The 57,671-nt window shown below is 73.3% G+C and carries 49 protein-coding genes and 1 pseudogene (2 of these 50 cut by a window edge); 19 read left to right on the top strand and 31 right to left on the bottom strand.

The features are described from left to right. A pseudogene (locus AAH979_RS07720) lies at positions 1–274 on the top strand (hypothetical protein) (its annotated part extends 630 nt beyond the left edge of the window); the annotation flags it as partial. Between the two features lie 72 nt (positions 275–346). Here the strand turns inward: AAH979_RS07720 and htpX are convergent. Next, a complete protein-coding gene (htpX, locus tag AAH979_RS07715) occupies positions 347–1,231 on the bottom strand; it encodes a zinc metalloprotease HtpX (protein WP_346257323.1) in 885 nt (294 codons plus the stop codon). 221 nt (positions 1,232–1,452) lie between these two features. Continuing rightward, positions 1,453–3,045, bottom strand: coding sequence for a proton-conducting transporter membrane subunit (locus AAH979_RS07710; RefSeq protein WP_346257322.1), 1,593 nt, complete (start codon positions 3,043–3,045; stop codon positions 1,453–1,455). Positions 3,046–3,217: 172 nt separating this feature from the next. On the opposite strand from AAH979_RS07710, the gene AAH979_RS07705 reads away from it, so the two are divergent. Further along, on the top strand, positions 3,218–4,411 hold the full coding sequence (locus AAH979_RS07705; protein WP_346257321.1) for a transposase: 1,194 nt from the start codon (positions 3,218–3,220) through the stop codon (positions 4,409–4,411). Here AAH979_RS07705 and AAH979_RS07700 read toward each other — a convergent pair. Genes AAH979_RS07700 through AAH979_RS07680 form a run of 5 tightly spaced genes read right to left on the bottom strand, consistent with a single transcriptional unit; the run spans position 4,408 to position 9,533 of the window. Next, the gene (locus AAH979_RS07700; RefSeq protein WP_346257320.1) at positions 4,408–5,931 is read right to left on the bottom strand and encodes an NADH-quinone oxidoreductase subunit M; all 1,524 of its coding nucleotides are present in this window, start codon (positions 5,929–5,931) and stop codon (positions 4,408–4,410) included. The genes AAH979_RS07705 and AAH979_RS07700 overlap by 4 nt on opposite strands. After that, the gene (locus AAH979_RS07695; RefSeq protein WP_346257319.1) at positions 5,928–7,868 is read right to left on the bottom strand and encodes an NADH-quinone oxidoreductase subunit L; all 1,941 of its coding nucleotides are present in this window, start codon (positions 7,866–7,868) and stop codon (positions 5,928–5,930) included. The genes AAH979_RS07700 and AAH979_RS07695 overlap by 4 nt, the downstream gene beginning before the upstream one ends. Further along, positions 7,865–8,332 (bottom strand): NADH-quinone oxidoreductase subunit NuoK, encoded by a 468-nt coding sequence (gene nuoK, locus AAH979_RS07690; protein WP_346257318.1) that lies wholly within the window; start codon positions 8,330–8,332, stop codon positions 7,865–7,867. The genes AAH979_RS07695 and nuoK overlap by 4 nt, the downstream gene beginning before the upstream one ends. Continuing rightward, positions 8,329–8,832, bottom strand: a complete 504-nt coding sequence (locus tag AAH979_RS07685) for an NADH-quinone oxidoreductase subunit J (protein WP_346257317.1) — start codon at positions 8,830–8,832, stop codon at positions 8,329–8,331. The genes nuoK and AAH979_RS07685 overlap by 4 nt, the downstream gene beginning before the upstream one ends. Then, positions 8,829–9,533: an NADH-quinone oxidoreductase subunit I gene (locus tag AAH979_RS07680; protein WP_346257316.1), complete on the bottom strand. Its 705-nt coding sequence runs from the start codon at positions 9,531–9,533 to the stop codon at positions 8,829–8,831. Before AAH979_RS07680 ends, AAH979_RS07685 begins: the two co-directional genes overlap by 4 nt. 263 nt (positions 9,534–9,796) lie before the next feature. Between AAH979_RS07680 and AAH979_RS07675 the strand changes: the two genes are divergently transcribed. Next, positions 9,797–10,234, top strand: a complete 438-nt coding sequence (locus tag AAH979_RS07675; RefSeq protein ID WP_346257315.1) for a hypothetical protein — start codon at positions 9,797–9,799, stop codon at positions 10,232–10,234. 24 nt (positions 10,235–10,258) lie between these two features. After that, entirely contained in the window at positions 10,259–10,669 is a 411-nt protein-coding gene (locus tag AAH979_RS07670) for a hypothetical protein (protein ID WP_346257314.1), read from the top strand. 108 nt (positions 10,670–10,777) lie between these two features. Here AAH979_RS07670 and nuoH read toward each other — a convergent pair whose 3' ends face one another. Together nuoH and AAH979_RS07660 are read right to left on the bottom strand one after the other, a co-directional pair. Continuing rightward, entirely contained in the window at positions 10,778–11,743 is a 966-nt protein-coding gene (gene nuoH, locus AAH979_RS07665; RefSeq protein WP_107269389.1) for an NADH-quinone oxidoreductase subunit NuoH, read from the bottom strand. Continuing rightward, positions 11,743–12,480, bottom strand: a complete 738-nt coding sequence (locus AAH979_RS07660; RefSeq protein WP_346257313.1) for an NADH-quinone oxidoreductase subunit C — start codon at positions 12,478–12,480, stop codon at positions 11,743–11,745. The genes nuoH and AAH979_RS07660 overlap by 1 nt, the downstream gene beginning before the upstream one ends. A 102-nt stretch (positions 12,481–12,582) precedes the next feature. On the opposite strand from AAH979_RS07660, the gene AAH979_RS07655 reads away from it, so the two are divergent. Continuing rightward, on the top strand, positions 12,583–13,629 hold the full coding sequence (locus AAH979_RS07655; RefSeq protein ID WP_346257312.1) for a glucose 1-dehydrogenase: 1,047 nt from the start codon (positions 12,583–12,585) through the stop codon (positions 13,627–13,629). Positions 13,630–13,672: 43 nt separating this feature from the next. Here the strand turns inward: AAH979_RS07655 and AAH979_RS07650 are convergent, their stop codons facing one another. The 5 genes from AAH979_RS07650 to AAH979_RS07630 form a co-directional block, all read right to left on the bottom strand. Further along, entirely contained in the window at positions 13,673–15,820 is a 2,148-nt protein-coding gene (locus AAH979_RS07650; RefSeq protein WP_346257311.1) for a HEAT repeat domain-containing protein, read from the bottom strand. A gap of 85 nt (positions 15,821–15,905) precedes the next feature. Beyond that, complete coding sequence (locus AAH979_RS07645; RefSeq protein ID WP_346257310.1) at positions 15,906–17,222, bottom strand: DUF2252 domain-containing protein; 1,317 nt, start codon at positions 17,220–17,222, stop codon at positions 15,906–15,908. A 114-nt stretch (positions 17,223–17,336) separates the two neighbouring features. Beyond that, complete coding sequence (locus AAH979_RS07640; RefSeq protein WP_346257309.1) at positions 17,337–17,915, bottom strand: NADH-quinone oxidoreductase subunit B family protein; 579 nt, start codon at positions 17,913–17,915, stop codon at positions 17,337–17,339. A gap of 116 nt (positions 17,916–18,031) precedes the next feature. Next, on the bottom strand, positions 18,032–18,649 hold the full coding sequence (locus AAH979_RS07635; protein WP_346257308.1) for a DUF305 domain-containing protein: 618 nt from the start codon (positions 18,647–18,649) through the stop codon (positions 18,032–18,034). A 104-nt stretch (positions 18,650–18,753) separates the two neighbouring features. Continuing rightward, positions 18,754–19,500, bottom strand: coding sequence for a lytic polysaccharide monooxygenase (locus AAH979_RS07630; RefSeq protein ID WP_346257307.1), 747 nt, complete (start codon positions 19,498–19,500; stop codon positions 18,754–18,756). Positions 19,501–19,734: 234 nt separating this feature from the next. On the opposite strand from AAH979_RS07630, the gene AAH979_RS07625 reads away from it, so the two are divergent. The 3 genes from AAH979_RS07625 to AAH979_RS07615 all read left to right on the top strand — a co-directional run bounded on the left by AAH979_RS07625 (position 19,735) and on the right by AAH979_RS07615 (position 22,253). After that, positions 19,735–20,694, top strand: a complete 960-nt coding sequence (locus AAH979_RS07625; RefSeq protein ID WP_346257306.1) for a hypothetical protein — start codon at positions 19,735–19,737, stop codon at positions 20,692–20,694. Between the two features lie 121 nt (positions 20,695–20,815). After that, the gene (locus tag AAH979_RS07620) at positions 20,816–21,373 is read left to right on the top strand and encodes a SigE family RNA polymerase sigma factor (protein ID WP_346257305.1); all 558 of its coding nucleotides are present in this window, start codon (positions 20,816–20,818) and stop codon (positions 21,371–21,373) included. A gap of 1 nt (position 21,374) precedes the next feature. Continuing rightward, positions 21,375–22,253 (top strand): hypothetical protein, encoded by an 879-nt coding sequence (locus AAH979_RS07615; protein ID WP_346257304.1) that lies wholly within the window; start codon positions 21,375–21,377, stop codon positions 22,251–22,253. 19 nt (positions 22,254–22,272) lie between these two features. On the opposite strand, the gene AAH979_RS07610 is transcribed toward AAH979_RS07615, so the two are convergent. The 5 genes from AAH979_RS07610 to AAH979_RS07590 all read right to left on the bottom strand — a co-directional run bounded on the left by AAH979_RS07610 (position 22,273) and on the right by AAH979_RS07590 (position 29,968). Continuing rightward, positions 22,273–23,742 (bottom strand): aspartate aminotransferase family protein, encoded by a 1,470-nt coding sequence (locus AAH979_RS07610; protein ID WP_346257303.1) that lies wholly within the window; start codon positions 23,740–23,742, stop codon positions 22,273–22,275. Positions 23,743–24,040: 298 nt separating this feature from the next. Continuing rightward, positions 24,041–25,213, bottom strand: coding sequence for a hypothetical protein (locus tag AAH979_RS07605; protein ID WP_346257302.1), 1,173 nt, complete (start codon positions 25,211–25,213; stop codon positions 24,041–24,043). After that, positions 25,210–25,707, bottom strand: coding sequence for a SigE family RNA polymerase sigma factor (locus AAH979_RS07600; protein WP_346257347.1), 498 nt, complete (start codon positions 25,705–25,707; stop codon positions 25,210–25,212). The genes AAH979_RS07605 and AAH979_RS07600 overlap by 4 nt, the downstream gene beginning before the upstream one ends. 177 nt (positions 25,708–25,884) lie before the next feature. Then, positions 25,885–27,303 (bottom strand): MFS transporter, encoded by a 1,419-nt coding sequence (locus AAH979_RS07595; protein WP_346257301.1) that lies wholly within the window; start codon positions 27,301–27,303, stop codon positions 25,885–25,887. Between the two features lie 70 nt (positions 27,304–27,373). After that, positions 27,374–29,968, bottom strand: a complete 2,595-nt coding sequence (locus AAH979_RS07590) for a M14 metallopeptidase family protein (protein WP_346257300.1) — start codon at positions 29,966–29,968, stop codon at positions 27,374–27,376. Between the two features lie 225 nt (positions 29,969–30,193). Between AAH979_RS07590 and AAH979_RS07585 the strand changes: the two genes are divergently transcribed. Beyond that, the gene (locus tag AAH979_RS07585; RefSeq protein WP_346257299.1) at positions 30,194–30,850 is read left to right on the top strand and encodes a response regulator transcription factor; all 657 of its coding nucleotides are present in this window, start codon (positions 30,194–30,196) and stop codon (positions 30,848–30,850) included. A 12-nt stretch (positions 30,851–30,862) separates the two neighbouring features. Next, the gene (locus AAH979_RS07580; protein ID WP_346257298.1) at positions 30,863–32,239 is read left to right on the top strand and encodes a HAMP domain-containing sensor histidine kinase; all 1,377 of its coding nucleotides are present in this window, start codon (positions 30,863–30,865) and stop codon (positions 32,237–32,239) included. 16 nt (positions 32,240–32,255) lie between these two features. Here AAH979_RS07580 and AAH979_RS07575 read toward each other — a convergent pair whose 3' ends face one another. After that, entirely contained in the window at positions 32,256–33,236 is a 981-nt protein-coding gene (locus AAH979_RS07575; RefSeq protein ID WP_346257297.1) for a TAXI family TRAP transporter solute-binding subunit, read from the bottom strand. 263 nt (positions 33,237–33,499) lie between these two features. Here AAH979_RS07575 and AAH979_RS07570 point away from each other — a divergent pair, with 263 nt between their 5' ends. Then, a complete protein-coding gene (locus AAH979_RS07570; RefSeq protein WP_346257296.1) occupies positions 33,500–34,018 on the top strand; it encodes a hypothetical protein in 519 nt (172 codons plus the stop codon). A 16-nt stretch (positions 34,019–34,034) separates the two neighbouring features. Here AAH979_RS07570 and AAH979_RS07565 read toward each other — a convergent pair whose 3' ends face one another. Beyond that, complete coding sequence (locus AAH979_RS07565) at positions 34,035–34,343, bottom strand: MGMT family protein (RefSeq protein WP_318396004.1); 309 nt, start codon at positions 34,341–34,343, stop codon at positions 34,035–34,037. Between the two features lie 26 nt (positions 34,344–34,369). Between AAH979_RS07565 and proB the strand changes: the two genes are divergently transcribed. Further along, complete coding sequence (gene proB / locus AAH979_RS07560; protein ID WP_346257295.1) at positions 34,370–35,605, top strand: glutamate 5-kinase; 1,236 nt, start codon at positions 34,370–34,372, stop codon at positions 35,603–35,605. Positions 35,606–35,799: 194 nt separating this feature from the next. Here proB and AAH979_RS07555 read toward each other — a convergent pair whose 3' ends face one another. From AAH979_RS07555 to AAH979_RS07525, 7 genes are all read right to left on the bottom strand, one after another. After that, positions 35,800–36,042, bottom strand: a complete 243-nt coding sequence (locus tag AAH979_RS07555) for a helix-turn-helix transcriptional regulator (protein WP_346257294.1) — start codon at positions 36,040–36,042, stop codon at positions 35,800–35,802. After that, entirely contained in the window at positions 36,042–36,893 is an 852-nt protein-coding gene (locus AAH979_RS07550; RefSeq protein ID WP_346257293.1) for an ABC transporter permease, read from the bottom strand. The genes AAH979_RS07555 and AAH979_RS07550 overlap by 1 nt, the downstream gene beginning before the upstream one ends. Next, complete coding sequence (locus AAH979_RS07545; RefSeq protein ID WP_346257346.1) at positions 36,890–37,774, bottom strand: ABC transporter ATP-binding protein; 885 nt, start codon at positions 37,772–37,774, stop codon at positions 36,890–36,892. The genes AAH979_RS07550 and AAH979_RS07545 overlap by 4 nt, the downstream gene beginning before the upstream one ends. A gap of 237 nt (positions 37,775–38,011) precedes the next feature. Then, positions 38,012–39,214 (bottom strand): adenylyltransferase/sulfurtransferase MoeZ, encoded by a 1,203-nt coding sequence (gene moeZ, locus AAH979_RS07540; RefSeq protein ID WP_346257345.1) that lies wholly within the window; start codon positions 39,212–39,214, stop codon positions 38,012–38,014. A gap of 278 nt (positions 39,215–39,492) precedes the next feature. Further along, positions 39,493–40,335, bottom strand: a complete 843-nt coding sequence (locus AAH979_RS07535) for a DUF3152 domain-containing protein (protein WP_346257292.1) — start codon at positions 40,333–40,335, stop codon at positions 39,493–39,495. Between the two features lie 93 nt (positions 40,336–40,428). Then, entirely contained in the window at positions 40,429–41,394 is a 966-nt protein-coding gene (locus AAH979_RS07530; RefSeq protein WP_346257291.1) for an alpha/beta hydrolase, read from the bottom strand. A 129-nt stretch (positions 41,395–41,523) separates the two neighbouring features. Then, entirely contained in the window at positions 41,524–44,382 is a 2,859-nt protein-coding gene (locus tag AAH979_RS07525; RefSeq protein ID WP_346257290.1) for a hypothetical protein, read from the bottom strand. Between the two features lie 147 nt (positions 44,383–44,529). Here AAH979_RS07525 and AAH979_RS07520 point away from each other — a divergent pair, with 147 nt between their 5' ends. After that, positions 44,530–45,168 (top strand): TetR/AcrR family transcriptional regulator, encoded by a 639-nt coding sequence (locus tag AAH979_RS07520; RefSeq protein WP_346257289.1) that lies wholly within the window; start codon positions 44,530–44,532, stop codon positions 45,166–45,168. Positions 45,169–45,259: 91 nt separating this feature from the next. Further along, a complete protein-coding gene (locus AAH979_RS07515) occupies positions 45,260–45,487 on the top strand; it encodes a DUF3107 domain-containing protein (RefSeq protein WP_346257288.1) in 228 nt (75 codons plus the stop codon). Positions 45,488–45,646: 159 nt separating this feature from the next. Here AAH979_RS07515 and AAH979_RS07510 read toward each other — a convergent pair whose 3' ends face one another. Further along, the gene (locus tag AAH979_RS07510; RefSeq protein WP_346257287.1) at positions 45,647–46,351 is read right to left on the bottom strand and encodes a ferritin-like fold-containing protein; all 705 of its coding nucleotides are present in this window, start codon (positions 46,349–46,351) and stop codon (positions 45,647–45,649) included. Between the two features lie 384 nt (positions 46,352–46,735). On the opposite strand from AAH979_RS07510, the gene AAH979_RS07505 reads away from it, so the two are divergent. The 3 genes from AAH979_RS07505 (at position 46,736) to AAH979_RS07495 (ending at position 50,354) form a co-directional block, all read left to right on the top strand. Then, positions 46,736–48,421, top strand: coding sequence for a DEAD/DEAH box helicase (locus AAH979_RS07505; protein WP_346257286.1), 1,686 nt, complete (start codon positions 46,736–46,738; stop codon positions 48,419–48,421). Beyond that, complete coding sequence (locus AAH979_RS07500; protein WP_346257285.1) at positions 48,422–49,567, top strand: SAM-dependent methyltransferase; 1,146 nt, start codon at positions 48,422–48,424, stop codon at positions 49,565–49,567. It begins immediately after the preceding gene. Positions 49,568–49,931: 364 nt separating this feature from the next. Then, positions 49,932–50,354 carry a helix-turn-helix transcriptional regulator gene (locus AAH979_RS07495; RefSeq protein ID WP_346257344.1) on the top strand — a complete coding sequence of 141 codons (423 nt, stop codon included), beginning with the start codon at positions 49,932–49,934 and terminating at the stop codon, positions 50,352–50,354. A gap of 70 nt (positions 50,355–50,424) precedes the next feature. Here AAH979_RS07495 and AAH979_RS07490 read toward each other — a convergent pair whose 3' ends face one another. Then, positions 50,425–51,483 (bottom strand): hypothetical protein, encoded by a 1,059-nt coding sequence (locus tag AAH979_RS07490; protein WP_346257284.1) that lies wholly within the window; start codon positions 51,481–51,483, stop codon positions 50,425–50,427. A gap of 160 nt (positions 51,484–51,643) precedes the next feature. Between AAH979_RS07490 and AAH979_RS07485 the strand changes: the two genes are divergently transcribed. Beyond that, entirely contained in the window at positions 51,644–52,606 is a 963-nt protein-coding gene (locus tag AAH979_RS07485) for a C40 family peptidase (protein ID WP_346257283.1), read from the top strand. A 22-nt stretch (positions 52,607–52,628) separates the two neighbouring features. Here AAH979_RS07485 and AAH979_RS07480 read toward each other — a convergent pair whose 3' ends face one another. Then, positions 52,629–54,833: a DEAD/DEAH box helicase gene (locus AAH979_RS07480; protein ID WP_346257282.1), complete on the bottom strand. Its 2,205-nt coding sequence runs from the start codon at positions 54,831–54,833 to the stop codon at positions 52,629–52,631. 129 nt (positions 54,834–54,962) lie between these two features. Between AAH979_RS07480 and AAH979_RS07475 the strand changes: the two genes are divergently transcribed. After that, a protein-coding gene (locus AAH979_RS07475; RefSeq protein WP_346257343.1) for a hypothetical protein crosses the window boundary here: on the top strand, positions 54,963–57,671 show its 5' portion. Its footprint extends 3 nt past the window's final position; only the first 2,709 of its 2,712 coding nucleotides appear in the window; the start codon lies at positions 54,963–54,965; its stop codon lies off the right edge, out of view.

Below are 57,671 nucleotides of genomic sequence, written 5' to 3'. Positions count from 1 at the left end.
GGGCTGGGGCATCGCGATCAGTGGCAGCGTGAGCAACACCTCGGCGACCATCCGCAGTGCCCGAGTTTCCTACAGTTCCAACGAAACCGGGCCGGCGAGCAACTCCGACACGCTCACGCTCAACTTCAGCGGCCGGTCGTTCAACGGCAGGATTCCGGACACCAGCGGCTGGGAGTTCATCGGCGGGTCGTCCGTCTCCTGGACGGTCACCGCGACGTTGAGCGACGGCAAGACGCTTTCCGACTCGGGGTCGAACACGTACTCCTGCGGATAGCGTCCGGCCAACAGGGGCAGGCAGACCTGCGCCCGCTCTACGCTGAGCGGGCGCAGGTCGATCGTGGGTGGGTCAGCGCTGGTACTGGACCGGGCCGACGTTGGCGTTGGCCATCTGCTCCAGACGGCGTACCCGCTCCTCCATCTTGGGGTGGGTGGAGAAGAGGTTCGCCACGCCGCCACCCTTGAACGGGTTGTCGATCATCAGGTGGGCGGTACTGGTCAGCCGGTTGTCGGCCGGCAGCGGCAGCGCCTTCGTACCCGCGTGGATCTTGCGAAGCGCGCTGGCCAGTGCCAGCGGGTCGCGGGTCAGCGCGGCACCCGAGGCGTCCGCCTGGAACTCCCGGTTACGGCTGATGGCGAGCTGGATCAGGGTGGCCGCGATCGGGCCGAGGATCAGCGTCAGCAGCAGTACGGCCGGGTTCGGCGAGTCCTCGTCGTCCCCGCCGCCCAGCGGGATGAACCAGGCGATGTTGGCCAGCATGGTGATGATGCCGGCCAGGCCGGCGGCCACGCTGGAGATCAGGATGTCCCGGTTGTAGACGTGGGACAGCTCGTGACCGATCACGCCCCGCAACTCCCGGTAGTCCAGAATCTGCGTAATGCCCTGGGTCACGGCGACCGCCGCGTTCTGCGGGTTGCGTCCGGTGGCGAACGCGTTCGGCTGCATGGTCGGGCTGACATAGAGCCGGGGCATCGGCTGCTTCGCCTCGGTCGCCAGCTCCCGGACCATCTGATAGAGCGCCGGGAATTCGGCCTCGGTGACCGGTTGGGCCCGCATCGCGCGCAACGCGAGCTTGTCCGACCAGAAGTAGCTGGCGGCGTTCATGGCCAGCGAGACCAGTACGGCGATAACCAGCCCGCCGCTGCCGCCGAACCAGTAACCGACGCCGAGGATCAGAGCGGTGAGCAGGCCAAGAAGCGCGGCTGTCTTGAGCCGGTTGTGATGGCTATGCACGATAACTCCTTCGGTGCGCGGGCCGGTGGACCCGCTGACCGGTACAACACCGGGATACCCCGTCAACAATCCGGATATGACTGTGAGTTGCCTGGGAAAGGGCCTCACCAGGGGCCTGGGGGCGGCCGATGAACCTTTTTCCACCTCCCCGTGCGGTCCGTCGCGGCCAGGCAGAAGTCGGGACGCAAGGCACCGCGCTGTTCAGGTTGAAATAGGTTCAGTCACAGTGCGGCGATGTCCAGGATGAGTTGCGGGGCGAAACCGACGACGATGGCGACTCCGGTGGCCAGGGCCAGCGCGGCGACAACCGCCCAGGCCGGCCGGACCGGTTCGGCAGCCGGCACCGGGGCACCGGTCGGGACGGCGGGTGCACCCGGATCGGCGGGCACGACCGGCGCGGCGGCGGCCTCGCCGGCCCGGTCGGCAACCGGCTCCGGGGCGTAGAGGGTGGCGGCGACCCGTACGTAGTAGGCGAGCCCGATCACCGCGTTCAGCGCCACCACCACGGCGAGCCAGCCGGCGTCCCCGGCCAGCAGCGACCGTACGACGGTGACCTTGGCAAACAGCCCGGCCAGGCCCGGCGGCAACCCGGCCAGCCCGACCAACGCCAGCACGAACGCCGCACCGACCCACGGCCGGCGCCGGGCCGCACCCCGGTAGTCCGCGATCTCGCCACCATCCGCGACCGCCGGGCGCAGCGCCACCACCGCCCCGAACGCGGCCAGCTCCAGCACCACGAAGAAGACCGTGTACGCCACCGCGGCGGCGACCGCCGTGTCGAGCGCCTCCGCACTCCGCCCGGACGAGAGTGCCAGCGCGCCGAGCGGGGCGACGATGTAGCCCGCCTGGGCCACCGACGACCAGGCCAGCAGCCGGACCATCCGGCGCTGCCGGAGCGCCACCAGGTTGCCGACCGTCATCGTCAGCACCGCCACCGCCGCCAGCAGCGGGCCGGTCATCCGGGCCGGCAGCGCGGTCGCGGTGACCGCGAGCAGCGCGACCACCCCGCCGAGCTTGGAGGCGGTCGACAGGTACGCGGCCACCGGCACCGGTGCGCCGTCGTAGGTGGCCGGCGCCCAGGCGTGGAACGGGACCGCCGCCACCTTGAAGGCCAGCCCGAGCACGATCAGGGCCACCGCGACCACGGTCAGCGGCAGACTCAGCAGCGGTGGGCCGGTCGGGAAGTCGCCGCCGAGCGGGACCGGCCGGTTCGCCTCCGCGGTGAAGATCGCGCCGAGCCGGCTCAGGTGCACCGCCCCGGTGACCGCGTAGAGCAGCGCGGCGCCGAGCAGGGTGACCGCGGTGGCCACCACGCTGACCACGAAGAAGGTCAGCGCCGCCTCGGCACCGGCGACGCTGCGGTGCCGGAGCCCGACCAGCACATAGAGCGGCAGGGTCAGGGTTTCCAGCGCCACGACCAGGGTGATCAGGTCGCCGGCCGCGCCGAGTACGACGCCGCCGGTCATCGAGCAGGCGAGCAGGAAGCAGTACTCCCCCGGCGGCACCTGACCGGAGCGCAGCAGCGGGGCGGAGAGCGCCAGCACCCCGAGGGTGAGCAGCGCGAAAAGGCAGCCGACCAGCGCCGCCCGGCCGTTCGCCAGGTAGGAGCAGTCGGGGCCGGCGCAGAACGTCCGGCGCGTTCCGGCGGCACCGACCAGTACCGCGCCGAGTGCGGTGGCGGCGGCCCCGGCCGCGAAGACGGCCACCGTCGCGCCGCGCCGGGCGACCAGCAGGTCGGCCAGCAGCACGAGTACGGCGGTGCCGGCCGCCAGGTACGCCGGCAGCAGCGCCACGTTGTCCACGCTCTGGATCACGACGCCCACCGCCCGACCCGGCTCCCGCGCGGGTCCATCAGGAGCTACCCGAGAAACCCCTGGCTTCAGCCAGGGGGTGGAATGGGCGGTCGGGTGTGGCTGTGGTTTTCGGCATGGCGTCGACTCCTCCGTAGGGGCGGAACTGTCGGATGCGGCTGGGATGCTGCGAGTTGTGGACGAGACGGTGCGGCACACCTACCGGTTGCGCCCCGGCGCGACCGCGGAGGCCGCACTCATGGCCGAGTGGGGGCGCTGTCGCTGGTTGTGGAACGAGGCCGTCCACCAGTACAAGACCGGCCGCAAACCCACGCTCTGCAGGTTGTCGAAGTTGCTGACCGAGGCACGGGCCCGCTCGTCGTGGCTCCGCGACGGGTCCCAGGTCGTCCAGCAGCAGACGCTGCGTACCTACGCTCTCGCCCTCCAGCACTCCTTCAAAGTGAAGGGACGGGGCCGGCCGAAGGTCAAACGACTGAAGGACACGCTGTCCAGCCTGGAATACACCACGCGTGGTTTCTCGATCCGTGACCGTCGGCTGCGGCTGCCCGGCGGCATCACCATTCCCGTCGTCTGGTCCCGCGAACTGCCGTCCGATCCGACCAGCGTCCGGGTCTACCGGGACTGTCTCGGGCACTGGTACGCCTCCTTCGTCGTCCGCCGCGAGACCACACCCGCCCCAACTGCCGAGGGGGCGATCGGGGTCGACTGGGGTGTCACGACGACCGCGACCACGACGGATGCCGCCTACGACCTGCCATACCTCGGCCACCGGAAACGCTGCGCCGCCGAACTCGCCAAGGCGCAACGCCGGATGGCCCGCCGCCGTCGGGTGAAGGGTGCCCGGCCGTCGAACGGCTACTTGCGGGCCAAACGCCAGGCGGCGAAGATCGGGAAGAAGGCGGCCCGGCAGAACACCCACGACGCCCGCGTCTGGGCGAAGAAGATCATCGACAACCACGCCACGATCGCCGTCGAAGACTTCACACCGACATTCCTCACCAAGTCCCGGATGGCGCGCAAGGCCGCTGATGCGGCGATCGGGGCGGCGAAGCGAGAGTTGGTCGACCGTGGCCGGCGGGCGGGCCGGAAGGTGGTGCTGGTACCGCCCGCCTACACCACGATGACCTGCTCGCAGTGCGGTACGAGAGCCAAGGACCGCCTCGGGCTGGGTGTCAGAGTCTTCCGGTGCCACAGTTGCGGATATGCCGCCTGTCGGGACCGGAATGCCGCGAGGACGATCCTCGCCACGGCCGAGCGTGACCGTGCTGGTGCCGACGACGTGAGACATGCGATCACCTCCTTCCGGAACCGTGGTCTCGTGCGGTCTGAGCCAGAAATCCCCCGGCTCCCAGCCATGGGGAAGCGTTAACGGATCGCCTCCAGCAGTGCCCCGACCGGCACCTCGGCGTAGCCGAGCACCAGGGTCGGGGCGAGCCCGATCGCGAGGGCGAGCAGCACCAGCGGCCCCCAGGCGGCCAGCTCGGCCCCGTGCAGTCCCGGCGTCAGGGTCAGTACGGCCGGGCTGGCCGGCCCGTGCGTGACCCGGCGCAGCAGCCGCAGCAGGTACGCCGCGGTCAGCGCCCCGCCCAGCGCGGCCAGCACCGCCAGCGTGGTCCAGAGTGGACCGCCCACCCGCCAGGCGGCCACCACCGCGAAGGCCTCGCCCCAGAACCCGGCCAGGCCGGGCAGTCCGAGCGAGGCGATCGCGGCGAAGCCGAGCAGCCCGGCGAGCCGGGGCGTACTCTCGCGCAGCCCGCCCAGCTCGGCCAGCGCCCCGGTGTGCGCCCGGTCCTTGACCGCCCCGGCGAGGAAGAAGAGCAGGCCGGTGATGACGCCGTGCGCGATGTTGCCGATCAGCGCGGCCTGGATGCCGGTGCCGGTCAGCGTGGCGATGCCGAGCAGCACGAACCCCATGTGCCCGACGCTCGAATAGGCGATCAGCCGCTTCAGCTCGCTCTGTGCCAGGCAGACGAGCGAGCCGACGATGATCGCCGTCACCGCCAGCACCCCGAGCACTCCGGCGGCCTCCCTCGCCCCCTCCGGCGCCACCCCGACCGCGACCCGGATCAGCCCGTACGTGCCCATCTTGAGCAGTACGCCGGCCAGGATCACGCTGCCGACCGTCGGCGCCTGGGTGTGCGCGTCCGGCAGCCAGGAGTGCAGCGGCCAGAGCGGGCTCTTCACCGCGAACGCGATCGCCAGCAGGATGAACGCGGCGATCTGGGTGCTCCGGGACAGGCGCGTGCCACCGGTCAGCTCGATCAGGTCGGCGGTGCCGGCCGCGGTGACCACGGTGAAGACGCCGACCAGCAGCAGCACCGAGCCGAAGAGGGTGTAGAGAGCGAACTTCCGGGCCGCGTGCTGCCGGTCCTCGCCGCCCCAGACCGCGATGATCGCGTACATCGGGAGGAGCACGACCTCGAAGAAGAGGAAGAAGAGCACCAGGTCGAGGGCGAGGAAGGTGCCGAGGATGCCGACCTCGACCACCAGCAGCAGCGCGACCAGGGTACGGCCCCGGCCCGGCGCCGGCACCCGCCACCAGGTGTACGCGCAGCAGAGCAGGGTCAGCAGTGCGGTCAGCACCACCAGCGGATAGGAGACCCCGTCGATCCCGAGTTGGAACCGCAGGTCGAGTCCGGGTACCCAGGTCAGGTCGAGTGCGTGCCAGAGGCGGATGCCGGGTGCCTCGGCCGCGTCCAGCTGGTAGCCGATCCAGGTATCGGAGGCGCCGACCGCCAGCAGCGCGGCGAGCACCAGGGTCACCGCCGCGAAGGCCGTACCAGTGATCCGGGCGGCCCGGTCGAACCGGCCCGGCAGCACGGCGAGCACCGCCGCGCCGACCGCCGGCACCGCCAGCGTGGCGATCAGGCCGATCCCGCCGAGCGTCACGTCGTACCCCCCAGGGCCAGCGCGGCGGCGAGGCCGAGCAGCAGGGCACCGCCGAGTACCGCCACCACCGCCCGGGGCACCCCGGCGCGGTGCAGCAACTCCATCCCGCCGCCGAGTCCGGCGGTCCCCCGGCCGGTCCCCTCGACCGCCCCGTCCACCAGCCCCTCGTCGCCGCGCCGGGCCAGCCGGCCGAGCGCCCGCACCGGGCGTACGACCAGGGCGTGCTGGACCTCGTCGAGCCAGAAGGCCCGGGCGAAGGCCGGGCGCAGCGGACCCAGTCCGGTCGCCGGATCGGCGGCCGGGTCGGCCCGCCAGCGCCACCAGGCGAGCCCGGCGCCGGCCACCAGCAGCGCCACCGGGATGATCACGAAGCTGTCCAGGTGCGTCTCGTCCAGCGCCAGCGCGTCCCGGAACGGGGTGACGAAGACCGCCAGCCCGAGCGCCACGCTCGGCACCGCGAGCAGGATCACCGGCCAGCGGAGCAGCCCGGGCGGGTCGTGCGGCGGGCCGGGCGGGGTGTGTGCCGGCGACCCGGCCGGCGCGTCGATCGCCGACGCCGGGCTGGCGTGCGCGGCCGGGGTGTCGACCGGATGGGTCTGGGCCCGGGAGGCGCCGAGGAAGGTACGCAGCAGCAGCCGGGTGGCGTACCAGGCGGTCAGGGCGACCCCGACCAGCCCGGCGAGCCAGACCAGCCAGCCCACCCAGGCGGCGGTCGGTCCGGCGTGGTGCCGGGCCGCCTGCTCGGCGACGACCAGGATGCCGTCCTTGCTCCAGAAGCCGGCCAGCGGCGGCACCCCGGCCAGCGCGGCGAGCCCGATCGCGGTGCACCAGAAGGTGACCGGCATCGGCCGGCGCAGCCCGCCCATCGCGGACATCAGGTTGCTGCCGACGGCGTGGATCACCGCACCGGCGGCCAGGAAGAGCAGGGCCTTGAAGGCGGCGTGGCTGAGCAGGTGGAAGAGCGCCGCCGGCGGCGAGCCGACCGCCAGCGCCCCGGCCATGTAGCCGAGTTGCGAGACCGTCGACCAGGCGAGTACCCGCTTGATGTCGTCCTGGGCGGTGGCGGCGAGCGCGCCGAGCAGCAGGGTGACCGCGGCCATCACCCCGAGCACGGCGAGCGCGGCCGGGGCCCGCTCGAAGAGCGGGAAGAGCCGGGTCACCGCGTAGATCCCGGCCGCCACCATGGTCGCGGCGTGGATCAGCGCGGAGATCGGGGTCGGGCCGGCCATCGCGTCCGGGAGCCAGGTGTGCAGCGGGAACTGGGCGCTCTTGCCGGCCACCCCGGCGAGCAGCAGCAGGCAGGCGGCGGTCAGCGTACCGGGGCTGAAGTCGTGGGCCAGCACGTCGGAGATCCGGAAACTGCCGGCCTGCACGCCGAGGACCACGATGCCGAGCAGGAAACCGACGTCGCCGACCCGGGTCACCAGGAACGCCTTCACGGCGGCGCCGGGCGCCTCCGGCAGCCGCCGGTCGTGGCCGATGAGCAGGTAGGAGCAGATGCCCATCACCTCCCAGCCGACCAGCAGCATGATCAGGTCACCGGCCACCACCACCAGCAGCATCGCGGCGGTGAAGAGGCTGACCTGGGCGGCATAGGGGGCGTACCGGTCGTCGTCGTGCAGGTAGCCGACCGAGTAGACCTGCACCGCCAGCGCGACCGTCGCGACCGCGACCGCGACCAGGGCGGCGGCCGGGTCCAGCCGGAGGGAGAGGGTGACCGACAGCCCGCCGAAGTCGACCCACTCGGCGGCCGCCTCGGTGTCCCGGCCGTCGAGGGCGATGACCAGCCCGATCGCCGCCGCCAGCGCCACCGCCGCGCCACCGATGCCCAGCACCGCCGCACCGGCCCGGGACCGCTGCGGCAGCAGCAGCCCGACCAGGGCCAGTCCGAAGGGTACGGCCGGCAGCAGCGCGGCGAGCGGGTGTGCGGCGGTCATCGACCCGCTCCCGGTGCTGGCCCGGTCGTCGGTGTCGTCGTCGCTGCCGGTGTCGTCGTCCCGGACCCGGTGAGCGCCGGAGCCGCCACGATGGCCTGTGGCCCGGTGTCCGGGGTGTGCTCGTCGAGGCGTACGTCGTCGATGGTGACCGTGCCGCGCAGCCGGTAGAGCTGGAGCACGATCGCCAGCCCCACCCCCACCTCGGCGGCGGCGATCACGATGACGAAGAGCGTGAACGCCTGCCCGGTGAGCGGCAGCGGGGCGGCACCCTCGGCGGCCGGGGGCGGGTGGCCCAGGGCCGCGTGCAGCGGGGCGGCGTCGGCGGTGACCAGCAGCAGGTTGACCGCGTTGAGCATCAGCTCGACGGCCATCAGCACCAGTACGGCGTTGCGGCGGCGGAGTACGCCGTACACGCCCAGGCCGAAGAGCAGGGCGGCGACGACGTACGGGATGGCGGGCCTCACTGGCGCCGCCCCGGAATCCGTACGCTGATCGCGATCGCTCCGACCAGTGCGGAGAGGAGCAGCACCGAGAGCACCTCGAACGGGAGTACCCAGGAGCGGAAGATCTCGGTGCCGAGCCGTTCGGCCGTCCCGGGGTCCGGCAGGTCCACCGTGGACCACCGGTACGCGTCGACCAGCAGGGCGGCCAGACCCAGCCCGGTCCCGCCGCCGATCAGCGCGGCCGGCCAGCCGGGCCGGTCCAGGTCGTCGGCGGCGCCGATCGGTGCCCGGGTCAGCATCACCGCGAAGAGCAGCAGCACCACCACCGCGCCGACGTAGATCAGCAACTGCACCCAGGCCACCAGCTCGGCGGTGAGTACCAGATAGAGCCCGGCGACCGCGCCCAGGCAGACCACCAGGTAGAGCCCGGCCCGGACCAGGTGCCGGGTGGAGACCACGAGTACGCCGGACCCGACCGCCACCGCACCGAGGGCCAGCATCAGCACGTCGGCGGCGCTCACGGCGGCTCCTCGTCGGCCGGAGAGCCGGAGGTGGGCTGGTCGGCCGCGGGCGGGGCGGAGGCGGACTGATCGGCTGCGGGCGGGGCGGAGGCGGGCCGGTCGGCTGCGGGCGGAGCGGAGGCCGGTCGCGCGGTCGCGGGGCGGGCCGGGCGGCGGGTGCGTACCGCCGGACCGGCCGGACTCTCCCCGGCGCCGCCCGGGGCGGCGGCCTTGCGCGCGGCGGCCTCCTCCTTGGCCGGCTCGCCGTTCGGGTCGTGCGCGGGCGGGGGTGGCACGGTCGCCATCCACTCCCCGAGGTGCTCCTTGTCGTGCAGCAGGTCCCGGATGTCGTACTCGGCGTACTCGAACTCCGGCGACCAGTAGAGCGCGTCGAACGGGCAGACCTCGATGCAGATGCCGCAGTACATGCAGAGCGAGAAGTCGATGTCGAAGCGGTCCAGGACGTTGCGCTGGCGCGGCCGGGCCGCGCCGGGAACCGCCACCTCCTCCTTGTGCGAGTCGATGTAGATGCACCAGTCCGGGCACTCCCGGGCGCAGAGCATGCAGACCGTGCAGTTCTCCTCCAGCAGCGCGATGACGCCCCGGGAGCGCGGCGGCAGCTCGGGGGCGACGTCCGGGTACTGCTGGGTGTGCGAGCGGCGGGTCATCGTCTTGAAGGTGACGGCCAGCCCCTTCGCCAGTCCCTCGCCCGGGATGCTCATGCCGGCACTCCGCTGCACTCGCTCATGCCGGCACTCCGCTGCGCTGCGTGCCGGCACGAGACTCACCGGCGCTGAGCCTGATGATTCGCTCGCTGCGCTCGCTCATGCCGGCACTCCGCTGCGCTGCGTGCCGGCACGAGACTCACCGGCGCTGAGCCTGATGATTCGCTCGCTGCGCTCGCTCATGGGCCCATCCTGCCGTGTCGACGGTTCCGGCGCGACCACCCCTGGCCAGTTGAAGCGGTACGGTGGCATCGGGTGACGTGAGTCCGCCATCCGCGAGGGGAAGTCACGACCGCGCCACACCCGCCCTGTACGCCAAGGCCGGTATCCCGTACTACTGCCGGATCGAGACCAAGGGCGGGCTGGCCGTGCACACCCACCGGCTGGACCCGGTCGAGGAGATCTACGTCGAGACGGGCCGGTGGACGAAGTTCGTCGACACTGGTGAGCCCTGGCCGGTCAACCTGCCGATCAGTCGGCTGCCCCCCGCCACCTCTAGCTTCCCCAAGTCCTGCCCGCCCCGCCCTTTTCCCGGCGGGCTGCTCCGGCCCGGGCCGGTGTTTCCGAACCCGGTCGGCGACCACGCCGGCCCGGCTCCGCTCCGCCATCAGTCGCCACCCATTCCGGCGAGGCCGAGCCCCGATGACGGACATCGAGGGTGGGGTGGGCGCTGCGGACCGCCGCACACTGCTCGGTAGTAGTGCACTGCGGAAGGAATCCGGGTGAGGTCTGGCGACGCGGTCGAGGGCGCCGATCCGCCGCGCGTACCCGATCCGGAGTGCGGCGCGGTCGACCCGGCGAACGGGGCGGAGCTGTGTGCTTCCGCCCAATCACCGGTGGGCGCATCGCGACGAGCAGATGAGGGGATGGCGGTGGAACTCGACGCGCGAGAGGCACTGATCCTCAGCGGCCACCTGGACGTCGCGGCGAGCGGTCCGCCGCTACCCCACGAGGTCGTCTGGACACGCCTGGTCGAAACAATCCGGCTGCATCGGATGATCGGCGGATTGTGTCAGGCGTGTGGCGAGCGGGCCGGTACGGAGGGCCGGTGCTTCAAAGCCGCGATAGCGGTGGAATGGTGCCGGCAAAACCCGATGGCGCTTCTCGATCAGTCCGCTTCCGGGGGTCCCTGATCGGCGCGTCGGGTGGTCGGCTCCCGGGGTCGTGGAGTCGGACCGTCGCGGCAACGACGGCCCGACTCCACGGCCCCGAAGGCGCCGAACCGGTCCAGCGGCCGACTGTCAGGCGATCGCCAGCTTCACTCCGGCGGTCAGCACGAGCTGGCCCAGCGCCACCGGAACCAGTACCAGCCAGCAGAGCCGCTGCAACTGGTCCTCGCGCAGCCGCGGGTACGTCACCCGGAACCAGATGATCACGAATGAGACGGCGAACACCTTGATCAGGGTCCAGAGCCAGCCGAGGTAGTCGTCGCCGAACGGCCCCTGCCAGCCACCGAGGAAGAGCACCGTGGTCAGCGCGGCGATCACCACGATGCCGACGTACTCGGCGAGCAGGAAGAAGGCGAACCGGAGACCGGTGTACTCCGTCATGTACCCGAAGACCAGCTCCGAGTCGGCGATCGGCATGTCGAACGGCGGGCGCCGGATCTCGGCGAGCCCGGCAACGAAGAAGACCACCATCGCCGGGGCCTGCCAGAGCAGCCACCACGGCTGCCACGCCTCGACGATGCCCGGCAGGCTCAGCGTGCCGGCCGCCATCGCCACGCTCGCCGCCGCGAGCACCAGCGGCAGTTCGTAGCCGAGCAACTGTGCGGCGCCCCGGATCCCGCCGAGCAGGCTGTACTTGTTGGCCGAGGCCCAGGCCGACATGAGTACCGCGACCACTCCGACGCCGACCACCGCGAGCACGAAGAACAGCCCGATGTCCAGCGGCTGCCCGACCAGGTCGTTCGGGCCGAGCGGGATGACCAGCAGGGCCAGCAGGTACGGCACCAGCGCCACCACCGGGGCGAGCCGGAACACCGCTCGGTCCGCCTCGCGCGGGGTGACGTCCTCCTTCTGCACGAACTTCACGCCGTCGGCGATGAGTTGCGCCCAGCCGTGGAAGCCGCCCGCGTACATCGGGCCGAGCCGGCCCTGCATGTGTGCCATCACCTTGTGCTCGGCCTGCCCGACGACCAGCGGCAGGATCAGGAACGCCGCGACCACCCCGACGACCCGGACCAGCAGTTCCAGCCAGAGCGGCATCACGCACCCCCGTCACTGCTGTCGCCCGCCGCCCCGGACCCGTCGTCCACCCGGCGCCCCTCGGCCGGCGGCCCCGAGGCGGGCGCGGCCGGCGGACCCGAGGTAGGTCGGGTGCGGCCCGGCGGGCCGGAGGCGGGGGCGGCGGAGACGGGTACGGCGGCGGCCACGCCCCACTCGCCCGGCGCCGGTACGCCCGGTGGGCGCACCGCCTGCCGGCGGGCCGTACCGGCCTCGGACTCGCCCGGCTCCTTCGCCCCCGGCCACGCCTTGGCCACCCGGGAGGCGAGCACGAACTCCTTGCGCAGCGGATGCCCCTCGAACTCCGGCGGCAGCAGCAGAGGCGCCAGGTCGGGGTGGCCGGCGAAGTCGACGCCGAACATCTCGTGCGTCTCCCGCTCGTGCCAGGCCGCCCCCGGGAACAGGTCCACCACGGATCCGACGATCGCGGCGTCCCGGGGCAGCCGGGTCCGGAGCAGTACGCCGTGCCGGTGCCGGGTCGACCAGAGGTGCGCCACCACGTCGAACCCCTCGGCCAGCTCGTCAACGGCGGAGAGCCAGTCGAAGAAGTCGCAGGCCAGCTCGGTGTCGTCCCGGGCCGCCCGGACGGCGTCCCGCCATCGGCCGGACGGCACGTCCACGGTCGCCCGGGCGTACCCCTGGCCGCCGGACTGCCCGACGGTCACCTCCGCGTCCGCGAGCAGCGTGCCCATCCGGTCACCGACCTGTTCCGGGGTCATGTCCGCGATCCTAGGGCCATCCCGGACCGCACCGCCGCGTCGCGCACCGCTTATTCGGCGACTCCCGGACTATCGGACGGTTCGGCGGGGAAGAATGACCAGGTGCGTGCGATTACCGTAACCCCGGGTCGGGCCAACTCGATCCGGCTGGCCGAGGACTTCCCGGAGCCGAGCCCCGACGAGGGCGCGGTGCTGGTGGAGGCGGTGGCGGTCGGCATCTGCGGCACCGATCGCGAGATCATCGACGGCGAGTACGGCGAGCCGCCGCCCGGCGCGACCGAACTGGTGCTCGGGCACGAGTCCCTGGGTCGGGTGCTGGAGGACCCGAGCGGCTCACTCGCCCCGGGTGACCTGGTCGCCGGCATCGTCCGCCATCCCGACCCCGTCCCGTGCACCAACTGTGCCGTCGGCGAGTGGGACATGTGCCGCAACGGTCTCTACACCGAGCACGGCATCAAGTGCCTACAGGGCTTCGCCCGGGACCGCTGGCGGATCTCGCCGACGTTCGCCGTACGCCTCGACCCGGAGCTGGCCGAGCTGGGCATGCTGCTCGAGCCGGCCAGTGTGGTGGCGAAGGCCTGGGAGCACATCGAGCGGATCGGCGCCCGGTCCGCCTGGGAGCCGAAGCGGGTACTCGTCGCCGGGGCGGGACCGATCGGCCTGCTGGCCGCCCTGCTCGCCGCGCAGCGCGGCTACGAGCTGCACGTGTTGAACCGGTCGGCGAACGGCGAGAAGCCCGGACTGGTGGAGGCGCTCGGCGGGGAGTTCCACACCGGTACCGTCCCCGAGCTGGGCGTCGAGTTCGACATCGTGCTGGAGTGCACCGGCGCCCCGGCGGTGGTGCTGGACGTGATGTGCCAGGCGGCGCCGAACGGGATCGTCTGCCTGACCGGGGTATCCTCCGGCGGCCGGACGATCGACTTCGACGCGGGCGCGCTCAACCGGGCACTGGTGCTGGAGAACAACGTGGTCTTCGGCACGGTCAACGCGAACCGGCGGCACTGGGAACTCGCCGCCGAGGCACTCGCCGCCGCCGACAAGGACTGGCTGGCCAGGATGATCACCCGGCGGGTGCCGGTCGACCGGTACGCCGAGGCGTACGACGCGCAGCCCGACGACATCAAGGTGGTCCTGGAGTTCCCGCACTGACCGGCCGGGTCCGGGCCGGGCCCCGGAACGCCGACGCCGAAGTTCAGCTCCCCACCGGGGCGAGCGCGGTGCCGGCGGCGGCCATCAGCCGGAGCAGTTCCTCGTCCTCGCCGACCTGTGCGCTGCTCCAGCCGCTGTCCCGGGCGGTGTGCCGGCGCGGCCGTTCCTGCTCGGCCCGGAGCAGCGGCAACGCGGCGGCGGCTGGCGCACCGATCTCGGCCCAGAGCGTCGCCACCGCCCGGCGGGTGTGCACGTTGCGTTCCCAGACCCGGGACAGCACCGGCAGCACGGCCTCGGCGTCGCCGGCCACCCGCCACACCGCTCCGGCCGCCCGCAGGTGCAGCCAGCCGTGCGGGTCCGACCGCCGGAGCAGGGCCCGGAGCCGGGGCAGCCATTCGGCGGCGGCCGGTCCGATCTCGGCGATCTCCTGGGCCGCGTCGCTGGCGTCGAAGTGGTCGCCGTCGAGGAACCGGCCGAGCACCGGAAGCAGTGGGGCCGGGTCATCGGTGATCCGGTGCAGCGCGGCCGCGGCGGCGAGCGCCGGACCACGCTGCGGGGCGTCGAGCAGCGGCCGCAGCACCGGTACGGCGTCCCGGGCGGCCGGGCCGAGCCGGCCGAGTTGGCGGATCACCCACCCGTCGGTGGCCAGCGGCAGCAGCTCGGGCAGGGCCGGCACGCCAGCCGGGCCGAGGCTGCCCACCGCCCGGGCCAGCCCACCCCGCCGCTCCGGGAAGTCCCGGTCCGTCGGGGAGAGGCGCCGCAACTGCCGCCGGACCAGCGGCAGCAGCTCGACGGCGGCCGGGCCGAGCCCGCTCAGCGCGGCACCGACGTCCTTGGGCGGCTCGTCGCGCTCCAGCGCCCAGCGCAGCGGCGGGAGCGCCCGGGAGTCGCCGAGCCGGGCCAGCGCCGCCAGTGTGCCGCCGACGGTCGGCCCGTGGCTCGGCCAGACCATCACCCAGGCCGGCGGGCCGGCGGCACTGCTGTGCGGCTCCTCCCGGGCCGCGCCGGCCACCGCCTCGGCGAGCGCGTCGGCCGCCGGCCGGTTCAGCTCACCGAGGTGTACGAGGATCCGGGCGGCCGCCCGGGGGAGCAACGGGTGCGGGTCCGCCAACTGCCGGCCGATCAGCCCGACCAGTTCCCGGTAGTCGCCCCGCCAGCCGTCCACGAGCTGACCGGCGGCGGGCAGCGCGTCCAGCCGGCGTTCCCGGTCGGAGCCGTCCAGCAGCGTGCCGACCAGCCGGATCCGGTCGTCGACCCGGTCACCGAGCGCCCGGCTCAGGCTGCCGACGGCGGGCCCGAGCCGTGGACCCCGCCGGCCGGCGTCGGCCTGCTCGTGCAGGGCGCGTACGGCGCCGATCAGGGTGTCGGTGGTGAAGCCGGCCGCCTCGGGTGCGCTCGCGGGCTCCTGGTACGCCCCGGCAAGCAGTGCCAGGGCCCGGGGTACCAGATCGGGCGGCAGCATGCTCGGCGCTCCCGCGCTGACCGAGGTGAGCGCGGTCAGCCGCAGGGCCGACGCGACGGAGGTGTCGTCGACCACCTCCAGCAGCCAGGTCGTCGCGGCCCGCAGGCTCGACTGGGGCACGCTGGGCAGGTGGCCGGCGGCGGCCCGGCGTACCAGACTGCCGACCGCCTCCACCAGCGCGGTCCGGGCCTCGGCGTCCGGCTCGGCGGGCAGCCGACGCCGTAGCGTGTCGAGCACCCGGGGCGCCTCGGCCCGGCACACCAGCAGCGCCTCCGGCACCGCCCGGCGTACCGCCGGATCGGGATCGGTGAGCAGGTCGAGGAAGATCGGCAGCCCGGCGGCGACCACGGCCTCGGCCCGGCGGTAGTTCTCCGCCCAGCTCTCGACGTCGTCGTCATCCTCATCGTCGCGGCCCGCCTCGGCCGACCGGATCAGCTCGTCGGGGTCGTCGACCTCGGCACCGCCGATGCTGGCCAGCAGGCTCACCACCGGGCCCCGGCCCGCCCCGCCGGCCCGGGTCACCACCTCGAAGAGGTACGGCACGCAGGCGATCGTGCAGGCGTAGACGTCGCCCTGGTGGTGCACGGCGCCGTACATGCCGTCGAGGGCGATCTCCCGGGTGGCGGGGTCGGCGGAGACGAGTCCGCGGAGCAGGTCGGGCACCTCGGTCGCCGGCCCGTACGCGTGGGACATGCCGGCCCAGTCGATCTCGTCCAGTCCCGCGAACACGCCGCCTCCCGGTGTCACCGCCCCGCCGGCCGCCGCCGGGGCGCGGGCCGGAGCCTATCGGCTCCGCCCGACGGAACCGGCCCCGCTACAGTCCCGGCAGCTCGCCGTTGCGGAACAGGTCCACGAAGATCTGGTGGTCCTGGCGCGCCCTGGCCCCGTACGCGTGGGCGAAGTCGACCAGGTGCCCGACAAACCCGGCCTCGTCGGCGGCGACCGCGGCGACGATCGCCTCCTCGGTGGAGAAGTCGACCAGGTCGTGGCTGGACTCGTCGTCGGCGACCGAGTGCATCCGGGCCACCGCCCGGCCGAGGTCGCCGAGGACCCCGGCCAGTTCCTCCGGCTCGTTCACGTCCGACCAGTCCAGGTCGGCGGCGTACGGGGAGACCTCGGCGACGAGCTGGCCGTGCCCGTCCAGCTCGGTGAAGCCCAGCCACGGATCGGCGTGCGCCTGCAACGCCCGCTGCGACTCGGCCGTCCGGTGTCCCTGGTGCCGGAAGTAGCTCCGGACCCCGTCGTCGGTGACGTACCGGGCCACCGCCGGCACCTGGGCGCGCTTCATGTAGATCACGACGTCGTTCTCCAGCGCCTGGGTGTGCCCCTCCAGCAGCAGGTTGTACGACGGCAGCCCGGCCGACCCGATCCCCACACCCTTGCGGAGCACTACGTCCTTGATCTGCGCGGTCAGCGGACGGTGCTCGGCGGTGGCCGGCGGCAGCGTACCCAGGTAGCGCTCGAACGCCGCCACCACGTCGGTCCGGACGTCCCGGTCGACCTGGTAGACCCCGTCGCCGAGGGAGAACCGCCGCTCGTACTGGTCGATGGTGGTCTGCTGGGCCAGCAGCTCGACCCTGGTCCGCAGCCGGGCCTGCTGGAGCACCCGCCGGAGCACCCCGTCGGCGTTGTCCAGCCGGATCGAGCCGATCGCGTCGTCCCCGCCCCGGGCGATCGCCCGCAGCTCGGTCAGGTACGCGGTGGCGAACCGGGTGACCAGCCCACCGATCGCGGAGTCGGAGAGCGCCTTGCCGTAGCCGAGCAGCGCCACGCTGGCCGCGAAGCGCTTCAGGTCCCAGGAGAACGGCCCGACGTACGCCTCGTCGAAGTCGTTGACGTTGAAGACGAGCTGCCCGGAGCCGTTCATGTAGGTGCCGAAGTTCTCCGCGTGCAGGTCGCCGTGGATCCAGACCCGGCTGGTCCAGCCGTCGAGGAACCGCTCGTCGGCGAAGTCGCCGACCAGGTCGGCGTAGAAGACCGAGGCGCTGCCCCGGTAGAACGCGAACGGCGAGGCGGCCATCTTCCGGAATTTGCGCCGGAACGCGGCGGGGTCGACGGCCATCGACTCGCCGAACTCGGCGATCAGGACGTCGACCAGCCACTCTGCCCGCCGACCGAGGGTGCTATCCATGATCGCAGGCTAGTTCCGCCGCGCCACCCGCGGCTGTGGTCCGGCCAACCCGGGCGCGGTGCCGGGGCTCACCTCCGGGCCTCGGCGCCCACCGGTCAGTGCTTCGCGGCCCGGTCAGTGCTTCGCGGCCGGCGGTGGCACCGGCGGCGCGGTGAGCGATTCGGCGCTCCGCCCGGCCGGCGGGCCGACCCGGTCGGCCGGCGAGGCCAGTTCGTCGGGGCGGGCCACCCCGCCGAGGCCGGAGCGCTCGGCAGCGATCTTGTCCTGCAACCGCAGGATCCCGTGCAGCAGCGCCTCCGGGCGCGGCGGGCAGCCCGGCACGTAGACGTCGACCGGGATGATCTGGTCCACGCCCTTGGTCACCGAGTACGAGTCCCAGTACGGCCCGCCGCAGTTGGAGCAGGCGCCGAACGAGATCACGTACTTCGGCTCGGGCATCTGGTCGTAGAGCCGCTTGATCGCCGGGGCCATCTTGTCGGTGACCGTCCCGGAGACCACCATCAGGTCGGCCTGGCGGGGGCCGTGCGCGAACGGGATCACGCCGAGCCGGATGAAGTCGTGCCGGCCCATGCTGGTCGCGATGAACTCGATCGCGCAACAGGCCAGCCCGAAGTTGAAGACCCAGAGCGAGTAGCGCCGGCCCCAGTTGAGCACGAACCGGATCGGTTCACCGAGCACCGCGGGTAACTGCACGGCCGGCCTCCTTCCCCGTCGCCCACCCGACAGTGAACCACAGGATCGGCGCCGGCCGGCCGGCGCGCGGTGGGCCGATCCCCGTCCGGCGTGGCCGGTCGGGCTGCCCGGCCCCGCTATCCGGCCTTCGACAGCATCTTGAGCATCTGGTCGATCTGGGCCGTCCGGGACAGGTCGATCCGCCGGGCCAGCTCGCGTACCTCGGGGTGGAGGCCGGACTTCGTCTCCATCCGGGCCAGCTCGACGGCGTTGTGCTGGTGCCCGATCAGCAGGTTGAGGAAATCCGTCTCGAACGTCGCCCCGCTGGTCCGGGAGAGTGCCGAGAGCTGTGCCGGCCCGAGCACCGGCAGCCCGCCGTGGTCGGCGTGCGCGTTCGCGTCCGGGTCCGCCGAGGTGCTCCGGCCCCAGCCGCGCAGCCAGTCCCGCATGGTCCGCTGTTCGGCCTCCTGGGTGACGTCGATCGCGGCGGCCAGGATCTTCAGTTCCTCCCGCTGTGCCCGCTCGGGCGCCAGCCGGACCAGCGCCAGCCCCTGGCCGTGCGAGGTCACCATCATCTGCAGGAACATCACGTCGGTGTCGTTGAAGGCACCGCTGGGCGCGGCCGACGCCGGGGCGGAGCCGGTCGGGGCGGGCGCCGGGGCCGCGACCGGGACGCCGGTCCCGGCCGGTGCGGAGGCGCAGCCGCCGAGCAGCAACAGCGTCGCGACGATCAGGGTACGGCGGAAGCGGTTCATGCCCTTGTCTCCAGGTACGGCGCCGGGAGCGGATCTGCGGCGGATACGGACCCGCAGGGGGTACGGGTCCGGATCCGCGCGGGGTGCGTCCCGCCGGGACGGCGTCAGGCGCGCTGCCAGAGTGCCGGTACGTTCGGCGGTTCCCAGCCGGCGATCGCGGTGTGCGCCTGCAGGCAGCGGTACGTCGCGCCGCCGTAGGTCACCTGGCTGCCGACCTGGTACGCGGTGCCGGCCCGCCAGGTTCCACCGGCCGGCGGCGGTGCGGTGGTCGGCGGCGGGGTGGGCGGGTTGGTGGTACGCGTGGGGGTGGGGTTCGGGTTGGGGTTGCCGCCACCGCCGCCGATCTGGAGGTCCACGCAGGCGTAGAAGGCGTTCGCGGTGTCGGCGATGTTCCAGATCGCCAGCAGCTTCTGCCGGCCGCTCCGGCCGCCCATGTTGACGGTGTGCGAGACGGTGGCGCCGGGCTGCCGCCCGCCATCGTCGAAGACGGCGATCCGGGAGCCGCCGATGTAGTACTCCCAGGTGCTGGTGGCGTGCCGGGCGGTCAGTACCCAGTTGAAGTTCACCGTCTGCCCGACCGAGGTGGCCGGCCAGGGCCGGCTGTCGTCGTTCAGCACCGCGAAGTGCCCGATGTTGGCGTGGCAGTTGCGCAGCCCCTTCGGGCCCTCCACGCTCTGCGGCTCCCACTGGATCTGGCCGCAGTCGAACGACACCGCCCGCTGCGCGCAGAGCGCCTGCCGGCTCGGTGGCGAGGAGATGTAGCCGTGTGCCTGGGCGACCTGCGGGGCCACGAGGAGGGCGGAGACGACGGTCGCCACCGTCGTGACCGCCAGGACCACGGTTCTTCGCATCGTGGGCTCCTTACTTCATCGGGAAGGTCTCCTCAACATAAAGGAAAGATTGTTAACAGTAAATACCCAGCGGCGACATTCGTCGATGGATTGCCGGCGGCACGGCACCGGTGGCGGGTGTCGGCCAGCCGACACGAAACGGGGTGCAACCGGGATCCGGAGTCCGACGTGTCTTGGCCGCGACAGGGAACGGGCGGACGGACCGCCCTCCGATGTGGACCTGGAGGAACTGGGATGACCACCATCAAGACCCGCCACCTGACCGTCGGCGTCCTCGCTACCGCGATGGCCGTACTCGCCGTGGCGCCGGCCGCGCAGGCCGCTCCGCAGGTCGGCCAGGGCGACCTCGGCCAACCCAAGGACACCTCGGTCACGGTGGGTCGGCTGGTGCTGGAGCCGACCGAGCGCGGCTACCGGGGCAGCGTGCCACTGACGATCTCCTACCGGGGGACGGAGACGGCGGACCTACAGGTGACCATCGCCGAGCCGGTGGCGGGCGCCTTCGAGAACTTCGACTCCGACTTCCCCTGCTTCTACGGGCAGCGGGAGGGAGAGCTGCGCCGGGACATCCGCTGCGGGGCCAGCCCGATCCGGGGCGGTGAGCGCCGGGACTACACCATCGACTTCGAGGTGCTGACCGCGACCCAGGCGTACGCCATGTCGGCCGTCGGTGGCGCGGTGACCGTGCAGACCATCGACTCCCAGCCGGTCACGGTCACCAAGAGCATCGACACGCTGTTCCGGTCCACCACCGGCTCACTGCGCAACCCGAGGCCGTACGTGCAGGACACCCAGACCGACGCGTCGGTCACCGCGGGCGCGGCGACGCTGGTACGCCAGGAGGACGGCAGCTACCTCGGCCGGGTCCCGCTCACCGTCCGGTATAACGGTGACGCCCCGCACGACGGGCTCCAGCTCGAGGCGGTACTGCCGGACGGCGTGCAGCTGCGGGGCATCAGCCCGGGGGCCGTCTGCGCGTTCCCGTGGTGCGAGGTGCCGGGCGGCGACTTCATGCCGGGCGAGGAGCGGTCGATGGAGCTGCTGGTCAGCGCGCCGGCCGGGACGGCTCCCGGCGACCTGGGCACCGGCACCGCCCGGCTGCACACCTTCTTCTTCCTCGACGAGCTGTCCGATGTGGATCCTTCTGACAACGCGGCGGCGTTCTCCCTCACCGCCGTTGACGGCGCTGCCTAACATGACGGTCGTTGACGCCCGGCCCCTGGTGTTCCAGGGGCCGGGCGGCTCTCTCGTAGCCCCCCGGTCACCCGGCCGGGGGGCTATAACGGGCGCGCCGAACAGCCACGGGGAGACGGATGTGCAGACTGAGGAGCGGGCGCCGCAGTTCGACGACGTGTACCGTGCCCACTTCCAGTCCCTGGTCGTCCAGCTGTACGCGTACGTGGGTGACATGACCGAGGCACAGGACCTGGTGCAGGAGGCATTCAGCCGCGCCTGGCCCCGCTGGGACAAGATCGCCCGGTACGACGACCCCGTCGCCTGGGTCCGCCGGGTCGCCTGGAACACCGCTACCAGCAGGTGGCGCCGGCTGCGTACCGCTCGTAGATATCTGGAACGGCAGCGGCCGGAGAACGTGCCCGGACCCGGCCCGGACCGGGTGGCCCTGGCCGCGGCGCTGGCGACCCTGCCGGCGAACCAGCGCCGGGCCGTGGTGCTGCACCACATGGCGGACCTGTCCATCAACGAGATCGCCCTGGAGTGCGAGGTCGCGCCCGGCACGGTCAAGTCCTGGTTGCACCGGGCGCGGATCGCCCTGGCCGCCCGGCTGGGCGAGACTGGTGCGGGTGGCCCGGGGGTCGGCGGCGCCACCAGTCGGAGGCCACCGGAGACGACCAGCCGGATGGAGGTGATCTGACGTGGACGAGCTGGACCCGATGACGGCCCGCCGGCTCGACGCGGCGTTCGCCGACCTCCGCGCCGACGCGCTCGACCGGGTCGTACCCCCCAATCCGGACGCCCCCCGGCGGATCGCCTACCGACGCACCCGCAACCGCATCGCCGCCGTCGGGACGCTCGCCGTCGCCGTCGTGGCCGGCAGCGTGGTCGGCGTACTCGGCAACAACGGCGCCAAGCTGCCCGACCCGCCGGTCGCCAACACCCCCAGCCAGACCGCCGCGCCGGCGACCTTCCCGCCGTCCGCCACCCCGTCCGCCCCGCCCTCCGGCTCGCCGTCCCCGACCGCCACCGCGACGCCGAGCGGCACGCCCACCCCACCGCCGACGTCAGCCGGCCCGGCAAACCCGACGGCGACCCGCCCGGCCGACCAGGGCCAGGCTCCGGATCCCGGACCGGCCGAGCCGGATCGGCCCACGGACCTGGTGTTGACCGGCCCCACCGAGGTGACCCTGACCCCGTCCGACGGCAGGTACGCCGGCACCATCCAGATCGTGGTCCGCAACCAGGGCGAGCAGCCGTACGACGCGAACGCGCTGATCATGGTGGAGCCGCTGGAGGTGCGGACCCGATTCGAGGGCAGCGATTTCGGCCCCTGCTTCTTCACCGACCAGAACACCCGGACCCGCACCTCGGAGTGCGGCGGGTTCACAACGGTCCCGTCCGGTGGGGCCCAGACCAGCACCCTCGCGATCGTCGTCGACCTGGCGCCGGCACCCGGCACCCGGACGATCGACGGCTACCGGCTGACCATACGCAGCAACCTGGACGGCAACCTCCTGACCGACGAGACGCCCGGCGACAACACCATCGCGGTGCGGCTGCGCCTCAACGGCGGCTGAGCCCGCCCGGTAGCGGCGATCACCAGGCGGGGCGCTGGAGCAGGCCGAGGAATTCGGCCAGCAGCCGTTCCCGGACCGTGATCGGTGCCGCGTCCAGCAGGGTGTTGACCGGTGCCATCCGCTCCGGCGGCCGGCTGGCGGCGGCCGGGTCCAGGCCCAGCCCGGCCGCCACCCCGGCGACCAGTTCCGGGGTGAGCTGTGCCGGGGTCAGCGCGCCGAGCGTCTCCAGCAGCGCGGCGGGAAGCCGCACCGGGCCGGCCGACCGGGCGTCCGCCGCCGCGCCGCGCAGGTCCGCGCCGAACTCGGCGACCCGGGGCGCCACCGAGGCGGTCACCGACAGGTGGATGTTGGCCGGCAGACCGGCGTACGAGAGCTGGGGCTGGGTGTGCCAGCCGCGCCGGGTCAGCTCGTCGGCCAGGACGAAGAGGTCCAGCCCGGGATCGGTGCTGACGAAGCAGACCACCGTCGACTCCGGTTCGGCGAGCAGTCGCAAACCGTCCACTCTGGACACCTCGCCGGCCAGTCCGCGTACCGCCGCCAGGGTCCGCTCGGCCAGGGCCAGGTATCCGGCGTCGCCGACGTGCCGCAGGGTGGCGTACGCGGCGGCGATCGGCCCGCCGGAGCGGGTGGACGAGAGCACCGGGTTGACCAGGGTGTAGCCGGGCCAGCCGGCGAACGCGAAGTACTGCGGCCGGCGCAGTTCGGCATCCCGGTGGAGCAGCACCGAGACCCCCTTCGGGGCGTAGGCGTACTTGTGCAGGTCCACCGAGATCGAGGTGACGCCCGGCAGGCTGAAGTCGAACGCCGGCACCGGTACGCCGAGCCGACGCAGGTACGGCAGGGTCCAACCGCCGAAACAGGCGTCCACGTGGCAGCGAACTCCCGCCGTCGCGGCGACCTCGGCGATCTCGGCGACCGGATCCACCACCCCGTACGGATACGACGGCGCCGAGCAGGCGACCAGCACGGTGTCCGGGCCGATCGCGGCGGCGACGTCCCCGGGCGCGGGGCGGAGCGTCCGCGCCGAGACCGGCACCTGGTCGAGGGTGACCCCGAGGTAGTGCGCCGCCTTGGCGAACGCGGCGTGCCCGCTGGTCGGTACCACCAGCCGGGGCCGGGCCACCTCGGGCCGGGCGTCCCGGGCCGCCTTGACGGCCAGGATCAGCGACTCGGTGCCGCCGCCGGTGACACTGCCGACAACCTCGGGTGCCGCCGTACCCGGCCCGCCGCCGAGCAGTTGCGCGGCCGCGCCGACGAGTGCGTTCTCCAGCGCCAGCAGGGACGGAAAGGCGGTCGGGTCCAGCCCGTTGACGTGCGCCGCCAGCGCGTACGCCGAGTTCGCCAGCTCGTCCAGCCCCGGTACGGCGGGGTCGTAGACGTAGGCGAAGAGCCGGCCGCCGTGCGTCGGCAGGTCTGCGGCGCGCAGGTCGCGGAGTTCGGCCAGTACCTTGTCCGCGGGTACGCCCACCGGCGGCAACGCCTCGATCATGGCGGCCACCGTAACAGCCGGAACCGCGCCGATTGCCCCTGCTGGGACGCGGTGCGCGGCTCGATTCCGTGCCATCGTCGCCGGCCTGTGGCGGCAGATCACCCGCCAGCCCACCCTGGACCAGCCGACCCTGCGGGGTGACCAGCGTCAGATTGACCCCGAGAACCTCTCGATGGACAGCGACGATGCCGCACCGATCGGCAATACAGATCTCCGCCAGCGAGCTCGACGAAACCGACAGCGCGGCGCCGGAGCAGGTCCGGCGCCGCGCAGTGCTGGTTCAGGTGCTCTGGTTCGGTCAGCGGGCGTGGTACGCCGCCAGGTCCGCCTGGTTGGTCGGATCCGGCCGGTCGATCGTGGCGGTGACGGTTCCGTCCAGGTCGACCAGGTAGAGACGGTCCGAGGCCTGCACGACCAGGCTGTTGTCCGGCCGGAAGAAGATCTCCGTGACTCCCCGTACGGAGTTCGGCACGTTGATCCGCTTGCCGGTGACCGTGTCCAGGACGAACCGCGCCCCGGTGACCCGCTTCGGGTCGCTGTTGCCCATCGCGGTGGCCACGTACCGGCCGTCGTCCGAGATGGCCTGCACCGCGAACGGGCACTGCCCGCGCCCGCACTCCGGCTGGCCGGCGAGGCCGGTCCGCCGTACCACCCTGCCGTCCGGTCGGGCGATCACCAGGGTGTCGCCCGTGGCGTGCACCCGGTAGGCACCGTTGGCCGCCCAGCTCAGGTACGTCGGGAAGCGGTCGAGTCCGAGATCGTCGTATCCGCCGGTGACGGTGTCGAGGTAGCCGTAGGACTGCCCGGTGGCGGTGTCGCCGTCCATAGTGGTGACGCCGATCAGCAGCCGGCGCGAGTCCGGCATCCAGACCGGCCCGTTGCCGCCGCCCCAGGAGACGTGCTGTCGCGCCACCTTCCGCTTGCCCCCGGGCTGGACGATGACCAGGTCGCCGGGGTATTCGCTGATGCTCTTGGCCGGATGGACCAGGGCCACCTTGCTGCCGTCCGGCGCGACGGCCGCGACCTGGTCGCCGAACTTACGCGGGCCGAAGTTCGTGGTACGGGCCACGCCGTCGGTCACCGTGACGACCTCGATCTCGGCACCGACCCGCAGATAGACCAGTCGGCCCGGGACATGGCTGGGCTCGCTGCGCGGCGGGACGTTGGTGGTGGCGGTGGTCGATGGGGTCGCCTGGGCCGAGGGGGTGGGGGTGGCCGACGCCGAGGGCGCCGGCGGGCTGGCCACACTGGACGAACCGGCGGGCGTTGGCGTGAGCCCGGCCTGCGGCGCCAACTGGAGCCCGCCGATCGTGGCCACCCCGACCAGGGCCAGGGCGGCGACGGAGGTGCCGGCGGCCCGGCGGTGGCCGAGACGGCGGGCGGTGCTGTTCACCCGGGCTCGCAGCGCGGTGTAGTCGGTGTCGGTCATCTCGTCCGCCAAGCCGGTGAGCCGGCTGTTCAGGTCGTTCATCGGGTCACCCCAAGGTCGATCTCGGGCAGCAGTTCACGGAGTCGTCGCAGGGCGCGGGCGGTGTGGCTCTTCACCGTGCCGATCCGACAGTTGAGGACGTCGGCGGTCTCCGCCTCGCTGTAGTCCTCGAAGTACCGCAGCACGATGACGGCGCGCTGCCGTACCGGCAGGGCCTGCAACGCCCGGCGCAGCGCTAACCGCTCCACCGTGTTGTGTGCGTAGTCGGCGTGGTCGTGACGTTCCGGCAGATCGCCCGGCATGGTCTCGGCTACCCGGCGCCGACGCCACACGCTCACCTGGAGGTGGTACATGACGCGGCGGGCGTACGCCTCCGGGTTGCCGCCGTCAGCCAGGCGACGCCAGGCCCGGAACGTCCGGGCCAGCGCGTCCTGGACCAGATCCTCGGCCAGGTGCCGGTCACCGGTCAGCAGGTACGCCGTGCGCAGCAACGCTGGCGCCCGGCCCCGAAAGAAGGAATCGAAGTCGTTGGTCATCTGCTCCGCCACAGGCGATCGGGCGGTGGCGCCCACAGGGGCGACCCCGGTCATGGCTCGGGTCATGGACAACTCCGGTCGAAGAAACTGGGGCGATTGCCTGCGCGCGGCGGTGGACACGTGTATAAACGTCGCCCCGCTCGCTCCGGGGTTACCGCCGACGAAGGTCATTCCCAGTCATGAACCTGACTCTGGATCGGGACAACCTGCGACGGGTCGAAACCGTTCAGCTCGCGCCAACCGCTGCGGCGTCAGGTCGTAGCCGCGCATCGTGAGCAGGGCCAGCCCGACCAGCAGGGCCGGCAGCACGGTGAAGCCGACCAGCACTCCCGCCCGGGCGGTGCCGGACTGGGCCGCCGCCTGGCCGGTCGACGAGGAGACATAGCCGGTCAGTTGCAGTACCAGACCGTAGATGCCCGGCCCGAGGGCCAGCCCGAACGTCTCGCCGGCCGTCCACAGCCCGGTGAAGACGCCGGCCTGGCGGCGGCCGGTGCGCGCGGTGTCGTACGCGATGCAGTCCGGCAGCATCGCCATCCCGAACACCTGCTGACCGGCGTACCCGCAGCCGATCGCCGCGACCACCAGATAGACCGCCGGGGCCGGCAGCACCGGGGCGGCGACCAGGGCCAGCGCGCCGGCCGCGAAGAGCAGCGACGCCACGGTGAACGCCCGGGGCTTGCCCAGCCGGGCACCGGCCCGGCTCCACAGCGGCATCACCAGCAGCGCCGGGCCGACAAAACATCCGAAGAGCAGCGTCGGGCCGGTCTCCGGATCGCGCAGCACGTGCGCGGCGAAGTAGTTGACCCCGGCCAGCACGGTCGCGATGCCGGCCGCCTGGACCACGAAGCAGACCAGCAGCAGCCGGAACGGCCGGTTTGCGGCGGCGACCGCGAGCTGGGCCCGCAGGCTCGGTTCGCTCGCCACCACCGCCCCGGTCGGCGCGGCCCGGGTGCCGAGGAACGCGCCGACCGCGCCGGCCGCGATCAGCACCGCCACGAAGAGCCCCAGCCAGCGGTGCCCGGGTACGCCGTCGCCACCGGCGGTCACCACCACCGGGGCGAGTGCGCCAGAGATCAGGATGGCCAGCGCCAGTACCGCCACCCGCCAGGTCATCAGCCGGGTCCGCTCGGTGTAGTCGTCGGTCAGCTCGGCCGGCATGGCGACGTACGGGACCTGGAAGAAGGCGAACGCGGTCGCGGTGAGCAGGAACGCCAGCGCGACGTACCCGGCGGCGGCCGGGCCGGGCGGGAACGGCGCCGCGAAGATGGCGGCGAAGAGCACGGACAGCCCGAGCCCACCACCGAGCAGGTACGGCCGGCGGGCGCCCCAGCGGGACCGGGTCCGGTCCGAGATCCGCCCGGCGACCGGGTTCACCAGCACGTCCCAGGCCTTCGGCAGCAGCACCAGCAGGGCGGCCAGCCCGGCGGCCACGCCCAGCGTGTCGGTCAGGTACGGCAGCAGCACCAGGCCGGGCACCGTACCGAAGGCGCCGGTGGCCAGTGAACCGAGGGCGTACCCGGCGTGCACCCGGCGCGGCAGGGCGGCCCGGGGCGGGATTCCGGTGGAACCGGCGCGAGTGCCGGGCACGACGTCCATGGCCCGGGAACGTACGCGAAGGTGGCCGGTCGACGTATCCGCCGACCGGCCACCGGCCACCCGGGTCAGGTCAGCGCTGACCGCCCAGGTACATCGCGTTGAACAGCAGCCGGTACGTGCCGTGCGACTGGGCCCGGTGCTGCGGCTTGAAGCCGAGCAGTACCACCTGGCCCTCGCCCACCTTCGCCGTCACCACGGCGGCCTTGCCGCCGATGACGTCCTCGCCCAGCAGGAACCCGCTCTTGAGCAGGTTGCTGGTCGGCCAGGTGGCCGCCACCGAGACGCCCTTGGCGCCCTCGGTGACCTCGAACGCCGGGCCGTCCGCCACGAACGCCGAGGCGGTCGGGGCGAAGCCGGCCCCGACCGGGTCGCTGGCGTCGACGTTCAGGTTCAGCACCGAGCCGGGGATGTTCAGCTCGGTCTCCTCGACCCCGGCGGTGACGTCCTGCACCGGCACCCCGAACGCCTGGATCGGCAACTGGGCGGCCCGGTTCAGCGTGACGATCGTGCCGCCGGCCTCGACGAACGCCTTGAGGTTGGCGATGCCCGCGTCGGTCATCCCGCCGGTGTACGCCTCCGGCAGCGAGCCGGCCGCCCGGCCGTTGCGCATCGAGTTGTAGGTGGCGTCGGGCAGCACGATGGTGTCGTACTTCGCCCGCAGGTCACCGGCGCGCACCGCCGCGTTGGTCAGCTTCGAGTAGCCGAACCGGAACTGTTCCAGGATCAGCCGGGTCCAGCCCTCGTCGTAGTTGTTGAAGCCGTCGTACAGGCCGATCCGGGGCGCGGCCAGCGCCTTCGTACCGGCCGGCTTGGCGTCCACCGCCGCGATGGTCAGGCCCAGCTCGGTGGCGAGCGCGGTGACCCGCTCGGCGGTCTGCGGACCGGTCCGCACCAGGAAGGTGCCGGCCGGCAGCTTGCCGGTGCGGGTGGTCACCTCACCGGTGCTGCGGGAGACCTTCTCCCCCGCCGCCAGCAGCGCGTTCACCGCGGTCGCGCTGTCGTTGACCCGCGGGTCGAGCGCGTACGCGTGCTTCGGCGCCCCGGCCACCACCCCGGTCGGTACCTTCGGCCAGCCGACCTCGGTGGTGCTGACCCGGACGTTCCGGTCGAGCTTGTCGACGCTGACGCCCATCTGGAACGACAGGGTGTAGCCGGTGATGTCGTACGGCGGCTCCAGCGGGCCGCCCGGGTAGAGCCGGCGGTCCGGGTAGACCTGCGGGTTCAGCAGGTCCAGCACGGCCGCCCGGTAGGGCTGCGCCTCCCGGACCAGGTAGCTGCCGGCCGGGTAGGTCCGCTTGCCCACCTTGAACGAACTGAGTGCCTGCTCGACCCGGATGTTGTTCCAGCGCAGCTTGTCGACCAGCTTGGTCGCGGTCGGGAAGTCCGCCTGGTCGGCCGGGATCACGTAGGTGACGCCGGCACCGTCCCGGGCGCCGTCCCGGGCCATCTGGTACGCGCCGTAGAGCCAGCCCTCACGGTCGTCGCTGGCCAGCCGGAGCATCGCCCAGGAGGCGGTCTTGATGTAGTCGCAGCTCTGCGACAGGTGCCACTCGCCGCCCTGCCACGGGCTCGGGTAGAACACCGACGGCTTGCTGGTCGAGGTGCCGTCGGCGAACGTCGCCGGGAAATCCTTCGGGTCGTACACCCTCGGGGTCGCCGACGCGTGCGCGGTCTCGGTCAGGATGCCGACCTGGTTGTGGTAGTACGGCGAGGTCCGGGCGCCGCCGTTCCACCAGATGTCGTACTGCTGCCGGGCCAGCGCGCCGACCTTGTCCTCGCGCTCCAGCCGCTGCCCCATCGCGTCGCCGACGATGTTGACGCCCCGAACCACCTGCGGGTGGATGTTCGGGTTCAGCGGGTCCTCGAACGGCGGGATGCTGATCCGGGCCGGGAAGACCGCCGTCTGGTGCACGTTGTGCATCATCTGCGGCAGCCACTCGTGGAAGAGCTGCCGGCCGACGTTCTGGGTCTCCTGGAGGTTGAACATGTACCAGTCACGGTTGTTGTCGTGCCCGGCGTACTTCTGGTACAGCTCCGGGTAGCCGGCGTCCTGGTAGGGACCGCCCAGGTTCTGCCGGTACCACTCGGCGACCTTGGTGCCGCCGTCCGGGTTGACGTTCGGCACCAGCAGCGTGATGACGTTGTCCCGGATCTCCCGGGCCTCCGGCGTCTCGCTGGTCACCAGGTCGTACGCGAACTGCGGCGCGCTCTGGTGCCCGGCGACCTCGGTGGAGTGGATGCCGAAGTCGACCCAGGCGACCGCCTTGCCGCTCTGCGCCAGCCCTCGGGCCACCGACTCGGAGAGCCCGTCACCCTGGGAGAGCCGCACCGAGGTCTGCCGGTACCGCTCCAGGTTCTCGGCCTTGAGGTTCTCCTCGGCGGAGACGATGGCCATGAGCTGCGGCCGGCCCTCGCTGGTCTTGCCGATCTCGACCAGCTTCATCCGGTCGCTGGCCTGGTCCAGCTTGTGGTAGTAGTCGGCGATCTGCTCGTAGGTGGCCAACTTGTAGTCGGCGCACGGCACCCAGCCGAGCACCGACTGCGGCTTGGGTACCCGGCCGGCGGCGGTGGCCCCGCCCGCGTTCGCCGTGGTCAGCAACGGGGTGCCCAGCAACGCGACCGCGACCGCGGTCGGCATGGCAATTCCGGAGAGCCTTCGGTTCACCAGCAAACCCCCTCATACGACGATGTACGACGGAAAGAGGTCCGGCAGGGGCGGCCGCGCCAACTCGGATGATGTTGATCTAACGCTTCTCCCCGCAGCTCAGGGAACATCGAGGCAGGGAAATTGAGCCAATCTTGAGTGTCCCGGCATTCCGCCGCGCTGTGTTCAGCCGCGTCGATGCGGGATGATCGCAGCGGCTGGTACAACAGATGAGGAGCGGCCGGCATGCGCATCCTGTTGGTCGAGGACGACGCCCGGGTGGCCGGCGCGATGGCCGCCGCCCTGTCCCGGCGCGGGTACGACGTGGAGCGGGCCGGCACCGCCGCCGCCGCGCTCGCCGCCGCCCCCTGCGACCTGGTACTGCTCGACCTCACCCTGCCGGACGGCGACGGCGTGGAGGTGTGCCGGGCGCTGCGGCAGCGCAGCGCGCAGCTCGGCATCATCGCGGTGACCGCACGCGGCGAGGAGCGTGACCGGGTGATCGGGCTGCGGATGGGCGCCGACGACTACGTGGTGAAGCCGTTCTCGATGGCCGAGCTGGAGGCCCGGATCGTCGCGGTGCTCCGGCGGGCCCGGGCCGGCGCGGCCCGACCGGAGGTCGTCGAGGTCGGCCCGATCTGGATCGACGTCGCCGCCCGGCTGGTCACGGTACGCAGCGCCGGGGTCGCGCTGACCCGCAAGGAGTTCGACATCCTGGTCTCGCTGGCCCGGCAGCCGGGCATGGTGGTGCCGCACGAGCGGATCGTCCTCGACGTCTGGCCGACCACCGGAGCCGCCCGGCACACCGTGGAGGTGCACGTCGGCTCGCTGCGCGGCAAGCTCGGCGACCCCGACCTGGTGCAGACCGTACGCGGTGTCGGCTATCGGCTCCGGGCCGAGTGACCGGAGTCCTCCGTGCGCCGCCGCCTGGTCTTCAGCTACTCGCTGCTCATGATCCTGGTCCTGCTCGCCCTGGAGACCCCGCTGGCGATCACCCTCGCCAACCGGGAGACCGAACGGATCCGGGCGGACCGGCTCGCCGACGCCAACCGGTTCGCCTCGCTCGCCGGCCCCGCGCTGCGTACCGGTGCGGTCAGCGCGATCAACGACGAGTTGCAGCGCTACCAGGAGCTGTACGGGATCACCGCCGCGGTGATCGACCGGGAACGGCGTCAGGTGGCCGCCCCCGCCGGGCCGCGGCTGGACACCGAGCTGACCGACACGGCGATCTTCGGCGCCCTCGCCGGCCGGCAGATGACCGTGCCGGAGGTGCTCTGGCCCTGGCAGGTCGGCCCGCTGGTGGTGGCGGTACCGGTGAACGACGGCGGTGAGGTGATCGGCGCCGTCATCACCGTCTCCGCCACCGAGCGGGTACGCCGGACCGTCACCGTCTGGTGGGCGGCGCTGGCCGCGGTCGGGCTGCTCGCGGTCTCCGCCGGGGTGATGACGGCGTTCCGGCTGGCCGGCTGGGTGCTGCGCCCGGTGACCGTACTCGACGTGGTGACCCACGACATCGCGGCCGGCGACGGCTTGGCCCGGGTGCCGACCCAGCAGGGTCCGCCCGAACTGCGCCGGCTCGCCACCAGCTTCAACGAGATGGCCGACGCGGTCGCCGACGCCCTGGAACGGCAGCGGGCCTTCGTCGCGCACGCCAGCCACCAGCTCCGCAACCCGCTGACCGCGCTGCGGCTGCGGGTCGAGGAACTCGGGCCGAGCCTGACCGACGAGTACGGCCGCGACGAGCACAAGCTGGCGCTGGAGGAGACCGACCGGCTGGCCCAGGTACTCGACGGGCTGCTCACCCTGGCCCGCGCCGAACGGGCCCAGCACACCATGGTGGTGGTGGACGCGGCGGCGGTGGCCAAGTCCCGGGTCGCCGCCTGGCAACCGCTGGCCAACCACCGGGGCATCGCCCTCACCCTCGCCCCGGTGACCGACCCGGTGCACGCCCGGGCCGTGCGTACCGCCGTCGACCAGGTGCTGGACGCGCTGATCGACAACGCGGTCAAGTTCGGCCATCCCGGCGGCCGGGTCGAGGTCTCGGTGCACCGCGCCGACGACGGCGTGGTCGTCCGGGTCACCGACGACGGGCCGGGAATGACCGGTGCCCAGCTCGAATCCTCCACGGAACGCTTCTGGCGGGCCCCGGACACCCAGAACATCGACGGGGCGGGGCTCGGCCTGACCATCGTGGCGGTACTTGTCGACGCCTCCGGCGGTCGCCTCACCATGCGTCCCGCCGAACCGACCGGGCTCACCGCCGACGTCTGGTTCCGGCCCGGCGAGGCGTGAGCGGTGCAGGTACCCGTCAGGGCTTGTGCGTCTGGTAGTAGCGGGCGGCACCCGGGTGCAGCGCCAGCGGGGTGGTGGTGATCGCCGACTGCACGTTCAGCCGGGCGGCGGCCGGATGGGCGCTGCTCAGCTCGTCCCGGCGCTGCATCAGCAGCCGGGTCACGTCGTAGACGAGCTGCTCCGGCATGCTGGTGGCCACCACCAGATAGTTGGGCACCGCCACCGTGGTCACCGGCGCCGACCCGTACGCCGAGGCGGGGATGTCCCGCTGGACGTACACCTCACGGTAGGACTGACGCAGCGGCTCGACCCACTGGCCGAGGTCGACGAAACGGGCCCGGGTCTGGGCGGCGAAGTCCGCCACCGCCTTCACCGGCAGGCCGCCGGAGAAGAAGAACGCGTCGATCCTGCCGGCCCGCAGCGCGGCGACCGAGTCGTCGATGCCGAGCCGGAGCGTCTCGGCCAGCTTGTCGCCGACCCTGGCCACGTCGAGCAGGCGTTCGGCGGTGACCGCGGTGCCGGAGCCCGGCGCGCCGATCGCCACCCGCTTGCCGCTCAGGTCCGTCAACTGCCGAATCGGCTCCTGGCTCAGGGTGACCAGGTGCAGCAGGTCGTCGTAGACCCGGGCGACGGCGCTCAGTCCGGTGCCCTCGCCCGGCTCGGTGGCCAGGATGTCGGCCTGGGTGAAGCCCAGTTCGGCCCGGCCGGTGGAGACCAGCGAGACGTTCTCCGCCGATGCAGCGGTCACCACCACGCTCGCCGTGACGTCCGGCAACTCCCGGTTGAGGATGCCGGCCAGGGACTGACCGACGGCGTAGTAGACCGCGGTGGCACTGCCGGTCGCGATGCGTAGCCTGGTCGGCTCGGCCGGCCGCGAGGTGCAACCGGCGGTGGCCGGCAACGCGACAGTGACCACGGCCAGCGTCACGGCGAGCGTGCCGAGCCGCCGGCCGGGCAATCCCCGGCCGACGCGTCGGTGCCACCGTGCCCCGCCCACCCCACCACCACCCCGGCGATGATCGACACTCAGCGCAAATTTTGCTCAAGCCTTCAACGGATGTCTACCGCCTCGGCGCGGTAACGGCCACCGTTGAAAGTAGTTGGTCGTCGCGATTACGGGGGGCGACAGAGATGGTCTGGAGCACCGGGGCGTACGCCTCAACGCGGCCGCCCCTACGGCCGTCTGGCAGAACCAGCCTGCTGGATCGCGCTTCGTTGGCGGATGCCTTCGAGGCGGCATGCCTGATCAGGTGCATCCGGGTGGAGGGGGTGCGGCAGCCGACCACGATGGTGGCCGAGTTCAGCTCGGAGGCTGCCGCCACTCGTCTCGGCGAACTGCTGGCCCGGCTCGGCACACCGGCCCGGTCGGAGCGGATCACCGCCGGCGTACGCCGCCGCTACGAACTGCACCGGCTGCACCTCACCGATCCCGGGCAGCCCGCCGTACTGTCGATGGGCTGGCGGCAGGGGCGGACGGCCCTGCTCGACCCGGCCGCCGTCGGCGCGTCCGCGCCCCGGAACGCCCGCCGCCAGGCGCTGGCCGCCGCCGCCTGGCGCGCCGCGCTGCTGGCCGCCGGCCGGCACGTCCGGACCACCATCCTCGGGGTACGCATCTGCGACACCGAACTCGCCGCGGTGCTGGTACGCAGCGCCCAACTGCTCGGCTCGCCGGCCTCGGTCGCGCCCCGCTCGGGTTGCCTGCTGGTGACGGTGCCGGGCGGCCCGGACAAGGAACGCATCCTGCGCCGCAGCGCCCAGCCGGTCCCCCTGGCGAGCTGACCGCCGGGCCGCCGCCTCAGTCGGTCGGCTGCCAGTCGGCCGCCGACATGTCGACTCCGGCGCCGCGCAGCGGGGTGCCCTCGGCGCGCAGCCGGGCCCGGGCCTCACGCTCGTGCCCGGGCGGCAGCCGGCCGGCCGAGTTGACCACCCGGTGCCAGGGGACCCCGCCACCGTGCCGCGCCATGATCGAGCCGACCAGTCGGGCCGACGCCCGGCCGGACCGCTCGGCCAGGTGGTCGGCGATCGCGCCGTACGACATCACCCGGCCCGGCGGGATCCGCTCGACCAGGGTGAGCACCTCTTCGACGTACTCCTCGGGCGTCATGAGCTGCCACGATATGGGAGTACGGGATGGGCCGGCGGGGCGGGCCGACCCGGGCACCGCAGAATGGGCGGGTGCGGGAAGCAGTTACCACAGCGCGCCGGATCGTGGTCAAGGTCGGCTCGTCCTCGCTGACCACCGCCGCCGGTGGCCTGGACGCGGCGCGGGTCGACGCGCTGGCCGACGTACTCGCCGGCTGGCTGGCCGACGGTTCGGCCGGCGCCCCGGTCGCGGAGCCCGGTGCCCGGCCGGCGGGGGCGGGCCGCAAGCGGGTCGGCCCGGCGGACCGGCGGGAGCTGGTGCTGGTCTCGTCCGGGGCGATCGCCGCCGGCCTGGCCCCGCTCGGGCTGGCCGCCCGTCCCCGGGACCTGGCCACCCAGCAGGCCGCGGCCAGCGTCGGGCAGGGCCTGCTGATCGGCCGCTACTCGGCCGGTTTCGCCCGGCACGCCCGTACGGTCGGCCAGGTGCTGCTCACCGTCGACGACGTGACCCGGCGGGCGCACTACCGCAACGCCTACCGCACGCTGCGCAAGCTGCTCGACCTCGGCGCGGTGCCGATCGTCAACGAGAACGACACCGTGGCGACCGACGAGATCCGGTTCGGCGACAACGACCGGTTGGCCGCCCTGGTGGCCGCACTGGTCCACGCCGACCTGCTGGTGCTGCTCTCCGACGTGGACGCGCTCTACACCGGCGACCCGGCCCGCCCCGGCACGGTACGCATCGAGGAGGTCCGCGACGAGCAGGATCTCGCCGAGGTGGCGATCGGCCGGGCCGGCCGGGCCGGGGTCGGCACCGGCGGCATGGTGACCAAAGTGGAGGCGGCCCGGATCGCGACCGGCTTCGGCATCCCGGTGGTGCTGACCGCCGCGCCGCTGGCGCCCGCGGCGCTGGCCGGCGAGCCGGTCGGCACCCTCTTCCACCGGGTACGCCAACGCCCGGCGGCCCGGCTCTTCTGGCTGGCCCACGCGACCTCCCCCCGGGGACGGCTGCACCTGGACCCCGGTGCGGTACAGGCGGTGGTGGCCCGGCGCAAGTCCCTGCTGCCGGCCGGGATCACGGCGGTGGACGGCACTTTCACCGCCGGTGATCCGGTCGACCTGGTGGACGACGCGGGGTCGGCGGTCGCCCGTGGACTGGTCAACTACGACGCGGTGGAGCTGCCCGGCCTGCTCGGCCGTTCCACCTCGGAACTCGCCGCCGCCCTCGGCCCCGGCTACGAGCGCGAGGTCGTGCACCGCGACGACCTCGTGCTGCTGGTCTGATCCGCTGACCGGCCGGTGCCCGCGGCACGGCTGTTCCCGACCGGACCGGCCGGCTCCGGGGTGCCCGCTCACGACGCTGTCGAGCTGGGTGCAGGGACGGGGCAACCGGCGAGTGGGAGCACAAGCGGGGCAGCTCGACAGTGCGCGCACCGCAGTGGTGCCGGCCGGCGATGCCGTCCTGGCAGCCCGGCGGCTCAGGCCGTGGCCCGTTCGGCGGCGCCGATCCGGGGGAAGGGTTCGGTGGAGAAGACCACCTCCACCGAGACCTCGAAGTACTGCGCGATCCGCAGCGCCAGGTGCAGGCTCGGGTTGTATTCACCGCGCTCCAGGTAACCGATCGTCTGGTAGTGCACCCCGAGCGCCTCGGCGAGGTCCCGCCGGGAGATCCCGCGCTCGGCCCGGAGCACCGCGATGCGGTTGTAGATCGCCTCGCTCATCAGTTGATCCTCTGCATCGCCTTCTCCTTCCGAGCGGCGACGCTCGAACCGGATTCCCGCCGGGCCATCCGGCGCAACACGATCGGCGCCACCACCAGGCCCAGCACGGCCCAGCCGGCGAGCATGCCGAACGTCTCCAGGTGTCGCCAGGACCCGCCGATCTCCACCGCCGCCAGCTCGTGCGGCAGCAGTGCCGAACGGGTGCCCAGGCCCAGCCAGTAGACCGGGAACGCCTGGCCGATCCACTGCAACCAGACCGGGAAGGTGGTGATCGGATAGAAGATCCCGGAGGTCGCGACGAGGCCCATGATAGGCAGCATGATGACCCCGACGTTGCGGGGGTTGGCGAAGAGTGAGCCGAGGATCGCACCGAGTGGCAGGCAGGCGACCAGGCCGAGTACGAGTACCCAGAGCAGGGTCAGCCAGGCGCCGGGGCCGCGCAGTTCCACGCCGTCCACCAGCAACACTCCCGGGACCACCAGGATGACCGAGCTGATCAGCGTCATCCCGGAGACCTGCACCACCTTGCCGACCAGATAGCCGAGCATGCCGTTCGGGATCGCCTTGGCCCGCAGCAGGGTGCCGTCCTCGCGTTCGACGGTGAGGGCCATCATCATGGTCACCAGCGCCCCGAACGCCAGCCCGCCGCCGAGCACGCTGGGCAGCGTACGGGCGCCGAGCGAGAAGTTCGTGCCGGGCACCGTGGCGTCCCGCATGAAGAACATGACGACCAGGAACGCCAGGTTGGGGAAGAAGTAGTTCCACAGATCCTGCACGCTCACCAGGCTCTGCCGCACCTCGATCCCGCCACGCCGTACCCCGGCCCGGAGGGCGATCACCGTGGGGTTCACCGGCCCGCCTCCTCGAACTCGCGCAGCGCGGCGAGGCTCCGGCCGGACTCGAATCCCCGGACCAGCGCCATGTAGGTGTCCTCCAGACTCGCTCGCCGGACCTCCAGGTCGGCGACGCCGTCGCCGTACTGCTGGAACAACTCCCGGACGAACGTGGTGGCATCGGTGGTGGCGTGCACGAACCGCTGCCCGTCCCGGCTCCACTTGACCTCGGCCTCCGAGGACATCCGCCGGGAGAGTTGGTCCGCCGAGCCGTCGGCGATGATCGAGCCGCCGGCCAGGATCAGGATCCGGTCGGCCAGCTTCTCGGCCTCGTCCAGATCGTGCGTGGTGAGCAGGATCGTGGTCTGCTCCAGGTCGGTGAGCCGGTGCACCAGGTCGTGGAACTCGCGCCGGGCCTCCGGGTCGAACCCGGCCGTGGGCTCGTCGAGGAAGAGCAACTCGGGGCGGCCGACGATGCCGATCGCGACGTCCAGCCGCCGCCGCTGCCCGCCGGAGAGCTGGCCGACCCGCTTGGTGGCGTGCGGGTTGAGCCCGACGGCGTCGATCAGGTCGTCGACGTCCCACGGCCGGCGGATCTGGTCGGTCGAGTAGGGCAGGTAGTACGAGCCGAGGTGGCCGAGCAGCTCGCGTACCCGCCACTTGGCGTGGTCGCGCCAGGACTGGAGCACCACGCCCAGCCGGGCCCGCCACCGCTCGTCCCCGTGTGCCGGGTCCACGCCGAGCACGGCGACCTCGCCGGCCGACCGCATCCGGAACCCCTCCAGGATCTCGATGGTGGTCGTCTTGCCGGCACCGTTGGGGCCGAGCAGCGCCAGCACCTCGCCGGGCCGGGCCGTGAACGTGACGCCGGTCAGCACATCGGTGCTGCCGTAGCGCATCCGCAGATCACGGACGTCCAGCACGGGCTGCTCGACCGGCGACCCGGCGGGCTCGGAGGTCCGGCCCGGAGTCTCGGCGATGGTCATAGATCTACACCCCCTCGTCCAACCTCTACGCGAGGCGATAGTACATCTACTACACAACGGAGCAATCATATTGCCAACGCGAAGCGGGGCAGCTCCGGGAGGGAGCTGCCCCGCTTCGGGGCACCGGGCCGGGCCCGGTGCGGAGTCGGTTCAGTAGGCGGGCAACGAGGGGTCGATCTGCTTGATCCAGGAGAGCACCCCGCCCTGGACGTGCACCGCGTCGCGGAACCCGGCGGCCTTCACCGCGGCCAGCGCCTCGGCGGAGCGCACCCCGGACTTGCAGTGCAGCACGATCTGCTTGTCCTGCGGCAGCGAGGCCAGCGCTGTACCGGAGAGGATGTCACCCTTCGGGATCAGCGTCGCCCCGGGGATGCGGACGATCTCGTATTCGGCCGGCTCCCGGACGTCGACCAGGAAGATGTCCTTGCCGGCGTCCTGCCACTCCTTCAGCTCCCGGGCCGTGATGGTCGAGTCGGCCACCGCCTCCTCGGCCTCCGGCGAGACCGCGCCGCAGAAGTCCTCGTAGTCGGCCAGCAGCTCGGTGACGGTCGGGTTCTCCCCGCAGAGCGCGCAGTTCGGGTCCTTACGGACCTTGATCTTCCGGTACGACATCTCCAGCGCGTCGTAGACCGTCAGCCGGCCGACCAGCGGCTCGCCGATCCCGGTCAGCAGCTTGATCGCCTCGGTGACCTGGATCGAGCCGATCGACGCGCAGAGCACCCCGAGCACCCCGCCCTCGGCGCAGGACGGCACCATGCCGGGCGGCGGCGGCTCCGGGTAGAGGCAGCGGTAGCAGGGGCCGTGCTCGGCCCAGAACACCGACGCCTGCCCGTCGAACCGGTAGATCGACCCCCAGACGTACGGCTTGCCGAGCAGTACGGCCGCGTCGTTGACCATGTAGCGGGTGGCGAAGTTGTCCGTACCGTCGACGATCAGGTCGTACTGGGCGAAGATCTCCAGCACGTTGTCCCGGTCCAGTGCGGTGTTGTGGATCTCGACCTGCACCAGCGGGTTGATCTCGCGGATGCTCGCCGCCGCGGATTCGGCCTTCGGCCGGCCGACGTCCGACTGGCCGTGGATGATCTGCCGCTGGAGGTTCGACTCGTCGACGGTGTCGAAGTCGATGATGCCGAGCGTCCCGACCCCGGCCGCGGCCAGGTACATCAGGGCGGGCGAGCCGAGGCCGCCGGCGCCGACGCAGAGCACCCGGGCGTTCTTCAGCCGCTTCTGCCCCTCGACCCCGACGTCCGGGATGATCAGGTGGCGCGAGTAACGGCGGATCTCGTCAACGGTCAGCTCGGCGGCGGGCTCGACGAGCGGGGGCAGTGACACGGTGGACTCCCCGGTTCGGATCCTCGCTCAGCCAGCGGCTGAGCGCATCGACAGTGGCATGTCCGGCCATTGTTCCTCGCCGGAGCGCGAATAGACCATGAGCTGAAACACCTGCCCGAAATCCGGGAGCGGGGAATAGGACCGCCGGTCAGGGTATCGGCGGACCGGCGTCGCCGCCGTCGACCGGCCTGGGCGGCGGCGATCCGCTGCCGGTCGAGCCGACCGCCGGAGCGCGCGTCATGGCGGGCCTCAGCCTTCCATGGCGACGGATCAGCGTCCAGGGTCGCTTCCCCCGCCGCCTACAGCGAGGGACCGGCGTACCGCTCGCCCTCCAGGTACGGCCACGGGTTCGGCACGCAGCCGTTGAGGAAGAGCGTCTGCTGCATCATCACCGGCGCGGCCCGACCCCGGCGGGGACAGCGCTCGTGCCCGTGCCCCAACTCGTGCCCGACCTCGTGGTTGACCACGTACGTCCGGTACCGGTCCAGCGGCACCTTGGCCGACACGTAGTGCGGGACGGAGCGCATCCAGCGGTCCAGGTTGATGATGACCCGTCCGGTGCCCCGGCAGGAGGTGTACGGCTTGCCACCGACCCGGATGTCCACTCCGGACGCGGCGCACATCTGCCGGGCCGTACCGGCGGTGACCAGGTACACGGTGAAGTCGTGCCCGGCCTTGTCCGGTACCCGCTGCAGCCGCAGCCGCCCGCTGCCGATCCAACTGCGCGGGTCGGCCAGCGAGGCGTCCACCTTCGCGGCGAACTCCGCGACGTGCTCGTCGACGTTGCGCTCCACCGCCACCCGGTAGCGCCGCACCGCCCCGGCCCGGCCGAGCACCTCGCCCCGGCCGGTGGCGTAGGTGAAGCTGCCCGGCCCGGTCGACGGCACCGGGTCGGTGAGCCGCAGCACCGGCGCGGGCGGCCGGCTCGGTGTGGGCGTCGGGGTGGCGGTCGCGGCGGCGGCCGGCGTCGTCGCCGGTACGGCCGGCTGGGCGGCGGCCTCCGGCTCGTCCCCGGTCAACCGGTCGGCCGGTGGCACCAGAACCCCGACCACCCCGACCGCGCCGGCCACACTCAGCATGAGCACCGCCAGCTGCCGGCCGCGCCGGAAGCGCGGGGCCGCGCGCCGCTCTCTCTTCCACACGCTTACTTAGTACGCCTGACCCACCCGGTTGGTTGCACGCACAACTCCAGATCACCCACCGGGGTCGGCCCGCAGCGGCACGGGGGGCGGCGGTCAGCAGGGGGCGGTCGGCAGCGGGCTCGTCTCGTCCAGCAGCGCCAGCGCCGCCCGGGCAACCGTCCGGGGCACCTCCAACTGCGGGACGTGCCCGACGCCGGCCAGCAGCAGCAGTCGACTGTCCGGGATCACCCGGGCCACCTGCGCCGGTACCCGGACGTCGACCAGCCGGTCCTGCGTACCGCCGATCACCAGCGTCGGGGGGCTGATCGTGCTGGCGATCCGCCAGAGCGAGCCGGACCCGGGCAGGTACGCCCGGACGAAACTGCCGACCAGCCCGCGCAGCGTACGCAGATAGGCCGCCGCGTAGTGCTCCGTCGTGTACCGGATCCGGATCTCCTCGATCGCCTCCAGCCGGCGCTGGTCGCAGATTCGGGTGGTGTCGGCGACACACGCCTCCATCACCTGCCGGGCCATCACCTCCGGCGGCACCTGGGTCAGCCAGCGCGAGGCGAACCGTTCCGCCATGGGCACCGCCAGCAGTGGCAGTACCCGGCCCTGGAGGGACCGGCGCGGGTCCAGGAACGGCATCGCCGGTGAGACCAGGGTGAGCGTACGGACCAGGTCGGGGCGGAGGCCGGCGACGCGCACCGAGACCGCACCGCCGAGCGAGTTGCCGAACAGGTGCACCGGTCCCCGACCGGAGTGCTCGATGTACCGGATCACCCGGTCGGCGAAGGCCGGGATGGTGTATTTCCGGGCCGGGTCGCTCCGCCCGAAGCCGGGCAGGTCGATGGCGTGCCCGTCGAGCCGGTCGGCGAGCAGACCGGCGAGGGAGGTCCAGTTCTGGGCCGAGCCGCCCAGCCCGTGCACGTAGAGCGCCGGCTCAGCGTCCGACCGGGTGGCCGGGGTCTCCCGGACGTAGGTGATCGAGCCGTCGATCCGTACGCCCCGGCCGGGCCAGGGCGGCGGCACCTCGTCCCGGGCGATCGACTCGTCCGCCACCAGCAGCGCACGCTTCATCAGTCAAGTGTGCCGGCCGTACGGAGATCACGCGGCGGGCCGGACCAGGCCGGGCCGGGAACGGGTCCGGGGCGGAGGCCCGTCTGGATGCCCCCGCCCCGGTTCGTTCCGTTTGCCCCGCCGGTCGGGTCAGGTGAGCAACGCCTCAAGCCGGCGGTTCACCGCCGCCAGGGTGGCCCGGACCACCGCCTGCCGCGGGTCGCCGGAGACCAGCGCCGAGCCGGCGAGCTGCTCGACCCAGCCGTCGCAGACCAGCAGCACCACCACGGTGGCGACCTCGCAACTGCCGAACGGCACCACCGCTGCGTGCTCGACGAAGCAGCGACCCCGCTCGGTGACCCGGGCGGAGGCGCTGAGCAGCTCGTCGATGGCCGCGGCCGCCGCCACGGCGCAGAGCCGCAGCACGTACCCGTCGACGGCGGGACCGGTGGCCAGCCCGGCCGCCGGCTGCTTCCCGGCGGCCAGCCGTACCTCGACGGTGGCGTCCAGACCGAAGGTGCTCACCTGCACGTGGTCGATGATCACCCGGGGTCCGGGCGGCGAACCCGGGTTCAGCGGCCGGGACGGCGCGGTCTCCGTGGTGGTCACCGGGCTTCCGGAGTAGGAGCTGCCGACGGTGCTGGGATTGGCGCTGAGCGGGGACCCGCTCCGGCCGGCCTCCGCGGGCGGCGCCGTCGGCGGCTCGCCGACGGTGGCCCGGCCCCGGTGACCCGGTGCCTGGTGCCGGCGACGCGGTTCCTCGGTCACCGGCTCGGCCCGGGGCTCCGGCTCGGCCGGCGGTGCGTGCCGGGGCTGCGCCGCAGCAGGCCGGGTCGGCGCGGCGGTCCCGGTGAAGCCGGGCGGGGCCGGTGGTGGCGCGCCGGGCAGGTTCTGCGGGGCGGCGGCCAGGCCCATCCGCTCCTGGAGCAGCCGTGCCACGTGCCGGCTCACCTCGGCGGGATCGGCACCGTCGGCGAGGTCCAGGCGCAGGCTGTGCGCCCCGGCCGGGGTGGTACGCAGCGAGGCGTCGCGTACCCCGGCGACTCCCCGGACCGCGTCCAGGATCGCGTTGACGTCGAAGCCGTCCGGTCGCTCGCGCAGCTGTGCCGCTCCGTCCTCCCGACGCAGATGGGTGGCGATCCGGGCCAGCTCGGGCGTCTCGGCGGGCGGCTCCACGGCGGGTGGCTCCGGCACGGTGGGCACGTCTGGCTCGGCCGGGACGCGTTGCGGCAACACGTCGCCGGGGTCCGCCGGCCGGGCGGCGGGCGCGGGCTCCGCCGGGGCCGACTCCGGATAGCGGTACGGCGCACCGGGGTAGCTCGGCCCGGTCGGCAACGCCAGGGCCTCCCGCCGGTACGGATATCCGGGCGCCTGCCCGACCGGCGGATAGCCGGTTGGTTCGGCACCCGGCGGCGGGCCGGTCGGCCCGGACGGATAGCCGGAAGACTCGACAGCCGGGGCGGGCCCGGGCGACGGATGGCCCGCCGACTCCGCACCGGGGGCGGGCCCCGAGGGCGCGCCGGGTGGGCTCGACGGCTCCGCGCCCGGCGCCGAGGGGGCCGGCCCGGCCGGGCCGGGCAGGTAGCGGGGCGACTCCGGGCCGGGCGGACCGGACAGCCCGCCGGGACCCGGCAGGTAGCCCGGCGCTTCCGGCCCGAGCGCGGCCGGCCCGGGATAGCCGCCGGGCTCGTTCGGCGCGGACCGCCGGCCCGCGGTCTCCGGCGCCGCCGGGACGTGCCGGGCGGCCCCGGGGTTCGCGAAGCCCGTGTTGGCCGACGGCGAGCCGGCGTGCCCCTCTCGGGGGATCGACCCGGTCGGCGATTCGGGTACCCGCTGCGCCGGCTGGTCGGCCCAGCTCGGCGACCAGTGCTGCTCCCGCCCGCCGGGGGTCTCCGGCTCGTGGGCCGGCTCGGGCTGTGCGACGGCCTCGGCGGCGTGCTGACTCTCCGGCTGCCGGGCGCCCTCCTGCTCCGGGGGCACGCCGGCCGGGGCCCATGGCGGGGCCCAGCCGGACGACCAGTTCGCCGGCTCCTGGCCCCGGGCGTCGGCCGGATGGACCGGTGCCGGTCCGCGCTCGTCGATTTCCGCCGGACCCCAGCCCGGTCCCGCCGGGCCGGCCCGCTCCGGAGCGGGCGGCGGGGCCGAGGAACGGTCGGGCTGGCGGGGTACGGCGGGCATCAGCGCGGTCATCTCGGTCACCGGCGGGTGGTCGTGCTCGGACGGCGGCCGGAAGCCGCGACCGCGCTCGAAGTCCGCCGCGACCAGGTGCTCGGGCGGCGCCGCGCCGCCCACCTGCCCGGGCGGCGCAAACGGCGGCCCGGAGGTCACGGCCGGCGGTCCGGAGATGGCGGCCGGCGGGCCCGACGTCACCACCGGCGCTGCCGGCGCGGCACTGGGCGGTCCCGAGACCGCGGCCGGTGGCGCGGAGGTCGGCCCGGGGTAGGCCGGTGATGCCGGCTCCCCCCAGCGCGGCGGTTGGCCGGCCGGTCCGATGCCGGCGCGCTCCGGCTCTGCGTAACCGGGCTCGCCGAAGGCGTGCCGGGCGGCACCGGACTGATCCGGCTCGCCTGGCGGGAGTTGCCCCGGCTGCCCCGGATAGTCCGTGACGGCGGCGCCCGGCAGCTCCGGCCCGACTCCCTGCCGGCCGGCCGGATCGGCCCCCTCCACCTCGTACGGATAGCCCGGCCCGCCGCTCCAGCCCCGCTCCGGCTCGGGCGCATCGCCCAGGTGCACGCCGTTGACCGGTTGCCGAAGCTCCCGGATCGGGATGCTGGGCGAGACCGGCAGCGGGCGGGGGCTGTAGGCCGCGTGGTCAGCCCAGCCGCGGCTCACCGCCGGCTCGACCGCCTGGTGCCACTGCCGTCCGTTCGGATCGACGCCGGCCTCGGCGCCGGACCAGCCCGCCTCGGCCGCCCAGCCGTTGCCGGGACGGGCCGGGTCACCCTGCGGACCTGCCCCGTTACCGTGTTCTCCCGGTGTGGGGGCTCCGGGTTGCCCTGTTTCGTCCACCGTGCGCTCCTTGGTCGCCCCCGCTGAGGCTACCGTGTGGTGGCAGTGCCGATAAGTTACAGCGGCGGGCTAATTCGGCAGTCGAGTGATGGATCCCTGCTCCGGTCGGAATGAGTCGACAGCGTGCGAGGTGAAGCGGAGGTGACCATGACCCAGGTGGGAAACGGCGCGCAGACGGCCGGCCGCCCAACGCGGCTGCCGCGCTCGGCACGGCGTAAGCAACTGCTGGCGGCGGCCCAGGATGTGTTCGTCGCCCAGGGATACCACTCGGCCGCGATGGACGACATCGCCGAGCGGGCCGGGGTCTCCAAGCCCGTTCTCTACCAGCACTTTCCCGGAAAGCTGGAGCTCTATCTGGCGCTGCTGGACACGCACTGTGACGCGATCGTGGCCAAGGTGCGGGAGGCGATGGCGGCGACCACCGACAACAAGGAACGGGTCAGCGGGGCCGTCCGGGCGTACTTCGACTTCGTCGACCACGAGAGCGGCGCGTTCCGGCTGGTGTTCGAGTCGGACCTGCGCAACGAGCCGGCCGTGCGCGAGCGGGTCGAACGGGTGGAGCAGGGCTGCATCGCCGCCATCACCGACACCATCATCTCGGACACCGGGGTGAGCCGGTCCCGCGCCGAACTGCTCGCCTCCGGGCTGGTCGGCGCGGCCGAGACCGCGGCCCAGTTCTGGCTCGCCGGCGGGCGGCAGGTGCCGAAGGCCGAGGCCGAGGCGCTGCTCACCGGGCTGTCCTGGCGCGGAATCGCAAGCTTTCCGTTGCAGGGCGAGTCAGCCTGAACGGTTGCAGAGCGAGTCAGCCTGAACGTAACCGGCGCGGATCGGATAGCCTTTCCGACGGCGGATCTTTCGCCCCGAACGAGGAGGCCACGTGGAGGTCAAGATCGGCGTGCAGTACGCGCCGCGCGAGCTGGTCCTGGAGAGCGCGCAGACGCCGGCCGAGATCGAGCAGATCGTGACCGACGCCCTCAGCACCAACGACGGCACGCTGTCGCTGACGGACGAGAAGGGCCGTCGGGTCATCGTGCCGGTCAGCAAGGTGGCCTACGTCGAGATCGCCGAGGCATCGCCCCGGGCGGTCGGCTTCGTCGCCCGCTGACCCGGACCCGCGCCCGCCCCGGCACCGCCCGGGGCGGGACACCGCCTGGTCGCCGCCACCGCCGCCACCACCGGCAGCACCGGAGCCGGCGACCGGGGCGGAAGTCGTTCGCCCCGACCGGGCTCAGTTGTCCGACCGGGCTCAGTTGTTCAGTCGGGCTCAGTTGTTCAGCCCGACCGCCGACATCCTTGCGGTGTGCGCGGCGGTCAGTCGTTTGAACAGCGTCTGCACCCCCGACTGGTCGTCGAAGCCGGTCGCGATCAGGGCGGTCAGCGCCACCCGCTCGCTGGCGGTCCGTCCCGCCTGGGAGAGCCCCTCGCCGACCAGTCGCCGGGCCCACATCGAGAGCCGGTTCGCGACCTTCGGGTCGGCCTGGATGGCGAGCCGGATCTCCTGACCGGCGAACTCGTCGTACCGGGAGCCGTGCAGCACGTCGAGCACGAGCTGCCGGTCGGGCTCGGCCAGGAACCCCGCCATCTCCCGGAAGAAGTCGTCGGCGATGGCGTCCCCGACATACGCCTTGGTCAGCGCCTCCAGCCAGTCCTTCGGCTCGGTCGAGTCGTGGTACGACTGGAGCGCCGGCACGAACGGGGCCATCGCCTCGCCGGGCGGTACGCCGAGTTCGGTCAGCCGGTCGGCGAGCCGCCGGTAGTTGGTGATCTCGACGGCGGCCATTTCGCTCAACACGGCACGTCGCCCCAGATCAGGAGCCAACCGGGCATCGGCCGCCATCCGGTCGAAAGCCACCAGTTCGCCGTACGCGACCAAGCCCAGCAGGTCAACGACGGCGCCCCGGACGGTCGGGCCGGTCGGCTCGGCGGGGGTGCGGGACGGGATCGGGGCGGGCTCTGCGGGGGCGGACACGCCCGCAGGGTACCGCCCGGCCGCCCGGACCGGGCCCGCCGGAACCGGACGACACGCACCGACGATCACCGCCCGCCCGTCGCCGGGTCGTGGGTCACCCGCTGGAGCGGATCTGTAACGTATGTCACATCGCCGGACCCCGGTCGGCGGTCGCGTCCCCGGACCGGAGACGTCGTTTGCCGGGCTCAGGTAGCATGGATCAGTTGCCGAAGGAGGCAGAGCCCGGAAGACCTGAATCGTTTCCGGAAATTCTGTCCTGCGGCGCGCGCGTGCGGCCCGGTCTTCTACTCGGCGTTCAGCCGTCGACCGTGTGGCCCGCGCCATACCGACATCGCGCCCTACGGACGAACGGGGCGCACCACGAGAGGGCACCCCCACAACCACATGAGCGATCACATCGAAAACATCATGGCCGGCCAGGCACTGGCCGCCGACGCACCGGTCCGACCCGAGGCACCCACCTTCGCCGAACTCGGCGCCCGGGCGGAGACCGTGGCCGCACTCGAAGCGGTGGGCATCACCAGGGCGTTCGCCATCCAGGAGTACGCCGTGCCGATCGCGCTGCGCGGCACCGACCTGATCGGCCAGGCGCCGACCGGCACCGGCAAGACCCTCGGCTTCGGCGTACCGCTGCTGGAGCGGCTCTTCGCCCCCGGCGAGGGCAGCGACGGGCTGCCCCAGGCGCTGGTCGTCGTACCCACCCGGGAGCTGGGGCTCCAGGTCGCGAAGGACCTCGCCGCGGCGGGCAAGACCCGGGGCGTACGGGTGCTGCCGATCTACGGCGGCGTGGCGTACGAGCCGCAGGTCGAGGCGCTGCGCAAGGGCGTCGAGATCCTGGTCGGTACGCCCGGCCGGCTACTGGACCTGGCCAAGCAGAAGCAGATCCGGCTGGACCGGGTTCACGCGCTGGTGCTGGACGAGGCGGACCGGATGCTCGACCTGGGCTTCCTGGACGACGTCGAGAAGATCCTGGCGATGCTGCCGGAGGACCGGCAGACGATGCTCTTCTCGGCCACCATGCCGGAGCCGATCGTCGCGCTGTCCCGGCGGTTCCTCCGGCACCCGGTGAACATCCACGCCGGGCACACCGCCGAGACCGGGCCGTCGCCGCAGACCGAGCAACTGGTCTACCGCACCCACTCGATGAACAAGATCGAGATTGTCGCCCGGATCATGCAGGCGCGCGGGCGCGGACTGACGATGATCTTCACCCGTACCAAGCGGGCCGCCGACCGGGTCGCCGAAGATCTCGACTTCCGTGGGTTCGCGGTCGCGGCCGTACACGGTGACCTGGGTCAGGGTGCCCGGGAGCGGGCGCTGCGGGCGTTCCGGGCCGGCAAGATCGACATTCTGGTCGCCACCGACGTGGCCGCCCGGGGGCTGGACGTCACCGGCGTCACCCACGTGGTCAACTACGACTGCCCGGAGGACCAGGACACCTACACACACCGGATCGGCCGTACCGGTCGGGCCGGCGCCACCGGGGTCGCGGTGACCTTCGTCGACTGGGACGACATGCCCCGCTGGCGGATCATCGACAAGACCCTCGGGCTGGAGATGCCGGAGCCGCCGGAGACGTACCACACCTCCGCGCACCTCTACACGGACCTGGACATCCCGACCGACGTCGCCGGCACCCTGCCGTCCGCCGAGCGGACCCGGGCCGGGCTGTCGGCCGAGGTCGAGGAGGACCTCGGCGGCCGGTCCCGGAGCACCGCTGGCCGGCGCGGGCCGGGTCGCGGCGACGGCGCGGGCCGGTCCCGCAACCGGCGCGGCGGCGGTAGCCGCAGCGCCGGCACGGCCGACCCGGTGGTCCCCGAGGCCGAGGTCACCGGCGAGGACGAGCCGCGCCGCCGGCAGCGCCGCCGGCGCCGGGCGGGCGAGGTCGTGGCCGGCACGCAGGGCTCGCCCGAGCCGGTCGAGGCCGGGGCGCCCCGGGCCGAGGCGACCGAGGCCGCCAGCGGTGGTGGCGCGCCGACCGCGGTCGAGGCCGACGGGTCCGCCAAGCCGCGCCGCCGGCGCCGCCGCAGTCGCCGGGGTACCGGTGGCGACGCCGCCACCGGCGAGTAGATGCCACAACAGCTCGACGCGGCGCTCGCGCAGGTGCGGGCACTGCTGCTCGATCCCGGGCTGACCCGCGCCGTCGCCGCCGGGCGGCGGCGTGGGCAGCTCCCCACCGTGGTACGCGCCGAACTGCGCCCGGTCGCCCTCAAGTCGGGTGCCCGGCTCCAGATCGTCACCGACGACGGCGCCCGGCCGTTCACCCGGAACGTCGCTCCCGGCCCCGAGGCGGACGCGGCGGTCGACGCGCTGCTGGCCGAGCCGTTCGGCAACTGGCACGTCGAGACCGCGACCGCCACCCTGCAACTGCGGGTCACCAAGCGGGGCGAGGCGCAGTTGCACCGGGTCGCCGCGCAGCGGCCCGCGACGCCGGCCACCTCGCACGACCGGACCCGGGAGCACCTGCTCGACCCCGGTGACCCGCTGTTCGCCGCGATCGGTGGCAGCGCGGCCAAGCGCCGGCAGGTCGACGCGTTCCTGCGCGCCCTCGCGGCCACCCTGCCGGAGGAGCTGACCGGCCCGCTACGGGTGGTCGACCTCGGCTGCGGCAACGCGTACCTGAGCTTCGCGGCGTACCGCTATCTGGCCGGGCGGGGCATCGAGGTGGAACTGGTCGGCGTGGACGTACGCGAGGACCAGCGGCGCCGCAACACCGCGCTCGCCGAGCAGCTCGGCTACGCCGACCGGGTACGTTTCGTCGCCGGCACCATCCTGGAGGCGACGGTCGAACCCGCCCCCGACCTGGTGCTGGCGCTGCACGCCTGCGACACCGCGACCGACGAGGCGCTGGCCCGGGCGGTGCGCTGGGGTGCCCGCTGGATCCTCGCCGCCCCGTGCTGCCACCACGACCTCACCGCACAGTTGCGGGCGCATCCGGCCCCGGGCCCGTACGACCTGCTGGTCCGGCAGGGCATCCTGCGGGAGCGCTTCGCCGACGTACTCACCGACGCGCTGCGGGCGGCACTGCTCCGGCTGCACGGCTACCGGGTCGAGGTGGTGGAGTTCGTCGACTCCCAGCACACCCCGCGCAACCTGCTGCTCCGGGCCCGGCACACCGGCGCGGAGCCGACCGGGCAGCAGCGCGACGACTACCGGGCGCTGGCCGGCGACTGGCAGCTCACCCCACGGTTGCAGACCCTGCTCGGTTCGCCCTGACCCGCACCGCCCGCTCCGGCAGCGGTCCGGCACCACCTCCGGCAGCGGTCCGGGACCGGCGAGTACCGGTGGCGACAACCGCCCGGGCCGGGCCGGCCACCCGGGCTTGCCCCGCACCGCCGGACCACTCGGGCTGACCGCACGGCCGCCTCCGGGGCCGAGTCGCAGCGCCGGGCCGGGCCGCCGACCGGCGGTTCATCGGCCGTACCGGCGGAACTCTCCGGACGATCGGGTGGCCGGGGCCGATGCCGGCCGACCGTTGGTACGGGCGGGGTGGGTGCGATCAGTCGGGTTTGCCGGCCACGCTTCCGGATTACTCTCGAAAGACCACCCGAAGTCCGGGCGAAAGGGTTTTCCGCTGAGCATCGGTGCCGCACAGGACTCGCCGCAGGCGGCCTTCGCCCGCTTCGTCCGGCGGGCCATCGACGACGCCAAGAGCGAGCGCGGCTGGACCGTCAGCGACGTGGCCGCGCACACCGGTGTGGGCCGCTCCACCCTGTTCCGCTGGCTCGCCGGGGACTGGCAGGACTATCCGGAGCTGGCCAAGGTACGCGGTTTCTGCACCGCCCTGGACGTACCGGTCGGGGTGGCCTTCCGGGCGCTCGGCCTGCCCGACGGCGAGCAGCCCGGCGCGCCCCGGCGGGACCGGATCGAGTCGCCGGTGGACGCCGACCTCCGGGTGATCATGAGCCGGCTCGCCGACCCCGGCGTACCGCCGGAGGAGAAGAAGCTGATCCGGGACATGCTGCGCTATCTGGCCCACCGTCCGGTCCGCCGCGCCGGCTGACCGGACCGGCGCTGCGCCGTCGCGTCCCGGGCAGGCTCCCGGGCCGGCAGGGTCGACCGGGGCCCCGGGCTCAGGGCACCGTCAGGGTGAACTCGGCCGTGTGCACCGCGCCGGCCACCTGGAAGTCGAAGTACATCCGGTACCGCCCGGAACTCGGCGCGGCGAGCCAGAACTTCACCGCCCCGCCCACCAACTCCGGCTCCGGGTGGACGTGCACGTAGCCCAGGTCGCCCTCCCGCAACACCACCAGATGCCCGTACGCGCCGAGGTAGGGCTCCAGCGCGGTGACCGGGTTGCCGCCGGAGAAGACCCGGAACAGCACCGGCTGGCTGGCCCCGACCTGCGGAGTCCCCTCGTAGGTGACGGTGAACCCGTCGACCGTCGCCTCCCGGGCCGCCGCCGGCAGTGGTCGGGGGGCGTAGTCACCCGCGACCACCAGGTCCACCCCGAGGGTCAGCGGCAGCTGCCCGCCGCCGCCGTCGAGCGCGGTGAAGTCGGCGTACGCCCGCCAGACGCCCGGGGCGGGCAGGGTCAGCGGCACGCTCCAGGTGCCGTCCATCGCCATCGTCGGATGCAGGTGCTGGTAGCCGCTGAGATCCCGACGGGCCACGATCATGTGCAGCGGCTTCTCGTGCACCACCGCGTACCCGGTCACCGGCTGGCGGTCCGGGCCGCGTACCTGGAACCGGAAGTCATGGGCCCGGCCGGCGGTCAGGGTCGTGGCGGCCGGCACCAGGGTGTAGCCGCTCGCGCTCACGCTCAGGCCGCCCGGCTCGGCACCGCCGGCCGGACCGCCGGGCGCCCCGCTGGGATGCTCGTGCGGCCCCGTCCCCGGCGGATGGTTGTGGTCGGTGGCGCTGGCCGCCGGCTGCGCGCCACCGCCGGCCGCCGGAGTGCCGCCGCCGTTCATCCGGCCGAGTCCGAAACCGGCGAGCAGGGCGAGCACCAGGCCACCCACGGTGAGCGCGAGGCGTACGGTGCCCCGGTCCGGCACGGCCGACTCGGCGGATCCGGCGGGATCGCCGGCCGGTCGACGGTCCCGGGAAGGGCCGTCCGCCGCCCGCCGGGCAGCGCCCGACGCCGGCCCGGTCCGGCCGGTCTCCGGCGCCGCCGGCTGCTCACGCGTCACGACCGGCAGGTTACCGTCCCGGTCCGGCGGCTCACCGTCCCGGCCCGGCGGTGCGGCGTGCCCGGTCACCGATGATCTTCGGGAAGCGACAGCCATCGCGGTACGAAACCGAATGGCTTCGATGCGTGGCCTCCCGTCGGCATCGATCGTTAAATAGATCGTGCCGACCACCGCATTGCCACGTCGCGCCGCAGCACTCGCCGTCGGGATGACCGTGGCGTTGTCACTCGTCCCCGCGCCGGGCCGGACCGCACCGGTCACCGACCCCGCCGAGCGGATCGCGGACGCGGCGGAGCAGTTGGAGATCGTCGTCGAGCAGTACAACGACCTGCGGGAGACGCTGCGGGAGACCCGGGTGCGCAGCGCGGCCCTGCACGCCGAGATGGGGCCGTTGGAGCGCGCGATCGAGGCGCACCGTACCGAGGTCAGCCTGATCGCCGCCCGGGCGTACCGCACCGGCGACACCCACGCGCTGGGAGTGGTGGGCAGCCTGCTGGGCGCCGCCACCCCGGAGAACCTGATGGACCCGCTGCTCCTGCTCGACCGGTTGAGCCGGGAGCAGCACCGGGTGATCGCGGCGCTGACCGAGGCGCACGACCGGCTGGCCCGGGCGCGGCGCACCGTCGAGGCGCTCGCCGCCCGGCAGCGGAGCCAGGAGCGGCAGCTCGCCGCGCGGAAGCTGGCGATCGAGACCGAACTGGCCCGGCTCGCCCGACTGCCCGGCCCCGACGAGCCGCCCGCCGGGGCCGCACCCCGGCTGCCCGAGCCGCCGACCGGGGCCGCCGGCAAGGCCGTCCGGTTCGCGTACGCCCAGCTCGGCAAGCCGTACCGGTGGGCCGGGGACGGCCCGGACGGGTACGACTGCTCGGGGCTCACCTCGGCCGCCTGGGCGGCTGCCGGCGTCCGGCTGCCGCACAACGCGGCTCGGCAGTACCGGGCGGTGACCCGGATCAGCCGTGCCGCCCGGCAAGCCGGTGACCTGGTCTTCTACTACCGCGACCTGCACCACGTCGCCATCTACGTCGGCGACGGGAAGATCATCCACGCGCCGCGTACCGGCACCCGGATCCGGATTGACCGGGTCGACTACCAGCCGATCGTCGGATACGGCCGACCTCGCTGAGCCCCGCCCGCACTCGGATCGGTCAGCCGGCGACAGCGAGCGCGAACGGAAGCACGCCCGGGGCACCGGCCTGGCGCAGCAGGCGGGCGACGACCGTCATGGTCCAGCCCGAGTCGACGAGATCGTCGACCAGCAGGACCGGACCGGTCAGCCCGGCCAACGCCCCGACCAGCGGTTCGGATAGCGGGAAGGCGCCGTGCAGCGCGCGTACCCGCTGGGCGCTGTTGCTGCGCGGGCCGGCACCGGCGGGCCCGCCGTCCCGGGCCGGCACCTCGCCGAGTAGCGGCAGCCGGCCGACCCGGGCGATCCGGTCGGCCAGCCCGTGCACCAGCCGGGGTCGCCGCCGCGAACCGACGGCGAGTACGGCGACCGGCCGGGCCGGCCACGGATCGTCGCCGTGCGCCCACGCCTTCAGCACCTCGACCACGGCGGTCGCCACGTCCTCCGGCAACTCCGCGTCCGGCGCCTCCGGCCCGGTCAACGCGCGCAGCCGGCCGCCCCAGCCGAGATCGGAGAGCCGCCCGACGGCCCGCCCCGGGTACGCTTGCTCGGCCGGCCCGATCTTGCCGCGCAGCGGTACCCCGACCGCCTCCAACCCGGTCGGCCAGAGCTTCTTCGCCGGGATCTCCACCCCGGGGCGGCCGAGGAACGCCTGCGCGGCGGCGAGCGCCGGTGCCGACACCTCGGCGTCGAACCAGGCCCCGGTGCAGCGGTCGCAGCGCCCGCAGGCGGTCGCCGCCGGATCGTCCAGGCAGCGGCGGAGGAACTCCATCCGGCAGCCGGCGGTCGAGGCGTAGTCCCGCATGGCCTGCTGCTCGGCGGTGCGGGCCTGGGCCACCCGGCGCAGCCGGGCCGCGTCGTAGTGCCACGGCTCACCGGTGGCCAGCCAGCCGCCTCGGACCCGGCGTACCGCGCCGTCGACGTCGAGGACCTTGAGCATCAGCTCCAGCCGGGTCCGGCGCAGGTCGACGATCGGCTCCAGGGCCGGTGTGGAGAGCGGACGGTCCGGGTGCAGGGCGGCGAGGACGGCCCGGACCTGCTCCTCCGGCGGAAAGGCCAGCGAGGCGAAGTACCGCCAGATGGCCTGGTCCTCGGCACCGGGCAGCAGCAGCACGTCGGCCGCTCCGACGGCCCGGCCGGCCCGCCCGACCTGCTGGTAGTAGGCGATCGGCGACGGCGGCGCGCCCAGGTGCACCACGAAACCCAGGTCCGGCTTGTCGAATCCCATGCCCAGCGCCGAGGTGGCGACCAGGGCCTTGATCTTGTTGTCGAGCAGGTCCTGCTCGGCGGCGCGGCGGTCGGCGTCGTCCGCCTGGCCGGTGTACGACGCGACGGCGTAGCCCCGGCCGCGCAGGAACTCGGCGGTCTCGCCGGCCGCCGCCACGGTCAGGGTGTAGATGATCCCCGAGCCGGGCAGCTTGTCGAGCTGGTCGGCCAGCCAGCCGAGCCGGTGTGCCGGGCTCGGCAGGTCGAGTACGGCCAGCCGCAGCGACTCGCGGTCCAGCGGCCCGCGCAGCACCAGTGCGTCGCCGAGTTGCTCGGCCACGTCGTCGGTGACCCGGCTGTTGGCGGTGGCGGTGGTGGCCAGTACCGGCGTGCCGGCCGGCAACCCGGCCAGGAAGGTACGCAGCCGCCGGTAGTCGGGGCGGAAGTCGTGCCCCCAGTCGGAGACGCAGTGCGCCTCGTCCACCACCAGCAGCCCGGTGGTGGCGGCGAGCCGGGGCAGTACGCCGTCCCGGAAGTCCGGGTTGTTCAGCCGTTCCGGGCTGATCAGCAGTACGTCGACCGTGCCGGCCTCGATCTCGGCGACGATCTCGTCCCACTCGTCCAGGTTGGCCGAGTTGATGGTGCGGGCCCGGATCCCGGCCCGGGCCGCCGCCTCCACCTGGTTGCGCATCAGCGCCAGCAGCGGCGAGACGATCACGGTGGGCCCGGTACGTCCCGCCCCCGCCCCGGCGGCCTGCCGGAGCAGTGCGGTCGCGACGAAGTAGACGGCGGACTTGCCCCAGCCGGTCCGCTGCACGCAGAGCACCCGGCGCCGCTGCACCACCAGCGCCTCGATGGCCCGCCACTGGTCGTCCCGGAGCCGGGCGTGCTCGCCGGCCAACCGGCGCAGTACGCCCTCGGCCCGCTCGCGTACCGACCCGGGCTCCGCGCCGGCCGGCCCCCGATCGTCGGGCGGCCCGCCGCTCGGCTCGTGGTCGTCGGGCGTCCGGTCTGCGTCCATCCGGCCTTTCTACCAGGACGCCACGACGGACCCGGCGCACCGTTACCCGGGTGAGGCCCGTACGGCCTTGCCCCAGCTACGACACTGTGGTGATCTGTGGAACACGGATAGCGACGGCCGGAGGTGAGCATGCGAGGAGCGGCGGCGGCCCAGGGCCAGCCGACCTCGGGACGGGAACGCCTGCCGTCCGGCGGTTCGGAGTTCCTCGCCCTGTTGGCCCGGCTGCTGCGCCGGCCGCGGCGGGGAGACCGGCGGCTGCCGCTGATCTGGCTGGTCCGCTCGCCGGCCTCACCGGACCTGATCGCCCTGCTGCGCCGGGTACTCGGCCGGGGCCAGCGACGACGGATCCCGCACGCGGTCCTCGACCTGACCGAGCTGACCGCCACCGACATCGCCGGTGAGTTGCGGGAGGCGCACCGGCAACTCTCCCTGGAGGCGTTCGGTGGCGAGCGGCTCCGTTTCCGGCACTACCCGCTGGCCGACTGGCTGCTGCACCAGCCCGTACCGGAGGCGGCGGAGGCGGGCGAGGACCGCCGGCCCGCCCTGGCCCGGCAGCTCCGGGACCGGCGCGGCGCCCGGCCGGGCAGTGACCCGGCCGGTGGCGGCGACGGGGACCTCTTCTCCACCGTGTACCAGCTCGTGTTCTGGCTGGTCCGGCGGGCGATTCCGAGCGCCGTGTTCCGGGTCGCGGTCTCCGGTCGGGTGCCGCTGCTGGGGCCGCACTACCGGTGGTTCATGCGGCAGCAGTATCTGGCGCCCCGGCAGTCGGTGACCTTCCTCGGGTTCGCCGAACGGCTCACCGCCGGCTGGCGGGACGGGGAACAGCCGGACCAGGTGAACAAGCTGCTCGTGCACGCGTTCCTGGAGGACCTCCGGCAGGCGTACCGGCGGCGGCTCTGGCGGCCGTCGAGCTGGCGGCGCACGGCGTACCCGGTGCTGCTGCTGAACAACGTGACCGCCGGTGATCCGGGGCACACCCTGGTCCGGCTGGTCAACGACGTCCGCAACGAGACCGGCCGCAACGACCCGCTGCTGGTGGTCGCGGCCGGCGCCGAGCCGCCGCCGGAGCTACCCGAGCCGTACGCCCTGGTCGACGCCGAGGAGGCGTACGACGAATGGGTGGACGTGCTGCCGGAGACCCGGCGGCTGCGCCGGCCGGCCGCCTGGCTGATCGCCCTGCTGCTCGGCGACCCGAGCGCGGGCTCGGAGCCGAGGGGCGGGCTGCTCAACTTCACTCCGCCGGGCCCGCCGTGGTGGAGTCGCCGGTTCCTCCCCACCGCGCTCGCCCTGCTGCTGGTCGCCGTCGCGGCAGTCTGGGGGAACTCGCGCTGGAGCCTGGACTGCCATCCCCGGCCGTTCGACGGCGCGGTCTCGGTGGAACGGGTCGGCGGCGAGTGCATCGGTTACAGCGACACGGCCGGGCACGTCTTCAACCGCGACCCGGGGCAGGGCCGGCTCCGCGCCGTGCAGCACCGCATCTTCGCGCAGAACGCCGCCGCCGAGCAGGTCTGGCAGCGCAGCGCGCAGCGCCGTCCGCTGGTCACCCTGGTCTACCTGGGCACGCTGACCGGCAACCGGACCCGGGCCGACGAGGAGTCGTACGTCTCCGAGCGGGAGGAACTGGAGGGCATGGCGACCGCCCAGTACGCACTGCTGCGCGAGTCGGCCGGTGCCGACGGCGCCGCGCTGCTCCGGGTGGTGGTCGCGAACGCCGGACAGCAGATGCGGCACGCCGGCCGGGCGGTGGCGATGCTCGAAGGGCTGGTCCGGGACGACCCGACCGTGCTCGGCGTGGTCGGGCTGGTGGAGAGCCGGACCAGCACCGCGACGGCGCTGCGGGAACTCAACCGGATCGGCCTGCCGGCCCTGGCCCCGACGCTCTCCGCCGACGGCATGCACGAGAACTCCAAGCTCTACCTCCAGATCTCCGCCCCCAACCGGGACCAGGCCGCGCTGATGGACGAGTACGCCCGGCAGGTGCTCCGGGTCAGCGGAGCGCGCGTCTACTACACCACCGGGGAGAACAGCTCGCTGACCGAGGATCTGTACGTCGGCACGCTGGTCAGCGATCTGCGCCAGCGGTTCGGCGACCGGCTGAGCCGGGTCGAGGAGTGGCGTACCGGCCAGCGGATGACCCAGGAGTGCGGCTACACCGGCGCGCTGATCTTCGCCGGCCGGTGGTCCGAGTTCGACGGCTTCCTCCGGGCGCTCAAGGAATGCGGCCCGAACCCGCCCCGGCACCTGGTCGGCGACGACTCGGTCAACCGGTACATGGCCAATCCGGGGTTACGGGCCAGCGCGCCCGGCAACCTCCCGGTCACGTACGTCTCGAAGGCGGCCCTGGCCACCTGCGCCGCGCTGCGTACCGCCCGGGACCAGCGCGACGACGTGCGCGGCAGTTTCCTCTCCTGGATCCAGGCCGACGACCTGCTCGACCAGCCGCGCTGCCGGGACGACGGCCCGAGCGCCCAGGTCGGGGAGCGGGTCAGTCTCGCCTACGACGCCGCCACCATGGTGGTACGCGCGGTGGAGAGCCTCGCCGCCCGGCTGCGGCACGGCAGTCCGCGCGAGGCGTGGGATCCCCGGGCTGTCAACCCGGCCGGGGTGCACACCGAGGTACTGCGGCAGAACGCCGAGAACGGCTATCCGGGGGTCAGCGGCCTGATCCGGTTCGCGGCCGACTCGGGCGAGCCGGTGGCGAAGCGGCTCTCCCTGGTCCGGGTCGAGCGGGTGACCGACGTCGACACCGAACCGGTCGAGGTCTTCCACTGCGGCTCGGCCGACGACCCCGCCGAGCAGCGCTGCGGACCAGCGCGATCCGCCCCGGCCGGATCGGCC

The sequence above is a fragment of the Plantactinospora sp. ZYX-F-223 genome (assembly GCF_039649625.1).
Lineage (GTDB): Bacteria > Actinomycetota > Actinomycetes > Mycobacteriales > Micromonosporaceae > Plantactinospora.
The sequence above is the reverse complement of the archived record's forward strand: the minus strand, read 5'-3'. Positions and strand labels throughout refer to the sequence as shown.

Bases quoted from the DNA above. Each gene is read 5' to 3' on its own strand.
- AAH979_RS07660 (WP_346257313.1), bottom strand. From the start codon at position 12,480: ATGACCCCGGAACAGGTCGGTGACCGGATGGGCACGCTGCTCGCGGAC.
- AAH979_RS07635 (WP_346257308.1), bottom strand. From the start codon at position 18,649: ATGAACCGCTTCCGCCGTACCCTGATCGTCGCGACGCTGTTGCTGCTC.
- AAH979_RS07520 (WP_346257289.1), top strand. From the start codon at position 44,530: ATGACCCAGGTGGGAAACGGCGCGCAGACGGCCGGCCGCCCAACGCGG.
- AAH979_RS07630 (WP_346257307.1), bottom strand. From the start codon at position 19,500: ATGCGAAGAACCGTGGTCCTGGCGGTCACGACGGTGGCGACCGTCGTC.
- AAH979_RS07545 (WP_346257346.1), bottom strand. From the start codon at position 37,774: ATGCGCTACGGCAGCACCGATGTGCTGACCGGCGTCACGTTCACGGCC.
- nuoH (WP_107269389.1), bottom strand. From the start codon at position 11,743: ATGCCGCTCTGGCTGGAACTGCTGGTCCGGGTCGTCGGGGTGGTCGCG.
- AAH979_RS07625 (WP_346257306.1), top strand. From the start codon at position 19,735: ATGACCACCATCAAGACCCGCCACCTGACCGTCGGCGTCCTCGCTACC.
- AAH979_RS07505 (WP_346257286.1), top strand. From the start codon at position 46,736: ATGAGCGATCACATCGAAAACATCATGGCCGGCCAGGCACTGGCCGCC.
- AAH979_RS07480 (WP_346257282.1), bottom strand. From the start codon at position 54,833: ATGGACGCAGACCGGACGCCCGACGACCACGAGCCGAGCGGCGGGCCG.
- AAH979_RS07585 (WP_346257299.1), top strand. From the start codon at position 30,194: ATGCGCATCCTGTTGGTCGAGGACGACGCCCGGGTGGCCGGCGCGATG.
- AAH979_RS07595 (WP_346257301.1), bottom strand. From the start codon at position 27,303: ATGGACGTCGTGCCCGGCACTCGCGCCGGTTCCACCGGAATCCCGCCC.
- AAH979_RS07565 (WP_318396004.1), bottom strand. From the start codon at position 34,343: ATGACGCCCGAGGAGTACGTCGAAGAGGTGCTCACCCTGGTCGAGCGG.
- AAH979_RS07600 (WP_346257347.1), bottom strand. From the start codon at position 25,707: ATGACCAACGACTTCGATTCCTTCTTTCGGGGCCGGGCGCCAGCGTTG.
- AAH979_RS07610 (WP_346257303.1), bottom strand. From the start codon at position 23,742: ATGATCGAGGCGTTGCCGCCGGTGGGCGTACCCGCGGACAAGGTACTG.
- AAH979_RS07605 (WP_346257302.1), bottom strand. From the start codon at position 25,213: ATGAACGACCTGAACAGCCGGCTCACCGGCTTGGCGGACGAGATGACC.
- AAH979_RS07645 (WP_346257310.1), bottom strand. From the start codon at position 17,222: ATGGATAGCACCCTCGGTCGGCGGGCAGAGTGGCTGGTCGACGTCCTG.
- AAH979_RS07680 (WP_346257316.1), bottom strand. From the start codon at position 9,533: ATGAGCATCCCGGGCGAGGGACTGGCGAAGGGGCTGGCCGTCACCTTC.
- AAH979_RS07500 (WP_346257285.1), top strand. From the start codon at position 48,422: ATGCCACAACAGCTCGACGCGGCGCTCGCGCAGGTGCGGGCACTGCTG.
- AAH979_RS07530 (WP_346257291.1), bottom strand. From the start codon at position 41,394: ATGAAGCGTGCGCTGCTGGTGGCGGACGAGTCGATCGCCCGGGACGAG.
- proB (WP_346257295.1), top strand. From the start codon at position 34,370: ATGGGCCGGCGGGGCGGGCCGACCCGGGCACCGCAGAATGGGCGGGTG.
- AAH979_RS07555 (WP_346257294.1), bottom strand. From the start codon at position 36,042: ATGAGCGAGGCGATCTACAACCGCATCGCGGTGCTCCGGGCCGAGCGC.
- AAH979_RS07695 (WP_346257319.1), bottom strand. From the start codon at position 7,868: ATGACCGCCGCACACCCGCTCGCCGCGCTGCTGCCGGCCGTACCCTTC.